The sequence below is a fragment of the Hymenobacter sp. YIM 151858-1 genome (assembly GCF_025979705.1).
Taxonomy (GTDB): domain Bacteria; phylum Bacteroidota; class Bacteroidia; order Cytophagales; family Hymenobacteraceae; genus Solirubrum.
In genome coordinates this window covers 1,704,678-1,761,622 of sequence record NZ_CP110136.1, presented here as the reverse complement: position 1 = coordinate 1,761,622, position 56,945 = coordinate 1,704,678, and the positions used below count along the sequence as shown (strand labels likewise).

47 protein-coding genes and 1 other RNA gene (1 of these 48 only partly in view) are annotated in these 56,945 nt (G+C 61.2%); 23 read left to right on the top strand and 25 right to left on the bottom strand.

Annotated elements, in window-relative coordinates; genetic code table 11:
• Positions 1-605 carry the 5' portion of a Crp/Fnr family transcriptional regulator gene (locus tag OIS50_RS07845; protein WP_264693757.1) on the bottom strand. 97 nt of this gene lie to the left of the window's left edge, so the window shows 605 of its 702 coding nt (coding positions 1-605); the start codon lies at positions 603-605; the stop codon falls past the left edge of the window.
• 163 nt (positions 606-768) lie between these two features.
• On the opposite strand from OIS50_RS07845, the gene OIS50_RS07840 reads away from it, so the two are divergent.
• A complete protein-coding gene (locus OIS50_RS07840; RefSeq protein ID WP_264693756.1) occupies positions 769-1,506 on the top strand; it encodes a hypothetical protein in 738 nt (245 codons plus the stop codon).
• A 79-nt stretch (positions 1,507-1,585) separates the two neighbouring features.
• Here the strand turns inward: OIS50_RS07840 and OIS50_RS07835 are convergent, their stop codons facing one another.
• Entirely contained in the window at positions 1,586-1,849 is a 264-nt protein-coding gene (locus tag OIS50_RS07835; RefSeq protein WP_264693755.1) for a hypothetical protein, read from the bottom strand.
• 21 nt (positions 1,850-1,870) lie between these two features.
• Positions 1,871-2,104 carry a hypothetical protein gene (locus OIS50_RS07830; protein WP_264693754.1) on the bottom strand — a complete coding sequence of 78 codons (234 nt, stop codon included), beginning with the start codon at positions 2,102-2,104 and terminating at the stop codon, positions 1,871-1,873.
• 247 nt (positions 2,105-2,351) lie between these two features.
• On the opposite strand from OIS50_RS07830, the gene OIS50_RS07825 reads away from it, so the two are divergent.
• Complete coding sequence (locus OIS50_RS07825) at positions 2,352-2,627, top strand: hypothetical protein (RefSeq protein ID WP_264693753.1); 276 nt, start codon at positions 2,352-2,354, stop codon at positions 2,625-2,627.
• A gap of 55 nt (positions 2,628-2,682) precedes the next feature.
• Positions 2,683-2,991, top strand: a complete 309-nt coding sequence (locus OIS50_RS07820) for a hypothetical protein (protein WP_264693752.1) — start codon at positions 2,683-2,685, stop codon at positions 2,989-2,991.
• Between the two features lie 89 nt (positions 2,992-3,080).
• Here the strand turns inward: OIS50_RS07820 and OIS50_RS07815 are convergent, their stop codons facing one another.
• Both OIS50_RS07815 and OIS50_RS07810 read right to left on the bottom strand, forming a co-directional pair.
• Entirely contained in the window at positions 3,081-3,320 is a 240-nt protein-coding gene (locus OIS50_RS07815) for a hypothetical protein (RefSeq protein WP_264693751.1), read from the bottom strand.
• A 227-nt stretch (positions 3,321-3,547) separates the two neighbouring features.
• Positions 3,548-4,858 (bottom strand): chloride channel protein, encoded by a 1,311-nt coding sequence (locus OIS50_RS07810; protein ID WP_264693750.1) that lies wholly within the window; start codon positions 4,856-4,858, stop codon positions 3,548-3,550.
• Between the two features lie 162 nt (positions 4,859-5,020).
• Between OIS50_RS07810 and OIS50_RS07805 the strand changes: the two genes are divergently transcribed.
• Entirely contained in the window at positions 5,021-6,457 is a 1,437-nt protein-coding gene (locus OIS50_RS07805; protein WP_264693749.1) for an MFS transporter, read from the top strand.
• A 204-nt stretch (positions 6,458-6,661) separates the two neighbouring features.
• Here the strand turns inward: OIS50_RS07805 and OIS50_RS07800 are convergent, their stop codons facing one another.
• Both OIS50_RS07800 and OIS50_RS07795 read right to left on the bottom strand, forming a co-directional pair.
• A complete protein-coding gene (locus OIS50_RS07800; protein ID WP_264693748.1) occupies positions 6,662-8,326 on the bottom strand; it encodes an amidohydrolase in 1,665 nt (554 codons plus the stop codon).
• A gap of 215 nt (positions 8,327-8,541) precedes the next feature.
• A complete protein-coding gene (locus OIS50_RS07795) occupies positions 8,542-9,315 on the bottom strand; it encodes an AMP nucleosidase (RefSeq protein ID WP_059071457.1) in 774 nt (257 codons plus the stop codon).
• Between the two features lie 131 nt (positions 9,316-9,446).
• Between OIS50_RS07795 and OIS50_RS07790 the strand changes: the two genes are divergently transcribed.
• On the top strand, positions 9,447-9,926 hold the full coding sequence (locus OIS50_RS07790) for a type I restriction enzyme HsdR N-terminal domain-containing protein (RefSeq protein WP_264693747.1): 480 nt from the start codon (positions 9,447-9,449) through the stop codon (positions 9,924-9,926).
• A 202-nt stretch (positions 9,927-10,128) separates the two neighbouring features.
• Here OIS50_RS07790 and OIS50_RS07785 read toward each other — a convergent pair whose 3' ends face one another.
• The 5 genes from OIS50_RS07785 to OIS50_RS07765 all read right to left on the bottom strand — a co-directional run bounded on the left by OIS50_RS07785 (position 10,129) and on the right by OIS50_RS07765 (position 15,761).
• A complete protein-coding gene (locus OIS50_RS07785) occupies positions 10,129-12,072 on the bottom strand; it encodes an LTA synthase family protein (RefSeq protein ID WP_264693746.1) in 1,944 nt (647 codons plus the stop codon).
• 146 nt (positions 12,073-12,218) lie between these two features.
• Positions 12,219-12,818, bottom strand: coding sequence for an SMI1/KNR4 family protein (locus tag OIS50_RS07780; RefSeq protein WP_264693745.1), 600 nt, complete (start codon positions 12,816-12,818; stop codon positions 12,219-12,221).
• A 155-nt stretch (positions 12,819-12,973) separates the two neighbouring features.
• Positions 12,974-14,101, bottom strand: a complete 1,128-nt coding sequence (ald, locus tag OIS50_RS07775) for an alanine dehydrogenase (RefSeq protein ID WP_264693744.1) — start codon at positions 14,099-14,101, stop codon at positions 12,974-12,976.
• 84 nt (positions 14,102-14,185) lie between these two features.
• Positions 14,186-14,680 (bottom strand): hypothetical protein, encoded by a 495-nt coding sequence (locus OIS50_RS07770; RefSeq protein ID WP_264693743.1) that lies wholly within the window; start codon positions 14,678-14,680, stop codon positions 14,186-14,188.
• A 292-nt stretch (positions 14,681-14,972) separates the two neighbouring features.
• On the bottom strand, positions 14,973-15,761 hold the full coding sequence (locus OIS50_RS07765; RefSeq protein WP_264693742.1) for a DUF1573 domain-containing protein: 789 nt from the start codon (positions 15,759-15,761) through the stop codon (positions 14,973-14,975).
• Between the two features lie 250 nt (positions 15,762-16,011).
• Here OIS50_RS07765 and OIS50_RS07760 point away from each other — a divergent pair, with 250 nt between their 5' ends.
• Positions 16,012-18,432, top strand: a complete 2,421-nt coding sequence (locus OIS50_RS07760) for an alpha-ketoacid dehydrogenase subunit alpha/beta (protein WP_264693741.1) — start codon at positions 16,012-16,014, stop codon at positions 18,430-18,432.
• Positions 18,433-18,626: 194 nt separating this feature from the next.
• Here OIS50_RS07760 and OIS50_RS07755 read toward each other — a convergent pair whose 3' ends face one another.
• Complete coding sequence (locus tag OIS50_RS07755) at positions 18,627-19,172, bottom strand: hypothetical protein (protein WP_264693740.1); 546 nt, start codon at positions 19,170-19,172, stop codon at positions 18,627-18,629.
• A gap of 117 nt (positions 19,173-19,289) precedes the next feature.
• On the opposite strand from OIS50_RS07755, the gene OIS50_RS07750 reads away from it, so the two are divergent.
• A complete protein-coding gene (locus OIS50_RS07750) occupies positions 19,290-20,306 on the top strand; it encodes an acyl-CoA synthetase family protein (RefSeq protein WP_264693739.1) in 1,017 nt (338 codons plus the stop codon).
• 206 nt (positions 20,307-20,512) lie between these two features.
• Positions 20,513-20,776 (top strand): hypothetical protein, encoded by a 264-nt coding sequence (locus OIS50_RS07745; RefSeq protein ID WP_264693738.1) that lies wholly within the window; start codon positions 20,513-20,515, stop codon positions 20,774-20,776.
• A gap of 84 nt (positions 20,777-20,860) precedes the next feature.
• On the opposite strand, the gene OIS50_RS07740 is transcribed toward OIS50_RS07745, so the two are convergent.
• The gene (locus OIS50_RS07740; RefSeq protein ID WP_264693737.1) at positions 20,861-22,018 is read right to left on the bottom strand and encodes a sigma-54-dependent transcriptional regulator; all 1,158 of its coding nucleotides are present in this window, start codon (positions 22,016-22,018) and stop codon (positions 20,861-20,863) included.
• Between the two features lie 256 nt (positions 22,019-22,274).
• On the opposite strand from OIS50_RS07740, the gene OIS50_RS07735 reads away from it, so the two are divergent.
• Positions 22,275-23,558, top strand: coding sequence for a PQQ-dependent sugar dehydrogenase (locus OIS50_RS07735; protein WP_264693736.1), 1,284 nt, complete (start codon positions 22,275-22,277; stop codon positions 23,556-23,558).
• Entirely contained in the window at positions 23,559-24,032 is a 474-nt protein-coding gene (locus OIS50_RS07730; RefSeq protein ID WP_264693735.1) for a c-type cytochrome, read from the top strand.
• A gap of 396 nt (positions 24,033-24,428) precedes the next feature.
• Here the strand turns inward: OIS50_RS07730 and rnpB are convergent.
• The 5 genes from rnpB to OIS50_RS07705 all read right to left on the bottom strand — a co-directional run bounded on the left by rnpB (position 24,429) and on the right by OIS50_RS07705 (position 29,676).
• Positions 24,429-24,896, bottom strand: an RNA gene (gene rnpB / locus OIS50_RS07725) — RNase P RNA component class A.
• Positions 24,897-25,036: 140 nt separating this feature from the next.
• Complete coding sequence (locus OIS50_RS07720) at positions 25,037-26,923, bottom strand: M1 family metallopeptidase (protein WP_264693734.1); 1,887 nt, start codon at positions 26,921-26,923, stop codon at positions 25,037-25,039.
• Positions 26,924-26,991: 68 nt separating this feature from the next.
• The gene (locus OIS50_RS07715; RefSeq protein WP_319805326.1) at positions 26,992-27,306 is read right to left on the bottom strand and encodes a GIY-YIG nuclease family protein; all 315 of its coding nucleotides are present in this window, start codon (positions 27,304-27,306) and stop codon (positions 26,992-26,994) included.
• Between the two features lie 160 nt (positions 27,307-27,466).
• A complete protein-coding gene (locus OIS50_RS07710) occupies positions 27,467-28,606 on the bottom strand; it encodes a Smr/MutS family protein (RefSeq protein ID WP_264693733.1) in 1,140 nt (379 codons plus the stop codon).
• Positions 28,607-28,758: 152 nt separating this feature from the next.
• The gene (locus OIS50_RS07705) at positions 28,759-29,676 is read right to left on the bottom strand and encodes a YfiM family protein (protein WP_264693732.1); all 918 of its coding nucleotides are present in this window, start codon (positions 29,674-29,676) and stop codon (positions 28,759-28,761) included.
• A gap of 191 nt (positions 29,677-29,867) precedes the next feature.
• On the opposite strand from OIS50_RS07705, the gene OIS50_RS07700 reads away from it, so the two are divergent.
• Positions 29,868-32,684 (top strand): alpha-amylase family glycosyl hydrolase, encoded by a 2,817-nt coding sequence (locus OIS50_RS07700; protein WP_264693731.1) that lies wholly within the window; start codon positions 29,868-29,870, stop codon positions 32,682-32,684.
• Between the two features lie 262 nt (positions 32,685-32,946).
• On the opposite strand, the gene OIS50_RS07695 is transcribed toward OIS50_RS07700, so the two are convergent.
• The 4 genes from OIS50_RS07695 to OIS50_RS07680 form a co-directional block, all read right to left on the bottom strand.
• Positions 32,947-33,807, bottom strand: a complete 861-nt coding sequence (locus tag OIS50_RS07695; RefSeq protein ID WP_264693730.1) for an N-acetylglucosamine kinase — start codon at positions 33,805-33,807, stop codon at positions 32,947-32,949.
• Positions 33,808-34,077: 270 nt separating this feature from the next.
• On the bottom strand, positions 34,078-35,136 hold the full coding sequence (locus OIS50_RS07690; RefSeq protein ID WP_264693729.1) for a SusE domain-containing protein: 1,059 nt from the start codon (positions 35,134-35,136) through the stop codon (positions 34,078-34,080).
• 100 nt (positions 35,137-35,236) lie between these two features.
• Positions 35,237-36,847 (bottom strand): RagB/SusD family nutrient uptake outer membrane protein, encoded by a 1,611-nt coding sequence (locus OIS50_RS07685; protein WP_264693728.1) that lies wholly within the window; start codon positions 36,845-36,847, stop codon positions 35,237-35,239.
• A 13-nt stretch (positions 36,848-36,860) separates the two neighbouring features.
• A complete protein-coding gene (locus OIS50_RS07680) occupies positions 36,861-39,869 on the bottom strand; it encodes a SusC/RagA family TonB-linked outer membrane protein (RefSeq protein ID WP_264693727.1) in 3,009 nt (1,002 codons plus the stop codon).
• 446 nt (positions 39,870-40,315) lie between these two features.
• Between OIS50_RS07680 and OIS50_RS07675 the strand changes: the two genes are divergently transcribed.
• The 12 genes from OIS50_RS07675 to OIS50_RS07620 all read left to right on the top strand — a co-directional run bounded on the left by OIS50_RS07675 (position 40,316) and on the right by OIS50_RS07620 (position 53,456).
• Complete coding sequence (locus tag OIS50_RS07675) at positions 40,316-41,743, top strand: alpha/beta hydrolase-fold protein (RefSeq protein WP_264693726.1); 1,428 nt, start codon at positions 40,316-40,318, stop codon at positions 41,741-41,743.
• Positions 41,744-42,132: 389 nt separating this feature from the next.
• A complete protein-coding gene (locus tag OIS50_RS07670) occupies positions 42,133-43,614 on the top strand; it encodes an anthranilate synthase component I family protein (protein ID WP_264693725.1) in 1,482 nt (493 codons plus the stop codon).
• Between the two features lie 42 nt (positions 43,615-43,656).
• The gene (locus tag OIS50_RS07665) at positions 43,657-44,244 is read left to right on the top strand and encodes an anthranilate synthase component II (RefSeq protein WP_264693724.1); all 588 of its coding nucleotides are present in this window, start codon (positions 43,657-43,659) and stop codon (positions 44,242-44,244) included.
• An 81-nt stretch (positions 44,245-44,325) separates the two neighbouring features.
• A complete protein-coding gene (gene trpD, locus OIS50_RS07660) occupies positions 44,326-45,318 on the top strand; it encodes an anthranilate phosphoribosyltransferase (protein WP_264693723.1) in 993 nt (330 codons plus the stop codon).
• A gap of 165 nt (positions 45,319-45,483) precedes the next feature.
• Complete coding sequence (gene trpC / locus OIS50_RS07655) at positions 45,484-46,317, top strand: indole-3-glycerol phosphate synthase TrpC (protein WP_264693722.1); 834 nt, start codon at positions 45,484-45,486, stop codon at positions 46,315-46,317.
• 14 nt (positions 46,318-46,331) lie between these two features.
• Complete coding sequence (locus OIS50_RS07650; RefSeq protein ID WP_264693721.1) at positions 46,332-47,024, top strand: phosphoribosylanthranilate isomerase; 693 nt, start codon at positions 46,332-46,334, stop codon at positions 47,022-47,024.
• A 14-nt stretch (positions 47,025-47,038) separates the two neighbouring features.
• Positions 47,039-48,223: a tryptophan synthase subunit beta gene (trpB, locus tag OIS50_RS07645; RefSeq protein WP_264693720.1), complete on the top strand. Its 1,185-nt coding sequence runs from the start codon at positions 47,039-47,041 to the stop codon at positions 48,221-48,223.
• Positions 48,224-48,269: 46 nt separating this feature from the next.
• Positions 48,270-49,082, top strand: coding sequence for a tryptophan synthase subunit alpha (gene trpA / locus OIS50_RS07640; protein ID WP_264693719.1), 813 nt, complete (start codon positions 48,270-48,272; stop codon positions 49,080-49,082).
• 68 nt (positions 49,083-49,150) lie between these two features.
• The gene (locus OIS50_RS07635) at positions 49,151-50,179 is read left to right on the top strand and encodes a bifunctional 3-deoxy-7-phosphoheptulonate synthase/chorismate mutase (RefSeq protein ID WP_264693718.1); all 1,029 of its coding nucleotides are present in this window, start codon (positions 49,151-49,153) and stop codon (positions 50,177-50,179) included.
• 75 nt (positions 50,180-50,254) lie between these two features.
• A complete protein-coding gene (locus tag OIS50_RS07630; RefSeq protein ID WP_264693717.1) occupies positions 50,255-51,499 on the top strand; it encodes a helix-turn-helix domain-containing protein in 1,245 nt (414 codons plus the stop codon).
• Positions 51,500-51,559: 60 nt separating this feature from the next.
• Positions 51,560-52,450: a DoxX family protein gene (locus tag OIS50_RS07625; RefSeq protein WP_264693716.1), complete on the top strand. Its 891-nt coding sequence runs from the start codon at positions 51,560-51,562 to the stop codon at positions 52,448-52,450.
• Positions 52,451-52,718: 268 nt separating this feature from the next.
• Positions 52,719-53,456 carry a phenylalanine 4-monooxygenase gene (locus OIS50_RS07620; protein WP_264693715.1) on the top strand — a complete coding sequence of 246 codons (738 nt, stop codon included), beginning with the start codon at positions 52,719-52,721 and terminating at the stop codon, positions 53,454-53,456.
• A 76-nt stretch (positions 53,457-53,532) separates the two neighbouring features.
• Here OIS50_RS07620 and OIS50_RS07615 read toward each other — a convergent pair whose 3' ends face one another.
• Both OIS50_RS07615 and OIS50_RS07610 read right to left on the bottom strand, forming a co-directional pair.
• Positions 53,533-53,745, bottom strand: a complete 213-nt coding sequence (locus OIS50_RS07615; RefSeq protein ID WP_264693714.1) for a PID-CTERM protein-sorting domain-containing protein — start codon at positions 53,743-53,745, stop codon at positions 53,533-53,535.
• Between the two features lie 86 nt (positions 53,746-53,831).
• Complete coding sequence (locus OIS50_RS07610; RefSeq protein WP_264693713.1) at positions 53,832-56,936, bottom strand: nidogen-like domain-containing protein; 3,105 nt, start codon at positions 56,934-56,936, stop codon at positions 53,832-53,834.
• Positions 56,937-56,945: the final 9 nt, after the last annotated feature.

Sequence of the window (56,945 nt, the reverse complement as noted above, 5' to 3'; positions counted from 1 at the left end):
GTGAGCAGGCGGCACAGGGTTTCTTTGGTGGTGCCCACCAGCGCGGCCAGGTTATCGCGCGAGATGCTGAAGCTGTTTGGCTGGCCAGCGGGGCGCTGTTGGGTGCGCAGCAATAGCAACAGGGCTTCGGCCAGGCGGGCGCGCACGGGCTTGTAGGTGAGGTGCAGCATGCGCCCCTCGGCCGAGGCCAGATCGGAGGCCAGCAGGGCGGCCAAGGCATTGGCCAACCTGGGGTTGCCGGCCAGCACGCGCCGCAGCGTGGTGCGCTCGATCAGGTACACGGCGGTTTCTTCGAGGGCCACCGCCGAGTTGGCGTGCGGGGTGTTGGCTACCAGGCTGCGGTAGCCGAGGGCGTGGCCGGCCTGGACCAGCCGCACAATCTGCTCTTTGCCGTCGTCGCTCCAGCGGCTCACTTTTACCCAGCCGCGCACCAGCAGGTACAGGCCGGCGGGCTCGGAGCCGGCGTTGTACAGGGGCTGCTCTTCGGCGTAGGTGCGGCAGGTAAGGCTGGCCTCCAGCATGGCCAGCTCCTCGGGACTACAGCCCTGCAGCAGGGTAAATTGCCGGGCTACGGGGAGGATGCTGGGGGCAAGGGCGAGCTTCATGGCGCAGCTTGCTAATAAGCTTGTGTCTGAATATAAGCAATTGGTAATAAATGATATGCAAAGCCAGGGTTTAGCAAGGCGCTCAACTCAGTTGCCGGGCAGCGCGTGTAACATTGCGGCGGATGCGGCGGTAGATAATCATCTGACCAACGACCCAAACGCCATGGCCTATTACTCGGATTACCTCTTTGATGAGCCGCGCAACCAAGGCAGCCGCCCCAACGAGCGCCGCTACCCCGATACCAACCGGCAGGGCGCCGGGCGCTCCGACCAGGACGATGACTACGACCGCGGCTTTAGCCGGCGCGGCGGTACTTCGGATAGCTCATCGGGGGCCAGCTCGGGGCGCCGCAACGGCTTGGGGCCGGGCTATCGGCCCAACGAAATGGATGAGCGCTACGACGGCCGACGCCGCGACATTGGCCGCCCCGACGACCGGCCGCGCCGCCGCTACGATGACGACGACCAGCGCCCGCGCCAGCAGTACAACGATAACTACGGCCGCGGGGCTGCCCTGGGCAGCTCGGGCTACGGCGGCTCGGAGTACAGCGGCGCCAACCGGGGCTACGGCCAGGGCTTTGCCGGCTTCAACGGCGATATGGACCGCGGCTACGACGAAAACGGCCTCCGGGGAGGCTTGGGCAGCGGCGGCCGCGACAGTTTCGCCGACCGCAACTTCGACGTCGACCGCAACCCCTTCAGGGGCGGCTACGGTGGCGGCGACTACGACCAGGGCGGCCGCAACCGCACCGACATTCGCAACATGAACATCGGCATGAACAGCCGCGGGCCCCTCGACGAGCTAACCCGCCGCAACCAGCCGCCGCGCCCCGACCACCCCAATCGGTATGGCCGCCGCGACGAAAACCCGGGTTACCGCCGCTTCGATTACGACGGGTAGCCCTAGGTGGCCGGCTTTAAAAAAGCGCGGGCCCGGAGCAATGCTCCGGGCCCGCGCTTTTTTATCGGGGGCTTGATAATCAGCCGGTTTGGGCCGTGCAGGCATCGAGCCGGAACCCGCCGCCTTCGAGGGCTTCGCGGATGCCTTCGGGGCCGGGGTTGGTGCCCTGGGCCACGGCTACCTCGGCTTGCCCGTGCCCTACCTGGTCGACGAGCAGGCCAAGGTTGGTGAGCAGCTCGCGCACGCGGCCAATGCTTTCGTTGTCGGTCATGTTGCCAATTTGCAGCACGTAGCGGATCAGCTGCGTGGGCGGCGGGGCAGGGGTATCGTGGTCGTGGTGCATGGGCGTAGCAGTTGGTTTTGGTTATGCGTACGCAAGCCCGTGGTCGATGATGCTACTGCCGAGCGGTTTTTCGGTGTTTTTGCGCAGGCCCCCGCCGCCCCGCCGCCAGAGCCAAGCAGCGTTATCAGGTGCTTGTAAGGCGTTGAAAGTTTGTGCGATGCGCTTGGTTTCAGGCCTGAGCTGAGCCAGCAGTTTCAGCGTCCGTATTTGTTCAGCTTGAAAAACCGTACTTACCGCCGCAACCCAACGGGGCATTGCTGCGAAAGAGGAAGAAAACAGCTGTCTGTTTCCGGGTTGTTGTCATTTTCCGGGGCACCTATCGTGGTGCCGAATAGGTTGGCTGGCGTTGCATTCGTTTGAAAGCCTGTGGCATAGCGCGGTGTGTGGTTTGGTTGCCAGCACTGCCGGTCGCAGGTATGCAAAACCTTAGCTCAACAATATTTATGGAACTATGGCAATAATGTATTTTCTTAAACGTAGAAACAGCTAACCTTTTTGGTGTATGGGCAACAGGTACACGCTGCGGGCAGTAGCCGAGGCCGAGGGGCCGGTGGTGAGCCTTGTGCTCGTAACGCTCGGCAACGACCACCCCGACGTTTGGGAAATGGATTTGCCCTATCTGCTTTGGGAAAGCATGGGCACCCGGGCCGCCTCGCAACTGGTGGCGCGCCTGTTTCGGGAGCGGCATCCGCTGCCGGCCCGCCTGTTGGGCAGTTGCCACGTGCACCGCATCATCGCCAACGCTTTGCAGCAGCACAGCACCGAACGGGTGCGCTAACGCTACTGCTTGTTTCGTACCCGCAGCCCTCGGGTTGCTTCTCCACCTATTCATCATGAGCAACACCATTTCTTACGTCATTCAGGCCGATGCCGAACCCGACATGGCCATGGTAACGGTGCGCATCCAGTGCAAGCTGAAAATTGTGCGGGTGCGTACCCAGTCGCACTCGTGGCGGCTCGACATGCCCCGCATGCTCTGGGCATCGATGGGCACCGAGGATGCGGCTGATTTTGTAACGGAGCAATACTTTGAGGCCTACCCCGAGGAGCTGGAGTACGTGCAGCAGCACCAGATTGCCGCGGCCGTGGCTACCTCGCTCGAAGACGCCGGTTTTTTCTTCGGCGACCCGGTATCGGACTAACAGTCAGTCGTCAGTCGTCAACAAAAACGCGCGGGCCCCACGAACCAGGTTGGTTTGTGGGGCCCGCGCGCTTACATATTTGCTGCCACCTAGGCCTTGAGGATTCGGTACAGCTCGTCGAGGGTGGTCACGGGCCCGCGGTGGTGAATTTCGGGGTCGTACAGGTCGCCCGATGAGATTTCGATGTCGGCAGAATCGAGCGGTACAAACACGCGCACGGAGCCCGTGGCCGACATGCGTACGTATAGCTGGCCCTGTGTGTAGGTAGTGCCCGAAGGCACCCAGTCGGCGGGGTAAAAGCCGGCTTGCGCTAATTCTTCGGCGGTCATGGGAAAAGCGGCGGTAAGAGCAGGAGTTGCAACAACTACGTGGGGCAGAAGGGGGGTACGCGTCGGGATATTTACTACTGCTGCCCTCGGCACAACAGGCCTTGCCAGGCAAGGGCTCACATCAGCTTCTCACGCACGCGCACTACTACACCCCCGTACCAACGGCGCAGCTTGGCCTTGGGTTACATTTGTTGTAAGATTTTTTGAAAACGTGATTTTGCTAAGGCTTAACGCTTAGGTAGTTGGCTTAGGGGCTGGCCGGTATCGCGGCCGTAGCGCAAGTGCTTGGCCTGGCCTACCACCTGCGCCCCGTAAATACCCCGGTGGCCCGAAGCGAGGTAGGCCATAACGCAAGCCAGCGCCAGGTAAGGCGCCGCGGCCACGCCAAAAAGCTCGATGCCCATAAGCGTGCAAGCCAAGGGCGTATTGGCTGCCCCGGCAAACACCGCCACAAACCCCATGGCCGCAAGCAATGCCACCGGCAACGGCAGCACCAACGCCAACGCGCTGCCCAAGGCCGCACCCACGAAAAACAGCGGCGTAACCTCGCCGCCCTTAAAGCCCGAGCCCAGCGTGAGCGAGGTAAGCAGGAGTTTCAGCAGAAAGGCGTACCACGGCAGCGGGGCCGCAAACGCTGCGGCAATGGTGGGCAGCCCCAACCCTAGGTAGTTGGTAATGTTGGGCACGGGGCCAAGGCTGAGCAGCCACGTCAGCAAGAGCAAAGCCGCGCCGCCCAGGGCCGGGCGTAGCGGCGGCCAGGCCACCGCCGCTGCAAACCAGCGTTGGCAGGCATGCGTAGCCGCCCCAAACCAGCGCGCCACCACACCCGCCAGCACCCCCAGGCCCAAGGCAGCTGCCAGGCCCGCGGCACCTAGGGCGGGCACGTGCGGCACCAGGTAATGGGCGTGCCCCACGCCCCACTGGCGCGTTACCCAGTCGGCGCCGTAAGCGGCCAGTACGCTGGGCAGCAGGGCATCGTAGCGCAGGCGGCCTATCCGAAACACCTCGAGCCCGAACACGGCCCCGGCCAGCGGGGTACCAAACACCGAGGCAAAGCCCGCGCTGATGCCGGCAATGAGCAGCAGGCGCCGCTCGCGCGGGCGCAGGCGCAGCCCGCGGGTGAGCTGATCGGCGAGGGCGCCGCCCATTTGCACGGCCGTGCCCTCGCGCCCCGCCGAGCCGCCCACCAGGTGCGTGAGCAAGGTGCCCAGCAGCACCAGCGGGGCCATGCGCAGCGGAATCACGTCGCGCGGCTGGTGGATTTCCTCAATCAGGTGGTTGTTGCCGCGGGCCACGCTTTGCCCCAGGTAGTGGTAGAGCAAACCCACCGCCAACCCACCTAGGGGCAGCAGCAGTACCAGCCAGGGGTGCAACCGGCGCAGGTGCGTAACCCAATCCAAACTCACCAGAAAGCCCGCCGAGGCCGTCCCCGCCAACACGCTCACCACCGCGCAAATCAGCAGCCAGCGGCCCGCAAACAGCAGTTGAGGCGCTGGATCGGGCAGGGGCAGGCGGCGTGCGGAGGTGTTTGGGGGCACAGGTGCTCGGGGCTGATGTGGCCGCAAAGTAAACACCGCGCTGCCTAGGTGGCGGGTGCAGCCGGCGGCGCAGGCAACTGCATGGCGCTTTACTTAACCAAGGCGCAACGTCCGCAATAACTAAAACTGCGTAGTTTGGGCATTCTTCTACTGCCTTACTTTATGACAACTGCCTCGGCCGCGGCCGCCACCTCCGTAGCGGTGCCGAAAAACGACAAGCGCATCACCTCGGGCTGGGCCATGTACGACTGGGCCAACTCGGTGTACCCGCTCGTAATCACCTCGTCCATCTTCCCGATTTACTGGAGCGGCGTGGTATCCGAAATCACCGGCCGCGACGGCAACAGCCCCGTCAACTTCCTGGGGTTTCAGGTGCCGGGCTCGTCGTTGCTCACGTACGCTATTTCGGCGGCCTTTCTGCTGATTGCCCTTATCAGCCCGTTCCTCACGGCCCTGGCCGACTTCTCGGGGCGCAAAAAGCTGTTCCTGCAGTTCTTTTGCTACCTGGGGGCGGCCTCGTGTGCGGCGCTGTACTTCTTCACGCCCAGCACGCTCACCGTTTCTACGTTCGTGTTTATTGCCGCCACGGTGGGCTTTTCGGGCTCCATCGTGTTCTACAACTCCTACCTGCCCATCATCGCCACCGAAGACCAGTACGACCGGCTTTCTGCGCGCGGATTCTCCATGGGCTACATCGGCTCGGTTATTCTGCTGCTGCTGTGCCTGGGGCTGATCATGGGCCACCCGGCCCTGGGGCTGGATAAGTCGTTGGGCCTCACGGCCGGCAAGGCCACTCGAATAGCGTTTCTGCTCACGGGCGTTTGGTGGGCCGGCTTCGCCCAGATTCCCTTTGCCCGCCTGCCCGCCGACGAAGGCCGCTCGGCCAATGCCGGCACCGCCGACAGCGGCTGGCTGCTCAACGGCTTCCGCGAGCTGGGCAAGGTGTGGGATGAGCTCAAGCACCTGCCCAACCTCAAGCGCTTTTTGCTGGCCTATTTCACCTACAACATGGGCGTGCAAACCGTGATGTACGTGGCCACCATCTTCGGCAAAGACGAGCTGCACCTGCCCGATCAGGCCCTGATCATCACCATTTTGCTGCTGCAGCTGGTGGCTATCCTAGGTGCTTACTTGTTCGCACGGCTATCGGAGCGCATCGGCAATACGCGGGCCCTCAGCTGGTCGGTAATCATTTGGGCGTTTATCTGTATTGCGGGCTACTTCGTGCAAGCCGACAGGACGTTCTATGCCCTGGCGTCGGTAATCGGCCTCACCATGGGCGGCATCCAGAGCCTGTCGCGCTCTACCTACTCCAAAATCATCCCCGAAGACACCCACAACACGGCCGCTTACTTCAGCTTTTTTGATGTTACGGAAAAGCTCAGCATCGTAATCGGTACGGCTACCTGGGGCATCATCGGGCAGTGGTTCGGCTCGATGCGCTACAGCATCCTGGCTCTCATCGTCTTCTTTATTCTGGGCCTGCTGTTTCTGCTGACCTTGCGCGGCAAGAAGCTGCGCGAGCCGCACCCGCACGAAACCATCAACCAGCCGCCGCCAGCGGCGCCGCACGCCGGCACGCCGCTGCAAGCGCACTAAGTTGCGCAGCCCTAGGTGCCTGAGCAGCCCTGGGGCACCTAGGGGTTACCTAAATCGAACGGCCCCGCCTGCAGCTGCAGGCGGGGCCGTTCGGCATCTTGTCATTCCGAGCGTGAGCGAGGAATTTGGGTCAGCAACGTTGTGTCGGCAGCACCAGATTCCTCGCTCACGCTCGGAATGACAGTTGGTCTGAATTACAGTTGATTACTTCCGCCCGTACACTTTCTCGCCGCCGATGTAAGTACTCAGCACTTTGATGTTGCGCAGCTGTTCGGCGGGCGCGGTCATCAGGTCTTGTTCCAAAATCACAAAGTCGGCCCATTTGCCGCCTTGCAGCGTGCCTTTCTTCTTCTCCTCGAAAGCGGCCCAGGCGGCCCACTCCGTCATGCCGCGCAGGGCCTGCTCGCGGGTGAGGGCATTTTCGGGCTGAAAACCACCTTTCGGGTAGTTCTTGGCGTCCTGCCGTGCCACGGCCGCATGGAAACCGAACAGCGGATTCAGGGCCTCCACCGGGAAGTCGGAGCCCAAGGCCAGGCGGCCGGTGGCTTTCAGCAAATCCTGGTAGGCGTAGGCGGTTTTCAGGCGCTCGGCGCCCAGCCGCTCGCCGGCCCAGTACATATCGGAGGTGGCGTGGGTGGGCTGCACCGAGGGCACCACGTTGTAGCGGCCAAACTTGGCCACATCGGGGCGGCTTACCACCTGCGCGTGCTCGATGCGCCAGCGGCGGTCGGTTTGGCCGCGCAGTACTTCGGCGTAAATATCCAGCAGGGCACGGTTGGCCGAGTCGCCAATGGCGTGGGTATTCATCTGAAATTTGCTCGCGGCCAGCTCCTTGGCCAGCGCCCGGTATTCGGCCACCGATTGCAACAGGAAACCGGTTTGCTTCGGCCGGTCGGAGTAAGGATGAAGCAAGCAGGCCCCGCGCGAACCCAGGGCGCCGTCGGCGTACACCTTAAACGAGTTTACCGTGAGGCGGTCGGTGAGGTAAGGCCCGCGCCCTAGGTAGTACTGGCGGTTGGCCGGCGAGGGGTTAATCATGCAGTCGAGGCGCAGCTTCAGCTGGTTGGCTTGCTGCATGGAGTCGAGGCGCTCGATCTGGCTGCGCTCCAGGCCGGCATCGGCGAGGCTGGTGAGGCCCAACTCCACGCACTGCGCCTGCGCTTGCAGCAGCAGCTTGGCCGCCTCGGCAGGCGTGGGCTCCGGAATCCTGGCCGAAACCAGATCCACGGCGTTATCGACCAGCAACCCTGTGAGGCGACCTTGGGCATCTTTCTCGATTACGCCACCCGAAATGGGCGTGCGGGCCGTTACACCGGCCAGATCGAGCGCCTTTTGGTTGACGAGGGCCGCGTGGCCATCCACGCGCACGATGAACACGGGTACGTCGGGGAACTGCCGGTCGAGCGAGTCTTTGGTCGGGAACTGCTTCGTGGGCCAGTCGTTCTGGTCCCAGCCGCGGCCTGTGAGCCAGGCGCTTTGCGGGTGCTGCCGGCGCTGGGCGCGCAGCTTGCCCAGCACCGCCCCCCACGACTCGGTGCCCACCAAATCGGCATCGCGCAGACCTAGGGCGTAGCGGTAGAAGTGGCAGTGCGCGTCGTAAAAACCAGGGTAAATGAACTTGCCCTGGGCATCAACTTCTTCCTTGCCGCGGTAGCGCCCGCGCACTTCGTCGGAGGTGCCTACAAACGCGATTTTGCCATCCTGCACGGCAAAGGCCTGCGCTTTGGTAAAGGCCGAATCGACGGTGTACACCGTGGCGTTGTACACGACGAGGTCGGCGGGGTATTTAGCGGAGGGGCAGGCCGTGAGGCCCGCCAGCAGCGGCAGCGCCGCAAGCGGCGCCAGTGCAGGGCGTAGTCGTTGGAGCATGGGCAAGGCGGAGTAAGGCGGCAAGTTAGCCCAAGTCCCAGGCAAAATAAACCGGCCCGCCACCTAGGGCCCGAGGCACCCCGTTGCCAGCCATTGCATCGGTTGCGCCCAGGGGTCCGAAAACAACAACGGTGCCCCGGCCGCCAGGCCAGAGCACCGTTGAGGCACGTCCACAAAATCCGCGAAATCCGAAAAATCCGCCTGAATCCGTGGTCTTATTCGAAGCGCATGTGCTTCACCGATTCGCCGGAGTTCTTCAGCTCCAGCAGCGACTCGATGCCGATTTGCAGGTGCGTGGTAACGTAGTTCGACGTTACGCTCTTGTCGCTCTCGGCGGTTTTCACGCCCTCTGGCGTCATCGGCTCGTCGGATACCAGCAGCAAGGCGCCGTGCGGAATCTCGTTCACGAAGCCCACCACGAAAATGGTAGCCGTTTCCATGTCCACGGCCATGGCCCGGATCTGGCGCAGGTAGTTCTTGAAGTTCTCGTCGTGCTCCCACACGCGGCGGTTGGTGGTGTACACGGTGCCCGTCCAGTAGTCCTTCTCGTGCTTCTTGATCATGGAAGAAACCGAGCGCTGCAAGCGAAACGAAGGCAGAGCCGGGATTTCCGGCGGCAGGTAGTCGTCGGAGGTACCTTCGCCGCGAATGGCCGCGATGGGCAGAATCAGGTCGCCCACTTTGGTTTTGCCCTTCAGGCCGCCGCACTTGCCCAGAAACAGCGCCGCTTTCGGCTTGATGGCCCCGAGTAAATCCATCACGGTGGCAGCCATGGCCGAGCCCATGCCGAAGTTGATGATGGTAATGCCGTTGGCCGTGGCCGTTTGCATGGGCTTGTCGATGCCCTTAATCTCGACGCCGAAATGCTCGGCGAACATGGTTACGTAGTTGATGAAATTGGTCAGCAGAATGTACTGGCCAAAGTCCTCCAGCGGTACCCCGGTGTAGCGGGGCAGCCAGTTCTTGACAATGTCTGATTTGGTCTTCATGGTGTATTGATGGGAAATGCCGGGTAGGTTGGGGTACGGATGCAAAAAAACCGTCGTGCATGATAGTGAACGACGGCTCTGCGGAGCGAAAAAGCGGGTGCAGGAGCCTGTTAGCCGTACCTTTGGAGGTGATGCAAGCGTTGAACCTGCCGCCTTTCGCCTACAAAGTTACGCAATCGGGCCCGAATCTGTTGATCTGGGACGTGCTCCGCCGCCGCAACGTGGTGTGCACCCCCGAAGAATGGGTGCGGCAACACGTTGTAAACTACTTGGTTGAGCACCTGGGGTACCCGCGCGGCCTGCTCAGCCTGGAGCGCGGCCACACCTACAACCAACGCCGCAAACGCACCGATCTGCACGCCCTGGGCCCGGCAGGCCAGCCGCTGCTGCTGGTAGAGTGCAAAGCCGCCAGCGTGCCGCTTACCGCTGATGTGGCTATGCAAATTGCCACCTACAACCAAACGATTGGCGCCCCGCTGCTGCTCGTAACCAACGGCGTGCAGCACTGTTGCTGGCGCGTGCACAGCATCGAGCGCACCACGCAGGCACTTACGTTTATTCCAACCTACGCCGAGGCGCTGGAACTGCTGGAAGTAGCGCGGACTTTGTAGTCCGCGTCCCCGGATAGTAAAATCAATCGTTGCCGTTAGCGCGGTGTAGCGCGGGCTTTAGCCCGCGTGTGCCAGCACGTCGTCGTAGGGCGTAACCGCGCAGCAGCAATCGTTCACGCCAACGCGGGCTGAACCGTAGGAAGGCGTAGCCAAGCCTGCGCTACATTTCCCTAGGTCAGACATTACTATCCGCGGACGCGGACTACAAAGTCCGCGCTACAGTTGTTGGTGCACTGAGCTTCGGATACAAAGTATTATCGAGCAGCCCATTGGTAAAGAACTGCACCAAAGCGCGTAGCTCGTTGCCGTAGGCCTGCTGTTTGTCCCTAGGTGGCTGCGCCAGCGGCTGGGCCGGCAGGCTGTGGGTGCGGTAGGGGTAGAGGCGCACCTGGTTGTCGGTCGTCAGCTCGGTTACGTAGTCGCGGTGCACCAGGTAGTAAGTGTTGCCCGAGAGGAATACCGCACGCCCAGTTACTCGATTGTCGAACACCGAATACCCAAACGGCAGCAGCTGGCTGGCATCGGCGCCAAAGCCTAGGTAATCGAGCACGGTGGCGGGCACATCGGCTTGCTGCGTAATGCGGTGCACATCGGCAGCCGGTAGCTTACCACCGGGGTGAAACAGGAGCAGCGGCGTTTTGTAGGCGCCGAGCAGGTTCTGGTAACCGGGTTGCAGGCTTTGCGAGGTGTGGTCGGCGAGCAGAATGAACAGCGTATTGCGGTACCACGGCTGCTGGCTGGCCGTGGCGAAAAAGCGCTTCAGGGCAAAATCGGTGTAGCCGATGGAGGCATGAATGGGCAGCTCGCCGGGTGCAAAGCGGCCCTGGTACTGCGTCGGCACCGGAAAGGGCTCGTGCGAGGTCAGCGTGAACACCGTTGAGAAAAACGGCTGCCGCTGCTGCGTAAGCTGCCGGGCGAAGTACTGCAGGTACGGCTCGTCGAAAATGCCCCAGTGCCCATCGTAGTCGGGGCTTTTGGCGCCGCGGGGATATTCTTCGAGCCCGTAGTACTGCCGAATGCCCGCTTTGCCGGCAAACACATTGAAGCCCATGGTGCCGTTTTGGGCCCCATGAAAAACCGACGTCGTATAGCCCTGGCGCCCCAGCAGTTCGCCTAAACCGTGCAGCTCGTTTGTCTGAAAGTTGGAGGTGATGTACGGCGACTCCATCAGCCCCGGCAAACCGGCCAACACGGCGGGCAGCGCCTCAATGGAACGGCGGCCGTTGGCGTAGTGCTCCCGAAACAGCAGCCCCTGCGTGGCCAGCGAATCGAAGAAAGGCGTGTAGCTGCGCTGGCCCGGGTTTTCGATGCCGTTGTACTCCGAGGCAAAGCCTTCCACCAGCAAAATCACCACGTTATCGGGGCGGGTGGCGGTGGGCTGCGGGCGCGGCGCGGGGTAGCTGGCACCTAGGGCCTGCTGCAAGGCGGCCGGCGTGGCAAAGTAGTCACGCCGCTCCAACACCTTCTGCCCAAAGCTTTTGATAAAGGTAAAGGTGCTGTTGAGGGCCAGATGACCCAGGCTCGGCGGCGTCTGCACGAAGGCGTGGCCGGGCCGCAAGGGTTTCAGCTGCAGCCCTCCGCGGATGCCCAGCACTGCCAGGCCAGCCACCAGCGCTACCGCTAGCATGGTGCGAGCCATGCGGCGCAGCGGGTTAGCCGCGTTAGCTGGCGCCGGCGCGGCTTTGGGCATGGGGTAGAAGTACCACAGCAAGCCAAACAGCACCGCAAACGGCGGCACCAAAAACCAGTAGTGCCACACCAGCTGCCCGGCCTGCCGCTCAATGTCGCCGGTAATGGTGAACAGCTCATCGGAGGTGCGCCGCCCGATGAATTTGAAGTACTGGCTGTCGATGATGTTCAGGACCAGCCCCGGGGCGTTGAGCGTGAGGTACACGCCCCGCAGCGTGCGCTGCCAGGTGCGCCCGTATGCTGGTATCAGCGAGAGCAGCAAGAACGGAAAGTTTAGCAGCAAAAGCGCCGATAAATCGAACCGGAAACCGTGCCAGAACGCCCACAACGTTTGCGCCGCGGAGGCCTCGGCAAACACGCTATAGTTGGCCGCATAAAACCCGCCGCGCAACAGCAGGTAAGCCGCCAGCAGCAGCGCAAAGCGCCGGAGCAGCAGTTGCAGCAAAAATGAGGGCATACGAGGAGGAAGGAAAAAGTTAGGGAGTTGAGGAGTTTGTGAGTGGGAGAGTTTATGAGTTGAAGAGTTGATGCGTTCGTTTCGCGCCACTCTTTACCCTAAACCCGCCAACTCATAAACTCCTCAACTCCCTAACTCACAAACTGCTAATAGTCTTTACGCAGACGAATTTTCTGGCCGGGCTTGAGGCGGCGGATCTGCTGATACAGGTTGGCCAACGAGCCCAGGCGCACATCCACGGGCATGCGCGTCAGGTTGAAGTTTTCGTTTTCAGCCTTGATGCAGTTGGGCGGGTACACGGCCAGCAGCTCGCCCGGTTGCAGCACGGCTCCTAGGTTCGTGAACATCGAAACGGCCTGCAGGTCGAGGGCTTGGTCGGGGTACAGCTCCACGCCGCGAATAAACCGCACGAAGTCTACGCCCAGGTTTTCCATTTCGCCGGTTTCGGTATCGAGCCACCACACCTCGCCGCGGCGCAGCAGAAACTGATTGCCCACCGCATCCTGGGCGAAAGGCAGGTCGCTTTGCTTTACGCTGGCGTAGGTGCGCCAAAATGCATTTTCGCCCTGCCAGGCCTCGCGCAGCGAGTGCCAGGCCGGCTCGTGGCAGCAACCCCGAATGTGCAGGCCGCCCAGAAAAGCAACCATGCCATTGTGCTGCAGCATAAAGGCTTGCATCTCAAAAGGCAGCAGCTTAAAGGTAGCCGAATCGGAAATGGGCTCGCCGATGTAGGTGATGTCTTGCATCGCGGAGAAAGAAGGTATTCGAGTTAGCAAAAAGCCTCCCTTGTAGGGGAGGCTTTTTTAAGGGTGAAGGAGTAGTGAGGAAGGAAGAAGGCAGAACAGGGGTGATTGGGCCCGTAAACGCAATCTTCCTTCCTCACTATTCCTTCTTAATTCACTTACGCGTGGGCAGGCTCCAGGATCTTGCTCACGTTGGTGAGCGGCAGGCCCCAAGCCTCGGCTACGCCTTTGTACACCACCTCGCCGTTTACCACGTTCAGGCCCAGGCGCAACGAAGCGTCGCGCAGGCAGGCCTCGCGCCAGCCCAGGTTGGCCAGCTTAATGGCGTAGGGCAGGGTAGCGTTGGTGAGGGCCAGGGTAGAGGTGTAGGGCACCGCGCCGGGCATGTTGGCTACGCAGTAGTGCACCACATCGTCGATGATGAAGGTGGGGTTCTCGTGCGTGGTGGGGGTGCAGGTTTCGATGCAGCCACCTTGGTCAACGGCAACGTCAACCACTACGGCGCCGGGCTTCATGTCCTTCAGCATCTCGCGCGTAACAAGGTGCGGAGCCTTAGCGCCCGGAATCAGTACGGCGCCGATGATCAGATCGGCCTCCTTGATGGCAGCGCGGATGTTGTAGTCGTTCGAGTACTGCGTCACCACGTTCTTCGGCATGATGTCGTCGAGCTCGCGCAGACGGTTCAGGCTGATGTCCATGATGGTAACCTGCGCGCCGAAGCCGGCAGCTACTTTAGCGGCGTTGGTGCCTACCACGCCACCGCCCAGGATGAGCACCTGCGCCGGACGTACGCCGGGTACGCCACCTAGCAGAATGCCGCGGCCTTTCAGCGGCTTCTCGAGGTACTTAGCGCCTTCTTGCGGAGCCATGCGGCCAGCCACTTCGCTCATGGGCACCAGCAGGGGCAGCGAGCGGTTGGGCAGCTCTACGGTTTCGTAAGCCAAGCAGGTAGCCTTGCGCTCGATCATGGCGTGCGTCAGCTCCTCCGACGAGGCAAAGTGGAAGTAGGTGAACAGCAGCTGGCCTTCGCGGATGAGCTGGTACTCCTCCTGGATGGGCTCCTTCACCTTCACGATCATCTCGGCCTGGCCGTACACATCGGCGATGGTGGGCAGCAGCATAGCGCCAGCCTGCTCGTAATCGGCATCGGAGAAACCGCTGCCTTCGCCAGCGCTGGTTTGCACATATACCGTGTGGCCCGCCTTGCGGAATTCGGCCACGCCGGCGGGCGTAACGCCCACGCGGTTTTCGTTATTCTTAATTTCCTTCGGTACGCCGATGATCATGGGAAATATGGTGGGATGTGATGACGGGGAAAAGTGGCCGCAAATATAGGCAATGCCCGCCGCCCGGCGTTCGGTCGAGCTACCTCAAAAGGCCAGCTTGTTGCTCTGGATTTCGACGAACGTGGCGCGGTGCCCTTTGGGGCCGTACACCTTGGGGTGGTAAAGCAGCTGCAGCTGATATTGTTTGCCGGCCTCGCGCCGCTCGCCCGCAAAAGCACTCATGGGCAAATCGTAGGTGGCGCGGTAAGTGCCGCGCGGCGGTAGGGTGATGCGCACATCCTTGCCGCGGCGCATGTGCATTTGCCAGGCCCTAGGTGCCCCGTCGATGTAGGCCACGGGCAGGGTGGCCTGGGGCCGTGCCGGGCTGGATACCACGTAGGGCTCGTCGTTGGTGTTGATGAGCTCCAGGGCTACCCGCACGGTATCGAGCGTAGTAGCCGGCGTGATTTTCGGTAGCCGAATACGCAGCTGCAAGCCATACTGCGGCGTGGCCTGGGGCACCTGAATATTACGGACGCAGCCGCTGCCCAGCACGGCCGCACTTGCCAGACCTAGGAACAAGGGTAAAGAAACACGCATCGGGTAGGGTAGAGGTTGTTGAGGGAGGAACGCGCAAAATGCACCTAGGCGGGCACTACAAAAAATGATGCCACGACGGTTGAGGTCGTGGCATCAGCAAGAAATTAGCAGGTCAATAAGCCTGTCATGTCGAGCGGAGCGAGATATCTGAGGTCCTGACGTGAGAAGGTCCTTTCTGCGTCAGGATGACAATACTATCCGGCGAGATGTCTCGGCAAGCTCGACATGACGGCCGTTGTGCTTGTTGCTGGCGCATCCCAAGCAGGCAAGACGCAGCCAGTTATCCGCGGTCCTACTTAAACGGTACCGCCGCGGCGCCTTCTTTCAGCATGCTTTGCTGCGAGAGGCTTTGTACCACGTTGGCTTTGAGGGTGATGGTAGCGTCGGGGCCGGTGATGTCGTTGGAGTGCAGCGTTACCACATCGGCCATTTGGCCAATCTGGCGCTGGGCGTACTGCAGCTCGATGGTAGCCGACTCGCCGGGCTTCAGGGCTTTGGGCTGGTTGCGCAGCGATACGCAGTAGCAGTTGGAGGTAATCGAGCCCAGCTGCAGGTCGCTCTTGCCGGTGTTCTTTACTGTGAACTTGGCCGTGAGCTGCTGGCCCGATTCCATCTTGCCGAAGTCGTGCAGCTTGCGGTCGAGGGTGAGTTTGGGTGACTTGGCAATTTGCGCGGCCGTGTAGCTCTTGGCCATTTCGGCTTTGTCAACCACAGCACCTTTAATGGTCAGTACCAGCGTAGGCGTAGCAGCGTTGCTCGTCACGGTTACGGTTTTGTTGAACTGACCCGGGCGGCCGGCGCTGTTGTAAGCGGCCCGAATAAAGCCGGTTTTGCCGGGCATCACGGGCGTTTTTGTCCAGTCGGGGGTGGTGCAGCCGCACGATGCCTGCACATTCGCAATTACCACGGGCTGGTTGCCGGTGTTCTTGAACTTGAACTCGTGGGTGGCCACGCTGCCCTCGGCCACGTTGCCGAAGTCGTGCATGGTTTGAGTAAACTCGAGCACACCCTGGGCCGAAGCACCTAGGGCCGTGAGCAGCAGGCACAAGCCCAGCAGCGAGGTAGTAAGGGTACGAAGCATAGCAAAAAGGCGTAAATGAATGACTAAAGGCTGCGTGCTCAGGCATTAATCGGTGCACCCAGGGGCCCGAACGGCAAGGTAAAACAGCCTCAGCAAATATAATCAGAAGCCCGAACCTAACGGTCGTTTGCCGGGCCTCGACTTTGCGTGCCGCTTTTGCGTACTTTTGAGGGCCCGCCGGCCTCGGCGGGCCGCCCGCACCCATCCGGCGGGTGTCCGCTCCGTCTACTTTTTCCCGACGACCAACTGCATGTCCACTGCCGAATCGGCCGTAGCTTCGGCCGCCGCCACGCTTAGCAAAGAAGAACTGCTCCGCGACTACCGCCTAGGGTGGGAAAGCCGCCAGGCCTCGCTCACGGGCCGCAAGGAAGTGTTTATGGGCAAAGCCAAGTTCGGCATCTTCGGCGACGGCAAAGAGCTGCCGCAGCTGGCTATGGCGCGTGCTTTCCGCCCCGGCGACTTCCGCTCGGGCTACTACCGCGACCAAACCTTCATGTTCGCTACGGGCGAGCTGACGCTGCAGCAGTACTTCGCCCAGCTCTACGCGCACCCCGACGCCGAAGCCGAGCCCGCCACCGCCGGCCGTGCCATGAACGGCCACTTCGCCACGCGCTTCCTCGACGAAGACGGCAACTTCAAGGCCCTCGTCGACAGCAAAAACTCCTCGGCCGATATTTCGCCTACCGGCGGGCAGATGCCGCGCCTGCTGGGTTTGGCCTACGCCTCCAAGCTCTTCCGCCAAAACCCCGAGCTGCAGCAGTTCACGCAGTTTTCGCGCAACGGCGACGAGGTAGCCTTTGGTACCATCGGCAACGCTAGCACCTCGGAGGGCATGTTCTTCGAGGCCATCAACGCGGCCGGCGTGCTGCAAGTACCCATGCTGATGAGCGTGTGGGACGACCACTACGGCATTTCGGTTCCGGCCGAGTACCAAACCTGCAAGCAAAGCATTTCCGAAATCCTAGGTGGCTTCCAGCGCAACGCGCCGGGCGAGCAGGGCTTCGAGATTTTTGTGGTGAAAGGCTGGGACTACGCCGCCCTCGTTGATACCTACCAGCGCGCCGCCGAGGTGTGCCGCCGCGAGCACGTGCCCGTGCTGGTGCACGTAACCGAACTTACGCAGCCGCAAGGCCACTCGACCTCGGGCTCGCACGAGCGTTACAAAAGCAAAGACCGCCTCACCTGGGAGCAGGAGTACGACTGCATGCGCCAAATGCGCCAGTGGATGCTGCAGGAAGGCCACGCTACTGAGGCGGAGCTCGACCAGATTGAGAACGAAGCCAAGGATGCCGTGCGCAAAGCGCGCGCTGCGGCTTGGGAAGCGTTCTTCAACCCCATCGTGGCCGAGCGCAACGAAGCCGTGCAGCTGCTCAACAACCTCGCTACCGAAACCGGCCGCGAAAACGAGCTGCACGAGCTGATTCACCAGCTTGAGCACAACCCCACGCCCATCCGCGCCGATATCATGCGCGCCGTGCGCCGCTCGCTGCGCCTCGTGCGCGACGTAAAGCGCTCCGGCGCCCGCAGCGAGCTGCGCCGCTGGCACGAGCAAGCCGTGGCCGAAAACGCCGACCGCTACAACTCGCACTTGTTCAGCCAGAGCGAAGAATCGGCGCTGAATGTGGAAGAGGTGAAGCCCGAGTTTGCCGCCGATGCCCCGCAGGTCGACGGCCGAGAGGTATTGCAAGCCTGCTTCGACGCCATTTTGGCCCGCGACCCGCGCGTGTTTGCCATCGGCGAAGACGTTGGCCGCATCGGCGACGTAAACCAGGCTTTTGCCGGCCTACAGGAGAAGTACGGCGAGCTGCGCGTTACCGACACCGGTATCCGCGAGTGCACCATTGTGGGCCAGGGCATTGGCGCGGCCATGCGCGGCCTGCGCCCAATCACCGAAATCCAGTACCTCGATTACCTGCTGTACGCCATTCAGATTTTGTCGGACGACCTGGCCTCGCTGCAGTACCGCACCAAAGGCGGCCAAAAAGCCCCGCTGATTGTGCGCACCCGCGGCCACCGCCTCGAGGGCATCTGGCACAGCGGCTCGCCCATCCAAATGATTCTGGGTTCGATCCGGGGTATGCACTTGTGCGTGCCGCGCAACATGACGCAGGCCGCCGGTTTCTACAACACCTTGTTGAAGAGCGACGAGCCCGCCATCGTGATTGAGCCGCTGAACGGCTACCGCCTGAAGGAGCGCATCCCGAGCAACATCGGCGAATTCACGCTGCCCCTAGGTGTACCCGAAGTGCTGAAACAAGGCACCGACATCACCATCGTAACCTACGGCTCCATGTGCCGCATCGTGCTCGATGCCGCTGCGCAGCTGGAGCAAGTAGGCATTTCGGTGGAGGTAATCGACGTGCAAACCTTGCTGCCCTTCGACCGCGAAGGCGTGGTTCTGGAGTCGATCAAGAAAACCTCGCGCGTGCTGTTTGCCGACGAAGACGTGCCCGGCGGCGCCACGGCCTACATGATGCAGCAGGTAGTGGACGAGCAAGGCGGCTACCGCTACCTCGATTCGCAGCCGCGCTGCCTGGCGGCGCAGGCCCATCGCCCGCCCTACGGCTCCGATGGCGACTACTTCTCGAAGCCCAACGCCGAAGACGTGTTCGATACGGTGTACGAGCTGATGCAGGAGGTGGAGCCGCAGCGCTTCCCCGACATTTACTAGGCCTGGCTTGTGGTTTTGAGCTAGCTGTCATTTCGAGCGAAGCGAAAAATCTGGGACTGACAACTAAATGGTTTCAACCCAGATTTCTCGCTTCGCTCGAAATGACAACGAGCTAGGTGCCCAAAGCAAACCGCCCCGCTGCCAGCATTGCCGGCGGCGGGGCGGTTGCATTCGGTGCTTAGCCCGGCAAGTACCTAGGGCAAGGTCAGCTCGTCGGTGGTGATGACGTTGCTTTCGTGCAGGGCGCGGTCCACGATCTGAATGTTGAACTTGATTTTGGTGCCGGGCCGGAAGTTGGGGTCGGTGATGGTGAAGCCGATGCCTTTGTAGATTTCGTAGGTCAGGTCGCCGCGAATGGGCTGGCTTTTCTCGTTGGGCTCCAGCATGCGCGGAAACCGGCCGTTGAACGGAATCGACGGAATGTATTGCTGGTAAATGCCGCTGCTGTTCTGCCGGAACATCGTGATGAAGTAATTCTGGCTGAAGCGGCCCGCGTTGAAGGGCGGCGACTGAATGTCTTCTTCCGAAAGCCCCAGGTCGCCGTCGCCATCTTTGTAGGTTACGGTTACATAAATGCGGTTGTAGGGCGTTTCGCCGGTGGTGGGCGTTACGCGCTCGGCCGTAATGCTCTTAAACTGAATAGAAGGCGTGTCCGGGTAATCCGGGGCATCGTCGCAGGCGGTAAGCGCCCATGCAGCGGCCACTGCCAGTAAGCTCGTGAGTAAACGTATGCGCAGCATAGGGAAAAAGCTAAGCAGGTGCTGCCGATATCCGGCCCGAAAAAGTACGCATTTTACTACCACACAACGCAGCACCCGCACATTTGTTATGCCCTTGCTTAACCCACGCCCGGCCCGATGAGTTTCCGCGCTGCATACCTCCAGCAACTAGCCACCATCAGCCCCGAAACGGCCGAGGCATTGGCGCTGAAGCTGTTTCAGTACCAGGCCCGGTACTGCGCACCCTACCGCGCCTGGCTTGGTGCCCTGGGTTGCCAGCCGGCGCAAGTTCAGCGTTTGGTTGAGGTACCCTTTCTGCCCATCGAGTTCTTCAAAACGCAGGACGTAGTTACCGTTGAACCCACCGATGCGTGGCAACCAGCGCAGGTGTTTCGCAGCAGCGGCACCACGCAAATGCAGCGCAGCCGCCACCTCGTGCGCGACCCAGATCTGTACCACCAACACGCCCAGCGGTTGTTCGAGCAGCAATACGGCCCCCTGGCGGAGTGGGCGTTTCTGGCGCTGTTGCCCTCATACCTGGAGCAAGGCGAATCGTCGTTGGTGGCGATGGTAGAGCACTTTGTGCGCGCCTCGGGCCAGCCGCAGCAGGAGGCCTTCTTCCTGCACGACCACGCCGCCCTGCTGCGGGCCCTGGAGGAGGCGCACCACCTAGGCGGCCGCAAAATCATGCTGATCGGGGTGACGTACGCCTTGCTTGATTTGGCCGCCTCCTACCCCAATCACCCTGCGCTGCGCCTGCCTACAGCAGTACTAGAAACGGGCGGCATGAAGGGCCGCCGCCGCGAAATGATTCGGGAGGAACTGCACGCCGAACTGGGCGCTGCTTTCGGAAAGGAGGTCATTCATTCCGAATACGGCATGACGGAGCTGCTCTCGCAGGCCTACAGCCCCGGCAACGGCCGCTTCTTCGCCCCGCCGGCCTTGCAGGTGCTGTTGCGCGAGCCCACCGACCCGTTCAGCGCCAACTTCGAGCGTGCCTCCGGCGCCATCAACGTGGTCGATTTAGCCAACATCGATAGCTGCGCCTTCATTGAAACCCGCGACCTAGGGCGCCGCCACCCCGATGGCAGCTTTGAGGTGCTCGGCCGCCTCGATAACTCCGATATCCGCGGCTGCAGCCAATTAGCTGGTTAAAAGCTACCGCGCCGAGCAATATAGAGCTGCTTTTTGCTGGATTTTGCCCTTGAAGCCATTATCTTATAGATAGTTGTGGGTGTCAGAGTAAACAGTGTAAAGCCATGAAAGCTCAATTGACAACGGTTTCCCTATTCGTTTTGCTAGGCTGCCTCCCAGCGCTGGGGCAAACTACCGCCGCCGATACGGCACGGGCTCGTCTGCTGATGCAAAAGCAGCGCACCGATGCCACCAAGGCAGCGCTGGACGCGCAAAAACGCCAAGCCGAGGCCAGCCGCGAGTCGGCCAAAGCAGCCAAGGCCGAACTGCAAAAGCAGGAAGAAGTCATGGAGCAACAAAAGCGGCAGCTTAAGGAGCAGGAGCAGGCTGCCAAGCAACAACGCCAACAGCAAAAAACCGTTGAGCAGCAGCTGAAGGAGGAAAAACGCCAACTGCGCGAGCAGAAAAAGCAAGCCAAAGACGCACTCTGATGCTGCTCGCTGTACGACGAGATGAACGCAAAAACGCCGGCTGGATAGGCCGGCGTTTTTTGTTGGGGTGCAAGCACGGAGCGGTTACTTGCCCGAAAACGTGCGGGCGTCGTCTTCGCTGATGGGGTCGCCGCCCATAATCACGAGGCGTTCCACCACGTTGCGCAGCTCGCGGATGTTGCCGCGCCAGTCGAGGCTCTGCAGGTACTGCATGGCATCGGGGGCGATGCGCTTGGGCTTGTTGCCGTAATCGTTGGCAATGTCGGCCAAGAACTTATCGGCCAGCGCCGGGATATCGTCGCGGCGGTCGTTGAGGGCCGGCACCTGAATCAGGATTACCGACAGGCGGTGGTACAAATCCTCGCGGAAGTTACGGTCGGCAATTTCCTGCAGCAGGTTTTTGTTGGTGGCCGCCAGCACGCGTACGTTCACCGAAATTTCCTTTTCGCCGCCCACGCGGGTAATCTTGTTTTCCTGGAGGGCGCGCAACACCTTGGCCTGGGCCGAGAGGCTCATGTCGCCGATTTCGTCGAGGAACAGCGTGCCGCCATCGGCCTGCTCAAACTTGCCGATGCGTTGCTTTACGGCCGAGGTAAACGAGCCTTTCTCGTGGCCGAACAGCTCCGATTCAATGAGCTCCGACGGAATGGCCGCGCAGTTTACCTCGATGAGTGGGCCGTTGGCGCGGTTGCTCTGCTCGTGTATCTGGCGGGCTACCATTTCCTTACCAGCGCCGTTGGGGCCGGTGATGAGCACGCGGGCATCGGTGGGGGCTACTTTGGCAATGGCCTTGCGCACGCTTTCCAACGCGGCCGAGTCGCCCACCATTTCGGAGTTCTTGGCAATCTTCTTTTTCAGCGTTTTGGTTTCGGTAACCAGCTTGGTGCGGTCGAGGGCGTTGCGCACGGTTACCAGCAGGCGGTTGAGGTCGGGTGGCTTCGGAATGAAATCGAAGGCCCCTTTTTTGGTGGCATCCACGGCCATTTCGATGTTGCCGTGCGCCGAAACCATAATAAAAGCGGTATCGGGCGAAATCTTCTGGGCGCGTTCCAGCACCTCGAGGCCGTCCATCTTGGGCATTTTTACGTCGCAGAGGACCACGTCGTATTTGTCCTTGATGAGCATATCCAGGCCCGCGGGTCCGTCTTCGGCTTGGTCGACGGTGTAGTTCTCAAACTCCAGGATTTCCTTGAGCGTGTAGCGAATGGCTTTTTCGTCGTCGATGATGAGGATGCGGGGCATGGAATCAGGGTAAGTCAGTCGGGGGTCGAAAGTAACGAAAAGGAGGGCGTTGTAATTATACGCTGAAAACCTCCACCGTGGCAGGCATCTGCTACCTTCGCCCGCTGTTTGCCTGCCGGTAAGTGCCTGCGCACACGCTCAGCCCTAGGTGCTACGGGGGTAATTCTGCCAAACAGCCCGAAAACCCGGCTGTTCGTTTTCATCCGAAGGCCGTAAAAGTCAGCTGCCAAACCCGTTTACCGAATTCTACTACCCCATGAAAAACGCTGTTCCGCGTTACCTGCTGCTGTCGGCGGCACTGGTCGGGAGCCTGTCTTTGTTTGCGCTCAAGCCCGAGGAGCGCGTAGTGCCCGATGCCAACAACGCCGGCCTGAAACTACCCGAAGGCTTTGGTGCCCTGGTAGTGGCCGAAACCGGTGGCCGTGCCCGGCACATTGCCACCACGCCGCAAGGCACCATCTTCGTTAAGCTGAACCGCCCCAACGCCAGCGGCAACGGCATCTTGATGCTGCGCCCCGGCGCAGGCGGCAAGGCCGAAGTAGCGAGTGGGTTCGGCAAATACGGCGGCACGGGCATTGTGGCCAAAAACGGCTACCTCTACGCCTCGTCCGACCAGGAGGTGTTTCGCTACAAGCTAAACGAGAAGGGCGAGGTAACGAACCCCGATAAGCCCGAGAAGATTGTAACGGGCCTGATTAACCGCCGCCAGCACGAAAGCAAATCCATCGCGCTCGACAACGACGGCAACCTGTACGTGAACATTGGCGCGTACTCCAACTCGTGCCAGGTAAACGACCGGCAGCGTGGCTCCCTAGGTCGGCCCAACTGCCCCATGCTCGATTCGGCCGGGGGCATCTGGCAGTTTCGGGCCGATAAGCTGAACCAGAGCTATGGCAACGGGACGCGCTACGCCACCGGCCTGCGCAACGTGGTGGGCCTCGACTGGAGCCCGCAGGCCAACCAGCTGTTTGTGATGCAGCACGGCCGCGACCAGCTGCACGACAACTTCCCCGAGCTCTACAACACCAAACAATCGGCGGAGCTGCCGGCCGAGTGCATGTACGCTCTCAAAAAGGGCGACAACGCCGGCTGGCCCTACACCTACTACGACGGCCAGCAGCAGAAGCTGATGCAGGCCCCCGAGTACGGCGGCGACGGTAAAAAAGAGGCCACCGGTAACTACCTGCTGCCGGCGGCGGCCTACCCCGCGCACACCGCACCCAACGCGCTGCTGTTCTACACGGGCACCATGTTCCCCGAGAAGTATCGGAACGGCGCCTTCATCGCCTTCCACGGCTCCTGGAACCGCGCCCCCGAGCCCCAGAAAGGCTACTACGTGGTGTTCCAGCCTTTCAAGGATGGGAAACCTTCTGGCGACTGGGAAGTGTTTGCCGACAACTTCGCGGGCGACGCCGCCAAAGCCGCTGCGGGCCGCCCCGACCACAAGCCCTGCGGCCTCGCCCAAGGCCCCGACGGCTCCCTTTATATCACCGATGACAAGAAGGGCACCTTATATCGCATCGTGTACAACAAAAAGTAAATGGCTTCAACTAAGCTGATTCTTGTGGCCCTAGGTCTGGTAGCAATAGGCACCAGCTCGGCAGCCGCTCAACAAAAACCGACTGCCAAGGCCAAACCAACCGCTGCCAAAGCAAAGCCCGCCGGGGCAGCCGTGTCGGCGGCTACGCTGGCCGCGGGCAAAACCGTGTACACCCAAAACTGCCTCACCTGCCACATGGCCGATGGGGGAGGCGTGGAAACGATGAACCCGCCGCTCAGCAAAACAACTTGGGTGCTCGGCGACAAAACCCGCCTGGTAAAGGTGGTGCTGAATGGCCTCGAGGATGTTGACATCGACGGCGAAGAGTACCGCAACGTGATGCCCGCGCAGCCCCACCTCACCGATCAGCAAATTGCCGACGTGCTGACTTACGTGCGCAACAGCTTCGGCAACAAAGCCTCGGCCGTTTCAGCCGCCGAGGTAAAAGCCATTCGGGCTGCTAACAAGAAGTAGCGTGTTAGAGCTAAGGCTAGGATTGAGGTTACAGCTAGTTCCCCTCCTCAGATGAATTCCGCGCATCGAGCGGCGTGGGCTAGGGGTGGTTGAAAAGCTAGAGCTAAAACTACCTAGGACTGCTTCCCGCGTCTGTCATGCTGAGCTTGCCGAAGCATCTCTACCGCTTCGCCAGATACGAGCCTCAACGAAGCGGTAGAGATGCTTCGGCAAGCTCAGCATGACGACCCGTTCAGAGGCGTTCAACGACCAGTCAACCACCCCCAGCCCCTCCTCATCTGAGGAGGGGAACTAGTCTTAGCTCTAGTTGGCATCCATTGGGCTTCGCAACCCCAAACATGTCTTTAAAGCAAAACCGGCCGCCGCTGCACTTGCAACGACGGCCGGTTTTGTGTTTTTGGTGATGCGCCTGTAAGCCGGGTTCTGTCCGCCACCCCGCGAAGGGCAGCGGCCCCACCATTTATCTAGGCCCACACTCGCGCGTGGGCTCCATCAGCCTACCCGCCGACAACGAGCGAGCCGCTCGTTGCGGGACCGAAGCCCCGCCTGCCGGCCTATTTGGCCTTTCAACCCCTGAGGTTTACCCAGCCGGAACGGTTGCCCGCCCGCTGGTGCGCTCTTACCGCACCTTTTCACCCTTACCGGTTAGGGCTTAAGAACTTATGGTGCTTGGAGTCGTTCAGCCAAGTCCCTAAGCTTTTTACCTAAGCTCAAACAGGCGGTAGTTTTCTGTGGCACTGGCTGTCCGGCGGCCGTCGCCCGCCGCCGTCCTTCCCGTTAGGAAGCAGGGTGCTCTGCGTTGCCCGGACTTTCCTCTCCGCTCCCGACCTAGGCCGGTTGCGCAGCGGTGGGGCGGCGCATCACTTGCGGGCAAAGGTAATTTATTCTTTCTTTCTTGGTTCGTCTGTCATCCTGAGCACAGCGAAGGACCTTATCACGTTTGGTAGTAATCAACCAAACGTGATAAGGTCCTTCGCTGTGCTCAGGATGACAGCAGGGTCGTTCTACTTTCCTTCCCACACATTGTCCTGCGGGTAGCTATCCGGCACGTAAGTACTACCCAGCTTCACCTGCTTCACGGCTTTGTCGCCGGGTACTTGCACGGTTATGGACCTAGGCGCCGACTCCCACACGCCGATGTTGCGGTGCACTTGCTGCGTAGTGCCGTCGGCGTAAGTCACAGTCAAATCCACGGGAACGGGCTTGCTGCCTTTTGCTTCCACTACCACATCGTAGCTGGCGCCTTGCTTGGTTACGCTGGCAATGCCTAGGTCGGGGTAGCCGCCGTCGAAGAACCAGCGCTGCCAGAACCAGTTGAGGTTGCGGCCGGCCCCGGCGTTCATCGAGTTGAAGAAGTCGAAGGGCATGGGGTGCTTGCCGTTCCAGTTCTGGATGTAGGTGTGCAGCGCCTTCGTGAACAGCTCGTCGCCTAGGAGGTCGCGCACGTAGAGGTAACCCAGGGCCGGCTTGGGGTAGGAGTTCAGGAAAAAAGCCGTGCCGGTTTGCTGGGTGCTGAGCGTGGTGATGGGCATGTCGGCCTCAGTGGCGGCGGCGCGGGCGTAGGGCAGCACGCCGTAATCGTCCACCAGCTTCGGGTCGATGATGCTCGAAATAACCCACTCGCCGATGGTCGCCCAACCCTCGTCCATCCAACCGTACTTGGTTTCGTTGATGCCCATGTAGAAGGGGAACATCGTGTGGAAGATTTCGTGGTCGGTGAGGGTAATAGCGTCGGCGCGGGTTTCCACGGGGTTGTCGTTCACCATCATGGGATACTCCATCTGGTCGAGGCCGTTGAACACGGTTTCATGGGAGTAGGGGAAGGGCCACTTCGGAAAGGTGTAGCTCATGGCCTCCACGGTTTTGCGGCCGAAGTGCACCACCTCCTCAAAATCCTTGTGCTTGGGGTTGTACACGGCATCCACGCGGGTGCGCCGCTTGGTTTTCGGATCGACTACCAGGCTCGTCGACTGCCACACGTAATGGTCGGAGGTGGCAAAGGCGAAGTCGGGCACGTTCCTGGCCTCGAAGCGCCAGGTGTTTTGGGCGTTGCCGGCCGTGATGTCGCGGCGCTGGGCATCGGCTTCGTCGATGATTTTTACCACCGCGTCTTTGCGCTCGGCGTCGCGCAGGCGCTTGGCGTATTTCTTCGTGAGCACCTCGGAGGCGTTCTGCAGGTCGCCGGTGGCCCACACCACGTAGTCTTTGGGCACCGTAATGGCCGCCGAGAAGTTGCCGAAGTCGTTGTAGAACTCCTGCTGGCCGTTGTAGGGCAGCTTGTTCCAGCCGTCGATGTCGTCGTACACGGCAATGCGCGGGAAGAAGTACGCCACGAAGTGCGAACCGGGCTCCACCTCGCCGGTGCGCGTGTGCGAGCCTTGGTTAAGCGTGTAGGAGTACGTTACCGATACCTTGGCCTGCTGCCCGGCGCCGAGGGCCTGCGGCAGCAGCACCTGCATGTTGGTAGCGTCGATGTTCAGTTTGCCTAGGTCGAGGGCCTGCCCGTTGATGGTCAGCTGCTCAATCTTCACGCCTTCGCTTACATCTTCGGGCCGGATGCTGCTGGCCCGCGCCGCGCCCTTTTTGTAAAGGTTTGGGTAGAGCTTAAACCACAGCTGATTTAGCTCGTCGGGGCTGTTGTTGAAGTAGGTGATATCGACGGTGCCGGCCACCAGGCGCGTGGTAGGGTCGAAGTTGATGCGCAGGTTATAATCGGCCGCGTTTTGCCAGTACTTGGGACCAGGCTTGCCGTCTTCGGCGCGGGTGCCTTTGGCGTAGGTGGCCTGCAGGTTGCGCGGTACCGGCAGCCCAGGTGCTGCGGGCTGCTGCGCGAAAGTGGGGAGGGTGCTGAGGGCTAGGAGCGAGGCGGCAAGGAGGCCGGGTAGGTTCATCGGGGTGGAAGAAGAGCGGTGTGTATTGTCATCCTGACGAAGGAAGGACCTTGCCACGTCGGGCGCCGTCAGGATTGCAAGAATTCTCTTGCAGGGTTCAAGGTATCGATCAAAGCGTCTTTTTTCGCCCGCGTCCAGCCTTTCAATTCCTTCTCGCGGGCAATGGCGTTAAGGCTATTCTGATGCTCCTCGAAGTAGAGCAAGTTGTAGCAGAAATACTTACCCGCAAAAGTGCCTGGTTCGCCGCGGTTGGCGTAGTGCTGCGCGAGGCGGTTTGCTAAGTCGTTTGTTACGCCGATGTACAGAACTGTTTTGCGGGGTTGGTAGAGATATAGACGTAATAGGGCATTGCAGATTTTAGATGTGATAAGTGATACTGTCATCCTGAGCACAGCGAAGGACCTTATCACGCCAGGTAGTAATTACTATCTCGCGTGATAAGGTCCTTCGCTTTGCTCAGGATGACAGCGTAAACAACGGCTCGTTTTTGCGTGAGAAGGTCCTTCGCTTAGGCTCAGGATGACAGCACCTAGGGCAAACTCCCTACTTCAGCCGCACCAGCGTAGCGCCGTAGCCGAATTTCTCTTTGCGGGCTTCCTCGAAGAACTTGATGTCGCGGTTGCGGCTCAGGCGCTTATGCAGCTCCTTGCGCAGCGTGCCGTTGCCGGTGCCGTGGATGAACACGATTTCGTGCATGTTGGTGGCCAGGGCCCGGCTGAGCGCATCCTCAAAGGCGTTTACCTGCAGCTCCAGAATAGCGGTGTTGCTCAGGCCTTCGGTGCCGCCTTCGGGTTTTAGGGCCTCCAGGTGCAAGTCAACCTCGTGGGGCGGGGCCACAATTGCTTTCAAGGGCTCCTGCTTGGGAGCGGGTACTACGGTTTTGGCGTCGCCGCGCAGTTTGTCGGCAATTTGGTCGCGCAGCTTCACGGGGTCGACGGCGGCGGGGGCAGCAGCGGGCTTGGGCTCGTCGGTGGTGGGCACCGGAATGGGCGCTACCGGTTTTTCATCGAGCTGAAACAGGAAGGCCTCGCGCTTGATAACCGGCGCCTCGCGGCGGCTGGAGTAGAACGAGCTGGCCTTGAACGACACGCGCTTAACCAACGTCTCGAACAGGGTAGGCGCGTTCGGCTGCGAGGGCAGCAGCTGCACCACGGCCGTGCTCCACTGGTCGAAGTCCTTGAGGTGCCGATGACCTAGGGGCTGGCTTACCGCTTTGGGGGCCAGCTTATCAGAAGCCAGGGCGCGGTACTGCCCGTTGCGCTCCTCGCCAAAGGTAAAGAGCACGTCGGCATCGGTGTTGTTGATGAGGTGCGCCACCAGCAGCTCCGAGGTTTGCTGCACCAGGGCCAGGTACAGGCCTTTGGGCGCGGGCGGAGCCGGGGCGGGCTTGGGCGGCACGGGCGTGCTGCCGCCGGGCGAGGTAGTGCTGGTAACGGCGGGCGGCGTGTTTTTGCCGGTGGGCTTGCCCGGCTTGAGGGGGCGCGGCGCCGCTACCTGCGAAGGCGCCAGCTCGCTGCCGCCAAAGGCCTTAAACTCCTCGGGAGCTACCAGCACCAACTCTGAGCGCAGCACCGGCACCGGAAAGTCGTCGATGGTTACTTCAACAAGGTTTTGATCGAGGATGCGGGTAACGATGCCTTCTTCGCGGCCCGACATCAGGCGCACTCGGTCTCCAATATTCATAATCAGCTGATTTTTCGTCTGGTTTGCCCTAGGTCGCCGGGGCGGCGGTGGCAGCCGGGGCGCGGGCAGGGGTAAAGGTCGCTAATGAAACGCGAAAAGCGGCCCCACCGATGCCCGGGGCTGGCCCAGCGGCACCCAAGGCCCTAGGTGCCTTAGTGGTACAGCCCGTGCAGCACCAGGCCACGCTTGCGGTTTAGCTCCAGGGCAGGCGCGGGCAAGTGGAAGATGCTGGCCACGTAAAACACCGTTCGTAGGGCTTTGCTGCGGGTGGGAATGTGCCGCAAGTCGATGTCGAACGACAGGTAGTACTGGCGGTAGGCATCGAGGCCGGCGGCGCGGTTGGCGTCGGGGTCGTTGTAGAGCATTTGCTGGGCGCCGTAACCCAGGGCCGGTTGCAGCCAGCGGGGCCAACGGCTGCCCTGGGGCAAAAAGGCGCCCACATCGGCGCACAGCCAGTAGGTTTGGCCGTTGTAGTCTTTCAGGAGCCGCTCGCCCAGGTTTTTGCCCAGCACATTGGGCCGGCGCGGGGCGTAAGGCGTGGTCCGGAACGACACTTTGGGCATCAGGCGAACTTCGCCCCAGGTAAGCTGTTGCGCCATAACCCCGGCCGAGCCCAGGAAGTTGGCCACCAGATCGGAAGCCGAGGCGCCGTAGGCCGGGTCGCGGCCATCGAAATACTCGATGGGACTTTGCAGCAAAAAGCCCACGAAGCCGCCGTACCAAATGGCTTGCTTGGGCGTGAGGCCGGCCCAGCGCAGCAAATCCACGGCCCCGCGACTCTCATGAAACGCACCCCACAGGTGCCCCGCTTTATCGAGCTGTTTCCATTCGCGCGTGTCGTCGAACCAATGAAAGCGGCTGCGCGGCCCCGTGTACCAGCCCCGGCTGAGCGCGTAATAAGTGCCGGCGTAGCCCGTGGCAAAAGTGCCGATAACCAGCGGCAGGCGGTGCCTGGGCACCGGAACCGGCGTAGCACCTAGGGCCGGGCGCCGCGGCGCAGCCATAAGCACCGAATCGTTTGCGGCGGCAGCCGGCGGCAGGCCCTGGGCTACCCCCAAAGTGCTTGCCACCAGGCAGCCAATGGCCAAAACAAAACCGCGTTGCAGAGCCCGCATTCGAAGAAAATTGTGCGCGGGCCAAAGCTACACACAAAAGATAGGAGCGGGGCTGGTAACGTTTGCGGTAGGGTAGTACCTTTACTGTGTTTCTTGCGTCTTTTTTTTAGGTTCATCACCTCAACCACTACTATTTGCCACCGTTTATGAGAAAACTTCGACTCCTAGGTGTGCTCTGGCTGATGCTGCTCAGCACAGCTGCCGTGCGCGCCCAGGTGGTTACCACGCAGCCGTCGTTTTTCACGGCCGACGACCAGGTAACCCTGACTTTCGATGCCACCAAAGGCTCGGGCGGACTGAAGGATTACACCGGCGACGTGTACATCTGGACCGGCGTAATCTCCGACAAAAGCGCCAACGATACCGACTGGAAGGCGGTGGTGGGCACCAGTTTCTCGCAGCCCATTGCCAAGGAGAAGATGACGCGCAGCGCCACCAATCCTAACCTCTACACCATCAGCTTCGTGCCGCGCACTTACTACGATAAGCTGCCGGCAACCGACAAAATCATGAAGCTCGCGATGGTGTTTCGCGGGGCCAACGGCTCGCCCGAGGGCAAAGACACCGGCAACAAGGACATCCTGATTGAGGTGCAGCAGAGCGCGGCCCTGTCGGTACGCTTTACGGCCCCCGCCGGCCAGAACTTGCAGCTGGTGGAAAGCGGTGCCAAAGTGCGGGTTTCGGCCGAAGCCTCGAAGAGCAGCAACCTCAAGCTGTTCCTTAACAACGCTTTGCAGGAAGAAGCCAACGCCAACAGCATCAGCAAAGAGCTGACGTTTACCCAGGCCGGCCGCAACGAAGTAAAAGTGGTTGCCACCGACGGCTCGCAAACGGCCCAGCAAACGCTGGTGTTTTTCGTGCGCGGCGCCGTGGTTACGCAGGCGCTGCCCGGCGGCATGCGCGATGGTATCAATTACCTGCCCGGCGGCACCTCGGTGGTGCTGGTACTTACCGCCCCCGATAAGCAGCACGCTTTCGTGTTGGGCGAGTTCAACAACTGGGAGCCCACCGACGCGGGCTACATGAAGAAAACCCCCGACGGCAAGCAGTGGTGGTTGCAGCTCGATAACCTGCAGGCTGGCCAGGAGTACGCCTACCAGTACTTGGTAGATGGCACGCTGCGCATCGCCGACCCCTTCACCGAGAAGGTGCTCGACCCCAGCGACGACCCCTTTATCCCACAGGTAACGTACCCCGGCCTGAAGGCTTACCCCACGGGCAAAACCACCGGCAACGTATCGGTGCTGCAAACCAACCAGGCGGCTTACAACTGGCAGGCTGCCACCTATAAGCGCCCGGCCAAAAGCAAGCTGGTTATTTACGAGCTGCTGGTGCGCGACTTTATTGCCCGCCACGACTACCAAACCCTCACCGACACGCTGGCTTACCTGCAGCGCCTGGGCGTAAACGCCATCGAGCTGATGCCCGTCAACGAGTTTGAGGGCAACGAATCGTGGGGCTACAACACCTCTTTCTATTTCGCTCCCGATAAATACTACGGCCCCAAAGATCAGCTGAAGCGCTTTATCGACGAGTGCCACCGCCGCGGCATTGCCGTGATTCTGGACATGGTGCTCAACCACTCGTTTGGCGAGTCGCCGATGGTGCAGCTGTACTTCGAAAACGGCAAGCCTACCGCCAACAGCCCGTGGTTCAACCAGGATGCTACGCACCCCTTCAACGTGGGCTACGACTTCAACCACGAGAGCCCCTACACCCGTGCCTTCTCGAAGCGCGTGATGGAGTTCTGGCTGCAGGAGTACAAAATCGACGGCTACCGTTTCGACTTGTCGAAGGGCTTTACGCAAACCAATGCCGGCGGCGACGTGGGCAAGTGGGGGCAGAAAGATGACTCGCGCATTGCCATCTGGAAGGATTACAACAACCACATCCGCACCGTCGACAAAGATGCCTACGTGATACTGGAGCACTTTGCCGATAACAGCGAAGAGCAGATTCTGGCGGCCGAAGGCATGATGTTGTGGGGCAACCTGAACCACAACTACAACGAGGCCACCATGGGCTACGTGGAGAACAACAAGTCGGACCTGAGCTGGGGCTACTACGGCACCCGTAACTGGTCGCAGCCGAACCTGGTAACCTACATGGAAAGCCACGACGAGGAGCGCCTGATGTTCAAAAACATCAGCTTCGGCAAGCAGGTGGCCGGTTACGATACCCGCAACCTGAACACGGCTTTGGCCCGCAACGAAGCCGCCGCGGCGTTCTTCTTCACGGTGCCCGGCCCGAAAATGATCTGGCAGTTTGGCGAAGTGGGTTACGACGTGAGCATCGACGAGAATGGCCGCGTAGGCAACAAGCCCATCCGCTGGGAGTACTACAACGTACCGGCCCGCCGCAAGCTCTACGACACCTACCGCAACCTTATTTCGCTGAAGAAAAATAACCCGGTGTTCGATAACCCCTCGACGTTCGTGCAGAACGTGGCCGGGGCTACCAAAACCATCCATCTCAGCGACGCCAACCTGAGCGTAGCCGTTATCGGCAACTTCGATGTGGTTTCGGCAACGGTGAACCCCAAGTTCCAGAGCACGGGCAAGTGGTACAACTACCTGGCTAACGACAGCATCACGGTAACCGACGTGAATGCGGCCATTACGCTGCAGCCTGGTGAGTACCGCGTATACACCTCGCGCCGCCTGGCCCGCGTTACCTCTTCGAAAGCCGCGCAGCAAGTAGCGGCCATCGGCCTCACGGTAGCGCCCAACCCTGCCAGCTCGCAGGCTACGGTGCTCTTTACCTTGCCTACGGCCGCGCCCGTGCAGGTAAGTGTGCACAACATCATCGGCCGCGAGGTACGCCGCGTAGCGCTGCCGGGCCGTCAGGCAGCCGGCCCCATCGGCGTTAAAGTACCGCTGGCCGGCCTGGCTCCGGGCGTGTACCTCGTGAAGGTGCAAGCCGGTGCTACCGCCGCCACTACGCGCCTGGTAGTGCAGCCCTAGGTGCTTGCCATGCCAACGGCTTCGGCCAACAAAAAAGCCCCGCCAGCTGGCGGGGCTTTTTTGTTGCGTGGGAGTTAAGGGCGTGGCGGTCAGGTTTCAGGCGTTGGCATGAGTCTGGCTAACCCTGCCTTTGCTTGTAGCGCGGGTACCGACCTAGGGTACAATGCCCACACCCGCGTACGCCCGCCGGAACACCGGCAAACAACAAGGCCGCTCCCACTGGCTGGGAGCGGCCTTGTTGCGCGTGCGGCACCTAGGGCACCTAGTCGGCCTGCGCTACCTCCACGTGGTAGTCAACGAGGCTATCGATAGGGGAGCGGATGATTTTGCCGACCTGCATGCCGTGGGCACGGGCCACCTGCGAAAGCGCGTCGCGGAAGTTGTAGCCCACCGAACCCACGCAGTTGAAAGTGTAATTCTGGTATTCGGGGTAGCGGATAACGAGGTTCTTGAAGAAGGCCTCGAAGCCCTCTACCACGATGTCGCGGCAGTAGCTGATGTTGTTGTGCTCGTAAGCAAACTTGCTGAACGAAGCCAGAAAGCGGTTGGGCAACGGCTGGTTGTAAATGCGGTCGAAGATCTGCTCGTTTTCGAGGCCGTACTCCTTCTTAAAGGCTTCCTGCAAACCATCGGGCAACAGGCGGCGCATGTAGTCACGCAGCAGGCGTTTGCCAATCCAGGAGCCCGAGCCTTCGTCGCCCAGGAAATAGCCCAGCGAGTCGATGTTGTGGGCAATGTCCTGGCCATCATAAATAGCCGAGTTGGTGCCCGTGCCCAGAATGGCTGCAAAGCCTGCCTCACGGCCGAGCAACGCGCGCGCCGCGGCGAGCAAATCGTGGCCTACGTATACGTTGGCATTCGGGAATACCTGGCGCATGGCCTTCTCCACAGTGCCCACGTTGGCCGGGGTAGAGCAGCCCGCGCCGTAGTAGCTTACCTGCGATACTTGCTCGCGCGGCAGGGCTTCCGGCAAGCTGCCGTCCAACGACTTCACGATGCCCGCGGTGTCGATGAAATACGGGTTGTACCCCTCGGTGTTGAAGTGGATACGATCCTGCGGGTCGGCTAGGTCGAGCTGGCACCAGCTGGTTTTGGTAGAACCGCCGTCGGCAATTAGAATCATAAAGCAGTTTGGGTTGCGGGGAAACCGGATAAGCCGGACTATCTGCGAAAATAGGCAGGTTATAGCAAGTACCTAGTTTTATTGCCGGAATACACACGCAAAGTGCTTCAAAACAGCGGCGGTACTGCCGAACGTGCACCGTATCAGGCTCCCTAGGTATGCGCTGCGTAAAAATATTCGGCAACAAAAAAGGCCACCGCCGAAGCAGTGGCCTTTTTTGTTGCCAGGCAGCGCGCCGCATGTGCTAGCGCGTTGCTGCCGAAGTACTTACTACTTCACCGTGAAGGTGTAGTTTCCGGGCTTGCTCAGGTCGAGCGTTACGGTGTAAGTACCAGCGGTGTTGATTTTGATGTTGTCGCCGCCATAGTCCAGAATAGCGTCTACGGGTGCGCCGTTGCCGCCGTCGCCGAAGTTTACGCCCCAGTCGCTGTTGGCGCGGAACTTAATCTCACCCACTTTCAAAGCTACGCGGGCGCTCCAGGTGCCGGTGGTAGCGTCGAACGTCAGGGGAGTGTCGCTGTTCCACTCGTTGGGGGTAGCCGAGCCAATCACGCCCCAGGTGGTTTTCAGGTTTTCCCAGGTCAGGCTCTTGGTGTTGGCCTTCAGGCGGTAGTAGCCCGGGCCGGCTACCTTCAGGTTGCCAGCGCCACCGTTGGTCGAGAGCGTACCGGCTGCGCCACCGTCACCGTAGTTGGTGCCGTCCCAGTTCGGGTTGCTGGTAAACTTGAACTCCGGCGAAGCATCGGTGATGTTCACGAAGCCCTCGTACACATCGGGGTTGTTGGTGAAGGCCGAAATTTTGGGAGCCGTAGCCGGCGACCAACCCTGGTGGTTGCCCGGCACATACAGCGAGGGATAGTTGATTACTACCAGGTACGGCGTGGCCGTGAAGGTAGAAACACCCGAGTTCAGCGGCGCAACCTTGTCGCCTACGCTCGACTTCACGCGCACTTTTACCTGCGCCGGTGTACCGGCAGTCAGCTTCAGGCGGCTGATGAGAATGTCGTTGATTTCCGCTACCGTGAAGGTTTTAGTGAGGGCCGTGCCCACCGCTACTTCGTAAGGCGTCGAAAAATCACCGCTTTGCTTATCAAACTGTAGCGTGTAGGTAACCGCGGCGTCGTAGCCGAAGGTCGAACGCGTCCAGTTGTAGGTTACCGCCGGTTGGGTGGCGGTAGCCATCGAGAGGTTCAGCGTAGTGGCCGAGGCCGTCAGGCCAGGCACATCCTTGGGGGCTAGTACTGCGCGTTCTTCCTCCTTTTCGCACGAGGCGAGCAGGAGCAGAGCGGCGGCGCAGAGCCCAGTAAGTTGGGTAAGCCGATTGTTCATATGATGTGGATTTGAAAAACGCTTGAAGGATTCAGCAGCCAGGCGCCCGGTGCCCTAGGTGGTTGCCCTGCCCAGGGCACCGGGGCCTGCCGGCTACGGCTTAGTAGCCGGGGTTCTGCTTCAGGTTGGGGTTGGCCGTGAGGTCCGTGGTCGGGATGGGGAAAATCCGCAGGTTGTCGGATACGCCCCGGCCGGCCGGCGTGCCGCCCTTAAACGGCCACACGTAGTTGCCGCCCGTGAACTTGCCAAAGCGGATCAGGTCGGTGCGGCGGTGGCCCTCCCAGTACAGCTCGCGGGCACGCTCGTCCAGAATGCCGTCGAGGGTGAGGGTGGTTACCTGCGCAGCCTGGGCGCGGGTGCGAAGCTGATTTACATAGCGCACGGCGTCGGCCTGGCTGCCACCCGTGCCGCCGCGCAATACAGCCTCGGCGTACATCAGGTACACATCGGCCAGGCGGAACATCGGGAAGTCCGTGTCAGGGAAGTCGCCCGTAGCATCGGAGCCGGCCTGGCCCGTCGAGGTTACGTTCTTGTACTTCGTAACGGCGTAGCCGTCGGTGAAGGTGAAGATGTCGCTGATTTCCTTGCTCTGGCCGGCCGTGTAGAACATAGCACGCTTGTCGGCGGTGCCGTTGGCATCCGGGAACAGGTCAACCAGGTTCTTCTTGGTGCGCAGGCCAAACCAGCCGCCGTTCACACCAAAGTCCGAGGCCTTCATGCTGCCACCAATAGCGGCGTGCACCAGGAACGTCATGCCGCCAAAAGTTTTGGTCCGGATGCCGTCGAAGTTGATCGGGAAGATGATTTCGCGGTTGGCCGCCGTGCGGTCGTTATCGGCCAGGAACAGCAAGCGGTACTCGGGGGCCAACTGGTAGTTGGCGGCGATTACCTTGTTGCAGTTGGCAATTACGTCCGACCAACGGTCTTGGCTCGAAGCGCCCAGGTAGGTTTTCGAGTTCAGGTACAGCTTGGCCAGCAGCGTCCAGGCCGCAGCCTTGGTAGCGCGGCCGTAGTTGGCCGTATTAGGGCCAGCGTTGGGCAGGTCGGCCTCGGCAGCCTTCAGCTCCGACTCGATGTAGGTGAACAGCGCCGTCGGGTTGGTTTGCTGCGGCAGCGTGCTGCCCACCGAGGCTTCTTCGGTAGCAAACGGCACGTTGCCCCCGAACATATCGAGCGCGTGGTAGTAGCTCAGCGCACGCAGGAAACGGGCCTCGGCGCGGTACGTTTTGATCGTAGCCGCATCGTTGCCGCTGATGCCCCGCTCGCTCAGCTTGGCGTCGGTGGTCTGGCGGATGAACTCGTTGCACAAGCCTACCTGGTAGAAAATACGGTCGTACATGGCGCGTACGAACTCGTTGTTGGCGTTCCAGGTCAGGCGGTTGTAGTCGGGCAGGTTGCCGTCGTTCCAGGCGATAATGGCCTCGTCGGTGGTCAGTTCCTGGGCTTTCCAGTACTGGCGCAGGTAGTTCGAGAAGCCTTCGTCGATGCCCGTGATGTCGGGCAGGCCGGCCGGGCCCTGCTGGCCGCTGATGGCCAGGGTAGCGTAGAGGCGGGTCAGCACCTGCTGAATCTGGGCCGGGTCGCGGTACACCGTTTCGGTGTTGGATAGGAACGTGGGCGACTGCTCCAGTTCGCCTACGCAAGAAGAAAGCGGTGCCAGCGAGGCCGCAAGCATTACGGCTGCCAGACTCCGGATAAACTTATTTTTCATTTTCAGGAATGCGTTAGAAGCCGAAGTTCAGACCAACCGTGAACGTGCGCGGACGCGGGTAGATCGTGTTGTCGATGCCTTGGTTGCCATCACGCTGCGGCTCCGGATCCAGACCCGTGTAGTTCGTGATAGTGAACAAGTTCTGAACAGCAAAAGATACGTTGAGGTTCGCGCGGTCTTTGTATATGTTGCCGAAATTGTAGCCCAACGTAATGTTTTCCATGCGCAGGAACGAAGCGTTTTCGATGAAGTAATCTGAGAAGTACTGCGGCGAGCCAAAGCGCGAGTCGTTTACTTCTGCGGTGGTGTTGTTCACGAAACCGTTCGAGTTCTGCACGAAGAAGGACTGCGAGCGTACGTTGTTGTACACGTAGTTGCCAATGTGCGAACGCAGCGTGGCAGCGAGGCTGGCCTTGCCGTAGGTGAGGTTGGTACCGAAGCCCAGGATGGCGCGCGGACGGGCCGACTGGTAGCGGTAACGGTCGGAGCCGTTGATTACGCCGTCGCCGTTGCGGTCAACGTACAGGCCTTCTACCGGCTTGCCGTTGCTGTCGTACACTTGCTGGAACACGAAGAACGACTGAGGCTGGTAGCCTACCGAGTTGATCTGGATGTTGTTGCCCACGCCGCCGTCGATGCCGCCTGTCGGGTTGCCCACGAAGTTGGGGTTCTCAACGTTGGTGAGGCGCGTGATTTCGGTGCGCAGCACGTTGGCGTTGGCGTTGATCGACCAGTCGAACTTGTCGCCGCGTACGAGGCCCAGGTTCAAGTTGGCTTCCACGCCACGGGTTTCGAGGTCACCTACGTTGAAGAAGCCTTCGTTCGAGAGGTTGGTGAGGGCTGCTACCTGAATGAAGCTCAGTAGGTCGGTGGTTTTGCGCTGGTAAGCGTCAACTGCACCGCTGATGCGGCCGTCGAGGAAACCGAAGTCCAGACCGGCGTTGTAGGTGGTGGAGGTTTCCCACTTCAGCTCCTCGTTGTAGAGGCCGGCGCGCAGCGTGTTGTAGAACTGGTTACCCAGCTGGTACTGCGCGGTGTTGCGGCTCGGGGTGTAGAGCGAAATGTAGTCGTAGTAGCGGTTGCCGATGTCTTGCTGACCGGTCTGGCCCACGCTCAGGCGCAGTTTCAGGTCCGAAACAGCCGACGAGTTCTTCAGGAAGCCCTCGTCTTTCAAACGCCAAGCAAAGGCAGCCGAGGGGAAGTAGCCCCAACGGTTTTCTTCCAAGAAGCGCGACGAGCCGTCGGCGCGGAACGTAGCCGTCAGGATGTACTTGTCCTTGAGGGTGTAGTTGGCGCGGCCGTAGAACGACAGCAGGCGGTAGCCGGGGTCGAAGTAGTCTTTGCCGTTGATCGGACGGTCGGCGGGGTTCTGGAAGATCTGGCCGAATACGTCGCGGTCGTCGAACACGTACTCTTTGTAGTCGAAGCTCTGGTAGGAGTGGCCGCCCAGCAACTCGAGGCGGCTGCCGCCAAACTGCTTATTGTAGCGCAGGAAGGCTTCGAGCAGGCGGTTGTTGTTGTCGCGCGCGTACTGCTCAAAAATACCACGGCCCAGGCGGGCACCAGTCAGCTGGCCCGAGTTGGGGTCGGTTACGCTGGTACCGCGGCTGCGCTGGATGTCGTAGCCCAGGTTCAGGTTGGCGCTCAGGTCGCGCAGGAAGGGCAGCTTGTAATCGAGCTGAAGGTTGCCGATGCTACGCTTTACGGTGCTGCGGCGGCGGTTCTGCTCGATCAGGCCCACGGGGTTGCGCGGGGCCAGGGTGTTGATGCTGCCGTTGTCGAGGAACTGGAAGTAGCCACCGTACGGGGCGAAACGGCCTTCCGACGAGAAGATAGGCTGCGTGGGGTCGTAGTACACGGCGGCACCCACGGCGTCCTGGTTAGAGAAGTTATTGTCAATCCACGAGCCCTTCACGTTCATGTCAACGCGCAGGTTGCCGTCGAGCAGTACGGGGGTCAGGCTCAGGGCGCCGGTGTAGCGCTTCAGGTCGTTGCGCTTCAACAGGCCCTCTTGGTCGAGGTAGCCAGCCGAGGCGCGGAAGGGCAGCTTGCCAACGGCGCCGGTTAGGCTCACGTTGTTGTCGGTGGTTTGGGCCGTGCGGAAGATTTCCTTCTGCCAGTCGGTGTTGGCCGTACCCAGCGAAGCTTTTTGCTGGGCGTTGCCGCGCTCGTTCACGAGGGCGCGGAATTCGTCGGCCGACAGCACGTCAACGTAGCGTACGGGCGTCGAAACCGAGTTCTGGCTCGACACGTTTACGCGCAGCTTCTCGCCTTGCAGGCCTTTCTTGGTCGTTACGATGATTACGCCGTTCGAAGCGCGCGAACCGTAAATGGCCGCGGCCGAGGCGTCTTTCAGCACACTGATGCTCTCGATGTCGTTGGGGTTGATCAGCGACAAGGGGTTGGAGGCACCGGGCAGGTCGCGGTTGTCAACCGGCACACCGTCAATTACGAACAGCGGGTCGTTGCCGGCGTTCAGCGAGGAGCCGCCGCGGATGCGGATAACCGAGCCAGCGCCGGGAGCACCGCTGCTGGTGGTTACCTGCAAGCCAGCGACTTTGCCCTGTACCAGTTGCTCGGGGTTGGTAACCTGGCCTTTCACGAACTGGCGCTCCGAGATTTGCTCTACGGAACCCGAGAGGTCCTGGCGGCGCTGGGTGCCGTAGCCGATAACCACGGCTTCGTTCAGCAGGGTGGTGTTTTCGCCCAGCACGGTGTTGGGCACGGTAGCGGTTTGGCCGGCTACCACCGTTACGGGGATGCGCTGGGTGGAGAAGCCCACGAACGAGGCCACCACCACGCGCGGACCGGCCGGCACGTTCTGAATCAGGTACTGGCCCTCGCCGTTGGTGGAGCTGCCCAGCTGCGTGCCCTCGATGAGTACAGTTACGCCCGGCAGGCCTTGTTGATTTTCGTCAAGGATACGCCCGCTCACGGCGCCCGTTTGGGCGGCCGCATTCAGGCAGCAACTGACTAGGAAGAAAAGCAGAAACCAAAGTTTCGGCAGGTAGGAGTGTTTCATGGTCACATGAACTGGGTTGAGGGAGATGTTTGCAGGCGTTTGGTAAGCCGTCGACTTTTCAAATGTGGGTTGAAGCAATGGCCAAGAAGTTGTGGTGAAGAGGGTACCTGACGAGGTGGTTTGTTCCCATAAATAAACTCCGCAAGTTAAAGTAATCAAAGCAGGTATCGCAAACGTTTGCGACAGATGATTATATAGTACTATTTGTGGGATGATTTTACCTATGCTTTTATGCAAAGGATTTCATAGCCGCGGCGCCCTTATTACTCCGAAATCGTTTGAAGTAAGTAATTGTTTTGCAGCTAAATAGTGTCGCGGGCTTTAATTCGGGATCGACTGATAAGCTCGGCCGAAGGTCGGACAGACGCAGCACAATTTTGCATTCCACAAAAAATGTTTCGAGCAAGCGGCTTTACTTGCGTTGTTTCTATAATCAACCAAGTTCCATGCGCCTTCTGCTTGCTGTTGGTCTTGTCCTGTCCCTAGGTCAGGCCCGGGCCCAAACCACGCTCCAGCTCACCAGCGTGCCCGCCAACACCCCCGCCGGGGCCAAGCTGTACGTGGCCGGTAGCTTTAATAACTGGAACCCGGCCAGCCCCGATTGGCAGCTCCAGCAAGCGGCATCGGGCCGGTACCAGGTTACCTTGCCCGCCACGCTTACCGGCGCCGTCGAGTTCAAATTCACCCGAGGCTCCTGGGCGGCGGTAGAAACCGACGCCCAGTTTGCCGATGTGCCCAACCGCAAGCTCACCCTTACGGCCGCGCCCACCACCGTTGACTTGCAGGTGCTGGGCTGGAAGGACCTAGGAACCAACGCCCCTGCGCCGTGCCAGTCGACGGCCGTGCAGCCCCAGGTGCGCGTCGTCAGCACAGAGTTTGATATGCCGCAGCTCGGGCGTAAGCGGCGGGTGTGGGTGTACCTGCCCACCGGCTACGCTGCCAATCCGCAGCAGCGCTACCCGGTGCTGTACATGCACGACGGGCAGAACGTGTTCGATAAATGCACCAGCTTTTCGGGCGAGTGGGGTGTTGACGAAGCCCTAGGTGCGTTGGAGCAGCAGGGCATTAAGGCAGGCAGCTGCATTGTGGTGGCCGTGGACAACGGCGGCACCACCCGCCTCGACGAGTACTCGCCGTGGCGCAACGCGCAGTACGGCGGCGGGCAGGGCGCACTCTACACCGATTTTCTGGTGCAAACCCTGAAACCCTACATCGACGCCAACTACCGCACCCTCACCGACCGCGCCAATACCGGTATTGCCGGCTCGAGTATGGGCGGGCTGATTTCGTTGTACGCGGCCACGCGCTACCCCAATACTTTTGGGCGGGTAGGGGTGTTTTCGCCGGCGTTTTGGTTTGCCGAGGCCGAGCTGAAAGCTTATCTGAACCAGCACCGCGCCGCCGCACCCACCCGCTTTTATTTTGTGGCCGGCGCTCAGGAAAGCCAGACGATGGTGCCGCTGATGCAGGCCGTGCGCGACTCGTTGCAGCGGGCCGGCTACGCCGCTACCGACCTTAGCTACCAGGTGCGCGCCGATGGCCAACACGCCGAGTGGTTTTGGCAGCGCGAGTTTCCGGCGGCGCAGCAATGGTTGTTTGCGCCCGCGCTGGTAAATAGTCAGCAGTCAGGGGCCAAAACCGCAATGTTTAGCCTATATCCTAATCCGGCCGGGCAGCAACTTACGGTGCAGCTGCCCGAGGGCTGGCAGGAGGCCCGGCTGGAGCTTTCGGATACCACGGGGCGCGTGCTGCTGCGGCGTAGCCTGCGCGGGCCCAACACCCCGCTCGATTTAAGCCACCTATTAAAAGGAAGCTACACGGTTCGGCTCAAAAACAAGAAACAAGTGGTGAGCCGGACGTTTGTGAAAAACTAAACGGGTAACGCGTTGTTGGATTGTCAATTAATCCGAGCTCATTTGGCAAAGGTTTGTAAGAATCGTTGCGTATGGGCTTAGGTTTTTGGGAATATGATAATATTTCTGCCGTTTGCTAATAATTCGGCAGTAAAACCTTTGGCTTTTTGAAAAGCTGTGTACTTTTGCAGCGTCAATCAGACACAACAATGAACTACTCGACTTCGCAGCAGCTTTGGTGGTGGCACGGCCGAAATCTCGGACGGGTCGCACGTGCGTCTGTAAGCTAGTCGAAGCAGCAACCGCTGCTACCACCAGATACAAAGCAACAAGCCCGGCCGAATAAGCCGGGCTTGTTGCATTTCGGGCCCGGCCAAAATCCCGAACCGCCAGCCTCGATTTTTTTAGCCATGTCAGCACCCATTCAGCTCCGTACCCGTCACCTCAGCCTGCCCGCCGACACCGTTACGCCCGTTGGCTTGTACCTGCGCCTGCGCGACCAGTACCCCGGCTGCCTGCTGCTCGAAAGCTCCGATTACCACGCGCAGCAAAACGCTTTTTCGTACATCGCCTTCGATGAGCTGGCCCGCTTTGAGCTGCGCGGCGCCGAGTTGCTGGAGCGCCTGCTCAACGGCACCGAGGAGCGTACCACCTTGGCTAACCCCCGGCACGAGGCCCTGGAACGCTTGCGGCAGTTTGCCCGCCGCTTTGAGGCGCCGGCTACCAACTTTCCCTTCATCACGGGCGGACTGTTTGGCTACTTAGGGTACGGTGCGGCGCAGTACTGCGAAGATGTGCAGTTCGATGCCGCGAAGCCGGTGGCCGGCCCCTTGCCCGATGCGCGCTACGGCCTGTACCGCTACGTGCTGGCCCTGAACCACTACCGCCAGGAGCTGCACGTGTTTGAGCACACGCCCGCCGATTCGGAGCCCGACGACGCAGCCCTGCAGCGCCTGCTGAGCGTGGTGCGCAGCCCCGTGCGCCCCACCTTCGGCTTTGCCATGGAAGGGCCGGAGGAAACCAACCAAACCGACGACGAATTCCGCCGGGTGTTGGCCGCGGGCCAGCAGCACTGCCTGCGCGGCGACGTGTTCCAGATAGTGTTGTCGCGCCGCTTTGCCCAGCGCTTCCGCGGCGACGAGTTTCAGGTGTACCGCGCTTTGCGGGCCATCAATCCTTCGCCGTACCTGTTCTATTTCGACTACGGCCAGTACCGCCTGCTGGGCTCGTCGCCCGAGCCGCAGCTGCGCGTGGAGGGCCGCGAGGCCAGCATCTTTCCGATTGCCGGCACGTTCCGCCGCACCGGCCACGATGCCGAAGATGCCGCACTAGCTCAGAAGCTGGCCGACGACCCCAAGGAAAACGCCGAGCACGTGATGCTGGTTGACTTGGCCCGCAACGACCTAGCCCGCCACGGCCGCACCGTAGAGGTGCGCCGCTTCCGCGAAATCCAATATTACTCGCACGTTATCCACCTAGTAAGCCACGTGGCCGCCACCCTGGCCGATGGCACCGATCCGCTGCAAGTAGCGGCCGACACATTCCCGGCGGGTACGCTCTCGGGTGCGCCGAAGGTGCGGGCCATGCAGCTGATTGATGAGCTGGAGCCCACGGCGCGTGGCTTGTACGGCGGCTGCATCGGGCACCTAGGGCTGAACGGCGACTTCAACCACGCCATTTTCATTCGCTCGTTTGTGAGCGTAGGCCGCACGCTTTACTTCCAGGCGGGTGCCGGGGTAGTGGCGAAGTCCGACATCGAGTCGGAACTGAACGAGGTGCACCACAAGTTGGCTGCGCTACGCCAGGCCCTCAAGCAAGCCGCCGCAGCCGGCGACGAAGTGCTGCCCGTGGAGCTCGGCGCTACGGAGGCTACCGCTGCTACCATCCGCTAACCCTAGGTTGATAAACTGCCCACCTGTAGAAACTGCCGACAGATGTCTATTCTCGTTTTCGACAACTACGATTCGTTTACCTACAACCTGGTGCAGGTGCTGCGCGAGCTAGGCTATGGCGACAAAATCACCGTGCGCCGCAACGACCAGCTCGACCTAGATGAAGTAGAGCAGTACGATGCCGTGCTGCTGTCGCCGGGCCCCGGCATTCCCTCGGAAGCCGGGCTGATGCCGGAGCTGATTCGCCGCTACGCACCCACCAAGCGCATTTTGGGCGTGTGCCTAGGTCATCAGGGCATTGCCGAGAGCTTCGGGGCCAGCCTGATCAACCTGAGCACGGTGCGCCACGGCGTAGCTACCGACGCCACCGTGGCCGTGCCCAGTGAGCGGCTGTTCGACGGCATTCCGGAGCGTTTCCGGGTGGGGCGCTACCACTCGTGGGCCGTGAAGCCCGACTCCATGCCCGACTGCCTGGAGGCTACGGCTTTCGACGAAGAAGGCGAAATCATGGCGCTGCGCCACCGCGAATACGACGTGCGCGGCGTGCAGTTCCACCCCGAGTCTATCCTGACGGAGCACGGCCACCGCTTGCTGCAGAACTGGCTAAGCGGCGAAGAAGTGGACAAGTAGCTGAGTGCGTTGCGCTCCTCCGCGCTTCACCCATCCGCTCATCCATTCATTCACTCATCGACTCATCGACTCATCTACTTCATGAAACAACTGCTCACTGCCCTGTTCGAACACCACAACCTAAGCCGCGCCGAGGCCCACGAGCTGATGCTGCGCCTAGGTCAGGGCGAGGTGAACGACGCCGAGGCCGCCGCGCTGCTAACCGTGTTTCGGATGCGCCCCATTACGGTGCCCGAGCTGGCTGGCTTCCGCGACGCGCTGCTCGAGCTGTGCCGCGACCCGGAGCTGGGCACCCACGAGGTGCTCGATATTGTGGGCACCGGTGGCGACGGCAAAGAAACCCTGAACATCAGCACCTTGGCCAGCTTTGTGGTGGCCGGCGCTGGCTACAAAGTGGTGAAGCACGGCAACTTCGGCGTCTCGTCGTCGGTAGGTGCTTCCAACATCCTGGCCTACTTCGGCTACGACTTCGATTCGCCCACCGACCGGCTGCGCCATCAGCTGGAGGCCGCCAACATCTGCTTTCTGCACGCGCCGGCGTTTCATCCGGCCATGCGGCGCATTGCGCCGGTTCGGCGCGACCTAGGGGTGCGCACCTTCTTCAATATGCTGGGGCCGCTCATCAACCCCGCGCGCCCCACGGCTCAGTTGCTGGGCGTGTATAGCCTCGAGCTGTTGCGCCTGTACCAATACCTGCTGCAGGAAAGCGGTACCCGCTACGCCGTGGTGCACGCCCTCGATGGCTACGACGAACTCTCGCTTACCGGCGACGCCAAAATTGCTACCTCCGAAGAAGGCGAGCGGCTGCTAACCGCCACCGAGCTTGGCCTGCCCGTGTGCCGCACCGAAGACCTGGTAGGCGGCCGTTCGGTAGAAGGTTCGGCCCGCATCTTCCGCGATGTGCTCGATGGCAAAGGCACCCGCCCGCAGTGCGATGTGGTGGCCGCCAACGCCGCCCTAGGTATCTGCTGCATCAACCCCAATATCAGCCTGCCCGATGCGCTGGATGCCGCTTACGAGTCGCTCGACTCGGGCCGGGCGCGGCAGGCCTTTACCACCTTGCTGAACACCTAGGGCCTCACCCCCCGGCCCCCTCTCCTCTGGAGAGGGGGAGCGAATACCTACAGGCTGACCCTTTTCGAATTCTTCTACTCTCTACATACAAACAACCTCACAAACCCCAAAGTCGTCAGGCTCCCCCTCTCTTTTGGAGAGGGGGCCGGGGGTGAGGCACTTCATATGAGCACTACCATTTCGCCCCCCGATGTACTCGCCCGCATTGTGGCCCACAAACAGCAGGAGGTAGCCGAGCGCCGCAGCTTGGTACCCACTACGCTGCTCGAGCGCAGCCAGTACTTCAACTCGCCTACGTTGTCGTTGCTGGGCTACTTGCGCCGGCCCGAGCTCAGCGGCATTATTGCGGAGTTCAAGCGCCGCTCGCCCTCGAAAGGCTGGATCAACGAGTTTGCGAAGGTGGAGCGAACCACCTTGGGCTACATGATGGCCGGGGCTTCGGCGCTGTCTATACTCACCGATAATGAGTTCTTCGGCGGCAAAAACGAGGACTTGGCCACGGCCCGCAAGTTCAACCTGTGCCCCATACTGCGCAAAGATTTCGTGATTGACGAATACCAGCTGCTGGAAGCGCGCAGCATTGGTGCCGATGCCGTGCTGCTGATTGCCAGCGTGCTCGAACCGGCCGAGGTGCGTCGCCTAGGTCTGTTCGCCAAGGACCTAGGGCTGGAGGTGCTGCTCGAAGTGCACGACCGCGAAGAGCTGCTGCGTACCCTCGATGTCGCCATTGATGCCGTTGACCTGGTAGGCGTAAACAACCGTGACCTGCGCGACTTCTCCGTGAACATCGACCGCTCGTTGGAGCTGGCCCAGCTGCTGCCCGCTCGCCTAGGTCGGGTGGCCGAAAGCGGCCTGCGCACCGCGGCCGATATTCAGGTGCTGCGCCAAGCTGGCTTCGACGGCTTCCTGATCGGTGAAACCTTTATGCGCAACAGTCGCCCCGAAAAGGCCTGCGCCGCGCTTATTCAGCAACTGCGCGAACTGCAAGCCGTGCGCTAACTGTTGCCGAGGCCATGACTGCTGCTCACTCGTTGCTGACCACTGCACTGCCTGCCGCATCGGCTAACCGGCCGCTGGTGAAGGTTTGCGGCCTGAAGTACCCCGACAACGTGGCCCAAGTGGCTGCGCAAGAGGTGGATATGCTAGGCTTCATCTTCGCGCCAAAGTCGCCGCGCTATGCGCTGGATACCTTGGATGCTGCCCAAATGCGCAGCCTACCAGTTACCAAAGTAGGAGTGTTCGTGAACGAGCGCACGGCCGTAATTCGGCGCATTGCCCTGCACTTTGGCCTAAATGCCGTGCAGCTGCATGGGCACGAAACGCCCGCCGAATGCGCCGAGCTGGCAGCCGCTGGCCTGGCAGTAATCAAAGCATTCGGGGTAGGGGAGTTGTTCGATTTCGGCCAGCTCGAAGCCTACGTGCCCCACTGCAACATGTTCGTGTTCGATACCGCCGGGCCGGCTGCTGGCGGCAACGGCGTTGCCTTCAACTGGGAGTTGCTGCGCCGCTACAACTTGCCCACGCCCTACCTGCTGGCCGGCGGCCTAGGGCCTGACAACGCTGCCGAAGCCGGCGCGCTAACCTTGCCCGGCCTGGCTGGTTTCGACCTCAACAGCAAGCTCGAGCAAGCCCCTGGCCTCAAGAACATTGCCTTGCTCCGCGAAACGCTGGCTCAGCTACGGCCGGCAGCATCTACCACTCGCTAACACCACACCGATCTATGTCTTTTCAACCCACTGCCCGCGGCTACTACGGCCAGTTTGGTGGCGCTTTCATTCCGGAAATGCTCTACCCCAACGTGGAGGAGCTGCGCGAGCAATACCTGAGCATTCTGGCCGATCCGGATTTTCAGCAGGAGTACCAGCAGTTGCTACGCGACTACGTTGGTCGGCCCACGCCGCTGTTCCGGGCCAAGCGCCTATCGGAGCGCTACGGGGCTACCATTTACCTGAAGCGCGAAGACCTCTGCCACACCGGCGCCCACAAGGTGAACAACACCGTGGGGCAGATTCTGCTGGCCGAGCGCCTAGGTAAAAAGCGCATCATCGCCGAAACCGGGGCTGGCCAGCACGGCGTGGCCACGGCTACGGTGTGCGCGCTGCGCGGGTTGGAATGCATTGTGTACATGGGCGCTGTTGACATGGAGCGGCAGAAACCCAACGTAGCCCGCATGCGCATGTTGGGGGCTGAAGTTCGGCCTGCCACCAGCGGCAGCAAAACGCTGAAAGACGCCACCAACGAAGCTATTCGCGACTGGATTTCGAACCCTACCGATACGCACTATATCATTGGCTCGGTAGTGGGCCCGCACCCGTACCCCGATCTGGTAGCGCGGCTGCAGTCCGTTATCAGTAAGGAAATGCGGAAGCAGCTGCTGGAGCAAGCCGGCCGCGAGCTGCCCGACTACGTGGTGGCCTGCGTGGGCGGTGGCTCCAACGCCGCGGGTGCCTTCTACCACTTTCTCGACGAGCCCAGCGTGCAGCTGGTAGCCGTAGAGGCCGCCGGCCACGGCGTGCACACCGACAAATCGGCGGCTACTTCGGTGCTGGGTCGGCCGGGCATCATCCACGGCAGCCGCACGCTGCTGATGCAGGATGAGCACGGACAGATTACCGAACCGCACTCTATTTCGGCCGGTCTGGATTACCCTGGTATTGGTCCGCTTCACGCTTACTTGGCCGATTCGGGCCGCGCCAAATTCGTGGCGGTTACCGACGAAGACGCCCTGCAAGCCGCGCAGCTGTGCAGCCGCCTCGAAGGCATCATTCCGGCCCTCGAAACCGCGCACGCCTTCTCCGCTCTCGACCAGCTCGAGCTGAAGCCAACCGACGTGGTGGTGCTAAACCTCTCGGGTCGCGGCGACAAGGACCTCGAAACCTACTTGCGCGAGCTACACCTAGCTTAGTTCATGCGCGCTGCCGCGCCAACACTCAACTCTACCATCTGGCACCGTGCAAACCGCAACTCAGCCCGATAACGTGGTTCAGACCAACCGCTTCGCCGACCTCTTTGCCCGCAAGCCGCAGGGGCTGCTCAACCTTTATGTTACGGCCGGCTACCCCAGCCTCCATGACACCGTGCCGCTGCTGCGCACTTTGGCCGAAGCCGGTGCCGACATCCTAGAAATCGGCGTGCCGTTTTCCGACCCCTTGGCCGACGGCCCGGTAATTCAGCAAACCAGCACCGTGGCCTTGCGCAACGGCATGACGCTGCGCCGCTTGCTCGATGAGCTGCAGGGCGTGCGGCAGTACTTGCCCGATACACCGATACTGCTGATGGGCTACCTGAACCCGGTGATGCAGCTGGGCATGGAGGAGTTCTGCCGCCGTGCTTCGGAAGCCGGCATCGATGGCGTGATTCTGCCCGACCTGCCCGCCGAGGAGTACGCCGACTTCTACCAGGAAACCTTTCGGCGCTACAACCTGCGCAAGGTGTTCCTCATCACGCCGCAAACCTCGGAAGCCCGCATCCGCCGCCTCGATGAGCTTACTGATGCATTCCTGTACCTGGTGTCGGGCCCAGGCCTGACGGGCGGCAACCAAACTGCCGACAAAACCGCGCAGGATGCTTACCTGCAGCGCATTGCCCAAATGAACTTACGCAACCCGCGCTTGGTAGGCTTCGGCATTGCCGATCGGGCCTCGTTCGAGCAGGCTTGCCAGCACGCCAACGGCGCCATCATCGGCTCGGCCTTGCTGCGCGCCCTCGAAGGCGCCGACGACCCGCACGCCGCCGCTCGCCAATTTGTGCAGAGCATCCGCTAGTACCTAGGCAGCGGCCAACAGGCCTCTGCATCCACCTGAAACTTTCCCCAGACCCACATCAGCGGTCCATGATAATTCACCTCGACCCCCAGCTTACGTTTGCTGCGCAAGAAGCCCTGGTTGCCGAACTGCGCCAGTTGCGTTTTAAAGTCACCCCGGTTCATACGCAGCGCGCGGCTTACCTCGTGGCCCTAGGTCCGCAAGACGTTGACCTCCGCCGCATTGGCGCCCTGCCCGGTGTGCGCGACGTTCATCGCGTATCCGACGACTACAAGCTCGTTTCGCGCAAGTGGCGCGTGCACCCCACCGTGCTCGACCTCGGCGACGGCATTCACCTAGGCGAAGGTTCGCTGAGCATCGTAGCCGGCCCCTGCAGCATCGAGAACGAAGCGCAGATGGAGGCCGTGATGCAGCACCTTGTGCAGAGCGGCGTGCGCCTGATGCGCGGTGGCGTATTCAAGCCCCGTTCGTCGCCGTATTCGTTCCGCGGCCTAGGCTTGGCTGGCCTGCGCGACTTCTACCGCCTGGCTCGCCAGTACGGCTTGCGCATCGTAACGGAAGTGATGCAGGTGTCGCAGGTAGAGGAGATGTACGACTACGTCGACGTGTTCCAAGTAGGTGCGCGCAACACCCAGAACTTCAACCTGCTCGATGCCCTAGGTGGCGTTGACAAGCCCGTGCTGCTGAAGCGGGGCGTATCGGGCACCATTGAGGAGTTGCTGCACTCGGCCGAATACATTTTCTCGGGAGGCAACGAGCACATCATCCTGTGCGAGCGGGGCATTCGCACGTTCGAAACGGCTTCGCGCAACACGCTCGATTTGAACGCGGTGCCCATCCTGAAGGAGAAAACGCACCTGCCGGTATTCGTCGACCCCTCGCACGGCATTGGCTTGCGCGAACACGTGGCCCCGCTGGCCCTGGCCGGCATCATGGCCGGTGCCGATGGCATCTTGTACGAAACCGCGCCGGTGCCCGAGCGCGCCGCCTCGGATGGCCAGCAAACCCTCGATTTCGACGAGTCGGCACGGTTGGTGGAGGCCATGCGCCGCACCTACGCGCTGCGCCAGGAGCTGATTGAGCGGGAACTGGTGTAGCACTGCCGCCGCAAACAATGCGAACAGGGCCGGGTTGAGGTTGGAAGTAGCCTCATCCGGCCCTTCTTTCGCTTTATGTTGTTTGACTTCAGCCCATACAGCTCGTTGCTGCTGCCGTTTTTCGTGCAGGGCATTGTATTTGGGGTGCTGCTGCTGCTGCGCAGCTGGTGCCTCGAAGAGCCCGCCGACCGTTGGCTGGGGCTGCTGATTCTGCTGTACACGGCCAACGTGGCGCAGTGGATGTTAGGCTTTGCTGGCTGGTACGACGCGCACAATGCCTATTCCACGTTCATGTTCTACTTCCCGTTCTCCTTTTACCTAGGGGCGGGGCCGTTGTTTTATTTCTACTTCCGCAGCCTTACTAACCAGCAGTTCAGGTTGAGTAAGCGCCAACTATGGCACTTTGCGCCAGCGGCAACTTACGTGGCCTGGTATGGGGTCTGCTTTGTGCTTGATGTGTTGGTGCGGCACCGCTGGTTGGGGCAACCACTGCCCGAGCACTATGGCACCAAGGGCGCGCTCATCAGCATCCTGGCCGTGCACGATGTGGCTAGCCTGCTCAACTACATTTCCCTAGGTGCCTACGGGTACCTAACGCTCCGGGAGTTCCGGCAGTACACCCACTACCTCAACGACAACTTTTCCGATACCGAGCGGCGGCGCTTCCGCTGGCTGCGGCACGCATTGGTGGCGGTGCTGGTGGGTACGGTGGTATCGGTGGCGTTTTCGTTGGTCGATTTTGGGGCGGGGCTGTCGTACGTGCAGTTCTGGTACGGGTACCTGTTTACGGGCATCATCATTTACTACCTCAGCATTGGCGGCTGGCAGGCGCAGCACCAGTGGCGCGTGCCGTTGCACTTCGAGCCGCAGCCGGTGGGGTATGCTCCGGCAGCACCCAAGCCGGTGGCCGAGGAGCAAGCCGAAACCAAGACCGACGCCCCAACCGCCGAGCAGCTGCGCTGGGCCGAGCGCCTCGAGCAACTTATGCTTACCGAGCGGCCCTACCTCGAGCCCGACCTTTCGCTGGCCGACCTGGCCGCCCGGCTGCAAACCAATACCACCACGCTGTCGAAGGTCATCAACTCGGGCTTTGGGCAGAACTTCAACGACTTCGTGAACAGCTACCGGGTAAGGGAGGCCGAGCGGCTGCTCGCCGACCCCAAGTACCAGCACTACACCTTGGTGGGCATTGCCTTGGAGTCGGGCTTCAACTCCAAGTCTACCTTCAATCGGGTGTTTAAAAAGCTCAAGGGTGAGACACCGAGCGAGGCGGCCACAAGGCTCAAATCACAAATTGAGTCGTCCCGAATCATAACCTAGAGCGCTTTCGAGAGGCAGTTAAGGCAGTTTTGGGCTGTTCAACCAACCCACTGCTGCACCATGAAAAAGCTACTGTTTTCTGCCGCTGCATTGCCCAACCGCGCCATCGATGCGGCCTGGCTGCTGTTCCGCCTGCACCTAGGGCTATCCATTGCCGATGGCGCCGGCCTGCCCAAACTTACTAACCTGGCGGCCGTAGCCAGTGCCCAGGTACCCGGCCCGCCCGACTGGTTTGTGCAGCAAGTAGCGGGTCTGGGGTTCACGTTCCCGTCGCCGTACTTCTGGGCTGGGGCTGCTGTGTGGGGCGAGTTTGTAGGCGGCTTGCTGATTGCCCTAGGTTTGTTCACGCGCTGGAGCGGGCTGCAGCTGGCTTTCCAGTTTTTTGTGGTGGCCTTTATCTGGTACAACGACCCGTCCCCCATCACGGGCATGTACTATCAGCAGTTGCTGTTCTGGGCTTTTGTGGTGATAACGGCCGTGGGCCCCGGGCGCTATTCGCTTGATTACTGGCTGCTGCGCCGCCGCGCCGCCAGCTTGGTCGAGCTACCGAAAGTGGTAGCGCCGCGGCCGCAAGCCGCTACCGCCGCCTTGGCTTTTTTGCTGCTGGCCGCCACGGCTGGCTGGGCTGGCACGGTGCATTCAGATTTGTTTATCGAACCAGGCAAGCAGTTTGTGCTGGGCGGCTTGCAGGAAGGCAGCTTCCGGGTTGAGGCTTACAACAAAGGCAAGGTGCCAGTTGAGGTGAAGGAGCGGCCTCGCGGCGGCGGCATTTTCGGCAAGGCCACGCTGCTGCCGGGGAGGCGGGCGAGCTTGCAGTTCATGGCGGGCTCGGCGGCGGTGCTGCTTAACGCTTCGCCCAAGCAGCAGGCCAACCTAGCCCTGACCATTACGCGCGGTACGGGCCTGAGCATGAACTACGAGCCGGTGGGGCAGTTGCAGAAAGCCGACTAACCCAGCCGTTGTATCCGGCGGCTAAAAATTTGGCTCGAACCTAGGCCAAGTTGCACCACCGAAATTTCTTGCTACTTTTGTAGCATCATGCTGCACCAGTCCATTAAATGCAACTTTATGCTGTACGTCCAGCCCGCAATCGGGGCCGGAGTCGTGCCGTTGCATGCGAGAAAATGAAGCTAAAGCAGCTAATTCACCTTCTCTGATTTCAACAAAGCCCGGCTCCGCCCCACGGAGACCGGGCTTTTTTTCTGCCTAAGTAGTTCGTATGCAAGCCCCTCACTTCACCGCCGAAGACCACCTCGTGTGGAAGGTTCTCTTCGACCGCCAAACCGCCCTGCTGCACCGCCGGGCTGCGGCGCCGTTTGTGGCCGGGCTCAATCGCCTGGGCCTAACCCGCGACGCCGCGCCTAGCCTGGAAGACCTAGGGCAGCGCCTGCGCCAACACACCGGCTGGGACGTGGTACCCGCGCCCGGCCGCGTTGATGACCGCACCTTTCTGGGCCTGCTGGCCGAGCGCCGGTTCCCGGTTACGCAGTGGGTGCGCTCCATGCAGCATTTCGACTACATCTCGGGCCCCGATCTGTTCCACGATGCTTTCGGCCACTTGCCCTTGCTCACCGACCCCGAGTGGGCCACCTGGCTTGAGCATTTTGGGCAGGTAGCGCGCCACCACCTCGACGACGCGGCCGCCGTGCAGCAGCTGGTACGCTTGTTCTGGTACACGGCCGAGTTCGGCCTGGTGCAGGAGGGCGACAACCTGCGCGTGTTTGGTGCGGGCCTGCTGTCCTCGGCCTCGGAGCTGCACCACTGCCTTAGCCAGGAGGTTACGCGCCAGCCCCTGGATGTAGCCGCGGTGGTGGGCACGCCCATCGTGCGCGAGGGTTTTCAGGCGGCCTACTTTGTGCTGCCTAATTGGGCCGAGCTCGCCGATGCTACGGCCGAGTTGGCGGTTCGCCTTACGGCTGCCAACGTACCAGCCAGTATGTCGGCTGAGCAAGCGTAAAACTCATTTAGCCACGTTGTTAAGCAAAAGAAAAGGCCCGCGGCAAGCGGGCCTTTTCTTTTGCTTAACGGATTGGTTAGGAGCGCCGACGGCGGGTGAGTTGCCGGATACCCAGTGCACCCGCTGCTGCTACCAGCAACGATACGCCGCCATCAATCGGAATTTCGGTGGGGTTGTTGGGAGTAGGGCCGCCAGTGCCGGGGCCCTGGGCCATTGCCGAAACGGAGGCGGCCAACACCACCAGCAGTACAAGGAGTGCAGCTCGACTAAAGCAGAAGGCTTTAAGCATGGCCAAAGAAAAGGTAAAGTGCATCTGAAAGTTGCTTAAAGTAAAGCATGGCAGCATCGAATTACAAAAGTACCAATACCGATGCGCTAATTAACGATTACGCGCCTGGCTACCACTTGCTGGCCTAGGTGCAAGCGAAGTGTGTACACCCCGGGAGCCAGTTGCCTGAGTTTCATGGCTTGTTTGGTGTTGCCGGCCGGTATGGTTTGGCGCTGCACCTCTTGGCCCAAGGCATTGTACAGCACGGCCTCAACTGCTTGGTTGCCTGCCGGCAGGCTTAGCCAAAGCTGCTCGTGAGCGGGGTTCGGAAAAACATCCACCGCCGGTTTCGGGCTGGCACCTGCGTTAGCCAGCGGGCGGGCAGGCGTGAAAAGCAGGCTAAAACGCGCGCCAGCAAGCCCGGCTTCGGCGGTAAAAGTGTACGTGGGCTGCTTGCCTAGGTCGATTACGGCACCGGTGGCGGCGTCGCGCAGGTGCACGGCGGTGCCCGCCGGCAGGTTCAGCAACTCATCGGCGTTCAGGCTGTAAGTGCCGGCCGCGCCAAGGTAGGCATACAATGGTACGGCAACTGGCTCGGTAGCCAGCAGGGGTAGGCCACTAATCGAGAGCAATTGCTGCGGGTTGGGGCCTATGGCCAACACGTTGCCTCCGGCCGAGAGCTTAAAGGCATCAAAAGCCGAATCGAAAGCGGGCGTGGCATTGGGGTGGAAATATACCGCTACCTGATCGGAGAGGCCCGTGCCGTTGAGGCTGAGCTTGGCAATTGGGTGGGTTTGGGTGGTGCGCTCGAGGGGTACGTTGCTGAGGGTTGTAACCCGGGCCGCGTTGGTAAAAGTGAGGCTGCCGGTGGCGCCGGCCGTGCTGGTGCGCACAAAAAAGCCCTGGGCTACCGGAATGATGTTGCTGCCGCCGTTGGTGGCTACCCCGGTGCCCGCCACGTAGCTGGCGTAGGAGCCCGTGTACGGTCCGCTCGATTTGAACACGTACACCGTGTTATCGAGGTTGGTAGCGCCGGCGTACGTCAGGTTCCAGTCGATGGGCGAAGGGTAGGGGTTGCCGAGCAGGTGCCAGCCGGCCTGGCTTTGCGAATTGCGCCCCAGGCCGCCGCGGGTGATGGTGCCGTTGTTGGGCTGGCCCACAAAGTTCAGGGTTTGATTGGCGGCTATATTCACTGTGTACCCCTGGCCGGGCACCAGCAAATCGGCGGTGCTGCCCGGCGAAACCCACCCTAGGTCGAAATCAGCAACGGAGCCTTGGCCGCTCGTTGCCACGCGCGACTGGTCGTAGAAAAACACGTTCGGGAAAGGTGTTACGCTGGCAGGCTCGGGGGCGGTGTTGTAGGCGGGGTTTACCACCGGCGTAAAACCGGCCAGGTTGCTGGCCTGCATGCCGGCAATGGTGCTGTTGGCCACCGGCGACGACAAGTGCCGGTACCCCAGGCCGGCGTTGCGGCTGCCGCTGATGTAGCGCTGAATGCGGGCGCTGCCCGTTATGGCGGCGGCGCCCACGTTTACCACCGTGGCCGTGCCGCTGCCGGAAGATACCAGCGTAAGGTTGTTGTTGGCTGCCAGGTTGCCATTCAGCGTCAGGATTCTGCTGACTGCAACCGGCTCGGCAAGCTGAACGCCGGCAGCCCCAACCGTGAGGCTACCCACGCTTACGCTACCGCTGCCGCCAAATGTTTGCACCGCAGGCCCCGCAGTAAGCACCGTGCCCGGGCCACCTAGGGTTCCGTTGTTGGTGAGGTTGCCGGTAATGGTTAGCACGCCGCTGTCGGTAGTGCCGAACGCTGCGCTTGTGGCAATGGTAACGTTGCGGGCGGCGCCGCTTGTGCTTACCTGCGGCATACGCGGCACCCCGGCCGGTATGGTTATGTCGTCGGCGGCGGTGGGCACGCGGTTATTGCTCCAGTTGGCCGGGTCGTTGTAGTCCGTACTTACGGCCCCGGTCCAGACGCTGCCAGTGCCGGCAACCGGGTTCACGACTACCGTAACGGTGTAGGTTTGCGTTTGGGCCGGCGAGCCGTTGTCCTGCACCCGAAACGTCACCGTGTTGGTGCCCGCGTTGCACGGCGCGCCCGTTGCGCTGAAGTTGAGCGTGGGGTGCGGCGTGCCGTTGTTGGCTACCGTGGCCGTAGCGTTGCACAAGCCACCTAGGGCAGGCGTTACCGTAACGTTCTGGTTGCCTTCCGAGCCGAAAAATTGCGCCTCGATGCTGCGGGTTTCGCCTTGGTTGAGCGTGATGGTGCTGCTGGCAGCCAGGCCTACGGCTGCCGGCGGGTTGTTGCGGTTGCGTACCTGAAAGCTGATGCACTGGTTATCAAGCCAATCGACGCCGCCCGGCGTGTTGGACGTAGGCAGGTTGGGCAGGGCGTTGCCGGGCTTGTTAAAGCGGCCGAACTCAAAGAAATTCTGCTGGTCGCCCACGTTGCCGCCCACGGTAGCGCCTTGCAGGCCCCCAAAACCGCCCGAGCCGCCCGAGCTGCTGGCCGTGGTCCACTGCATATCGCCGTAGGCAAACGTTACATCGTCGCCGCTGAAGCCCGCCGCGGTGTTGGCCCGAATGATGACCTGAAAGGTATTCACCTTATCGGCCTGCTCCCGGTAGTAGCCCACGCGGTCGTAGGTAACCACCAGGCGGTCGGCAAACAGGCGGTACCAAATGGTGCCGCTGTTGTCGTTTTCGGTGTCCACATCAGCCCAAAACGGCGCCAGCATGGCAATATCCTCCTCGCCCTGCTCCAAAATAGGCAGGCCCGAAGAGTTGAAGGCGGGGTACGACTTATTGAATGTGATGTTGCCGTTGGTGTTGATGTACACCTCGGTGTAAGTGGTGCCGAAATACTGGAAACCGAAACCCAGCTGAATCGGACCCAGGGAAATGTCGTCGCCGCGGCCCACCTGCGTCCAACCGGCCGGATTGGCGGCATCAAAGGGTTCGGCGCAGGCCGGCAGCGTAGCCGTGGTGCGGCCTTGGAGGGGGCTGCCAGAGGGGCGCGGTACCCGAGCGGGCACCGGGTATTTGCCCAGCAGGCGCTCGGCTAGTTGGCGCTTGCGGGCCTGGTACTGCGGATCGGCAGCGGCGGGGTCCCAAACCCGCGGCGTTTGCTGCGCAATGGCCGTTGCTACCGGCGTGGCTGCCAGCAACCCAACCGTAAGCCACTGCCGAAAAAAGCGTAGAGTTGGTAGCATAATCGAAGG

Bases quoted from the DNA above. Each gene is read 5' to 3' on its own strand.
- OIS50_RS07840 (WP_264693756.1), top strand. From the start codon at position 769: ATGGCCTATTACTCGGATTACCTCTTTGATGAGCCGCGCAACCAAGGC.
- OIS50_RS07835 (WP_264693755.1), bottom strand. From the start codon at position 1,849: ATGCACCACGACCACGATACCCCTGCCCCGCCGCCCACGCAGCTGATC.
- OIS50_RS07830 (WP_264693754.1), bottom strand. From the start codon at position 2,104: ATGCCCCGTTGGGTTGCGGCGGTAAGTACGGTTTTTCAAGCTGAACAA.
- OIS50_RS07825 (WP_264693753.1), top strand. From the start codon at position 2,352: ATGGGCAACAGGTACACGCTGCGGGCAGTAGCCGAGGCCGAGGGGCCG.
- OIS50_RS07820 (WP_264693752.1), top strand. From the start codon at position 2,683: ATGAGCAACACCATTTCTTACGTCATTCAGGCCGATGCCGAACCCGAC.
- OIS50_RS07815 (WP_264693751.1), bottom strand. From the start codon at position 3,320: ATGACCGCCGAAGAATTAGCGCAAGCCGGCTTTTACCCCGCCGACTGG.
- OIS50_RS07805 (WP_264693749.1), top strand. From the start codon at position 5,021: ATGACAACTGCCTCGGCCGCGGCCGCCACCTCCGTAGCGGTGCCGAAA.
- OIS50_RS07800 (WP_264693748.1), bottom strand. From the start codon at position 8,326: ATGCTCCAACGACTACGCCCTGCACTGGCGCCGCTTGCGGCGCTGCCG.
- OIS50_RS07795 (WP_059071457.1), bottom strand. From the start codon at position 9,315: ATGAAGACCAAATCAGACATTGTCAAGAACTGGCTGCCCCGCTACACC.
- OIS50_RS07790 (WP_264693747.1), top strand. From the start codon at position 9,447: ATGCAAGCGTTGAACCTGCCGCCTTTCGCCTACAAAGTTACGCAATCG.
- OIS50_RS07785 (WP_264693746.1), bottom strand. From the start codon at position 12,072: ATGCCCTCATTTTTGCTGCAACTGCTGCTCCGGCGCTTTGCGCTGCTG.
- OIS50_RS07780 (WP_264693745.1), bottom strand. From the start codon at position 12,818: ATGCAAGACATCACCTACATCGGCGAGCCCATTTCCGATTCGGCTACC.
- ald (WP_264693744.1), bottom strand. From the start codon at position 14,101: ATGATCATCGGCGTACCGAAGGAAATTAAGAATAACGAAAACCGCGTG.
- OIS50_RS07770 (WP_264693743.1), bottom strand. From the start codon at position 14,680: ATGCGTGTTTCTTTACCCTTGTTCCTAGGTCTGGCAAGTGCGGCCGTG.
- OIS50_RS07765 (WP_264693742.1), bottom strand. From the start codon at position 15,761: ATGCTTCGTACCCTTACTACCTCGCTGCTGGGCTTGTGCCTGCTGCTC.
- OIS50_RS07760 (WP_264693741.1), top strand. From the start codon at position 16,012: ATGTCCACTGCCGAATCGGCCGTAGCTTCGGCCGCCGCCACGCTTAGC.
- OIS50_RS07755 (WP_264693740.1), bottom strand. From the start codon at position 19,172: ATGCTGCGCATACGTTTACTCACGAGCTTACTGGCAGTGGCCGCTGCA.
- OIS50_RS07750 (WP_264693739.1), top strand. From the start codon at position 19,290: ATGAGTTTCCGCGCTGCATACCTCCAGCAACTAGCCACCATCAGCCCC.
- OIS50_RS07745 (WP_264693738.1), top strand. From the start codon at position 20,513: ATGCAAAAGCAGCGCACCGATGCCACCAAGGCAGCGCTGGACGCGCAA.
- OIS50_RS07740 (WP_264693737.1), bottom strand. From the start codon at position 22,018: ATGCCCCGCATCCTCATCATCGACGACGAAAAAGCCATTCGCTACACG.
- OIS50_RS07735 (WP_264693736.1), top strand. From the start codon at position 22,275: ATGAAAAACGCTGTTCCGCGTTACCTGCTGCTGTCGGCGGCACTGGTC.
- OIS50_RS07730 (WP_264693735.1), top strand. From the start codon at position 23,559: ATGGCTTCAACTAAGCTGATTCTTGTGGCCCTAGGTCTGGTAGCAATA.
- OIS50_RS07720 (WP_264693734.1), bottom strand. From the start codon at position 26,923: ATGAACCTACCCGGCCTCCTTGCCGCCTCGCTCCTAGCCCTCAGCACC.
- OIS50_RS07715 (WP_319805326.1), bottom strand. From the start codon at position 27,306: ATGACAGTATCACTTATCACATCTAAAATCTGCAATGCCCTATTACGT.
- OIS50_RS07710 (WP_264693733.1), bottom strand. From the start codon at position 28,606: ATGAATATTGGAGACCGAGTGCGCCTGATGTCGGGCCGCGAAGAAGGC.
- OIS50_RS07700 (WP_264693731.1), top strand. From the start codon at position 29,868: ATGAGAAAACTTCGACTCCTAGGTGTGCTCTGGCTGATGCTGCTCAGC.
- OIS50_RS07695 (WP_264693730.1), bottom strand. From the start codon at position 33,807: ATGATTCTAATTGCCGACGGCGGTTCTACCAAAACCAGCTGGTGCCAG.
- OIS50_RS07690 (WP_264693729.1), bottom strand. From the start codon at position 35,136: ATGAACAATCGGCTTACCCAACTTACTGGGCTCTGCGCCGCCGCTCTG.
- OIS50_RS07685 (WP_264693728.1), bottom strand. From the start codon at position 36,847: ATGAAAAATAAGTTTATCCGGAGTCTGGCAGCCGTAATGCTTGCGGCC.
- OIS50_RS07680 (WP_264693727.1), bottom strand. From the start codon at position 39,869: ATGAAACACTCCTACCTGCCGAAACTTTGGTTTCTGCTTTTCTTCCTA.
- OIS50_RS07675 (WP_264693726.1), top strand. From the start codon at position 40,316: ATGCGCCTTCTGCTTGCTGTTGGTCTTGTCCTGTCCCTAGGTCAGGCC.
- OIS50_RS07670 (WP_264693725.1), top strand. From the start codon at position 42,133: ATGTCAGCACCCATTCAGCTCCGTACCCGTCACCTCAGCCTGCCCGCC.
- OIS50_RS07665 (WP_264693724.1), top strand. From the start codon at position 43,657: ATGTCTATTCTCGTTTTCGACAACTACGATTCGTTTACCTACAACCTG.
- trpD (WP_264693723.1), top strand. From the start codon at position 44,326: ATGAAACAACTGCTCACTGCCCTGTTCGAACACCACAACCTAAGCCGC.
- trpC (WP_264693722.1), top strand. From the start codon at position 45,484: ATGAGCACTACCATTTCGCCCCCCGATGTACTCGCCCGCATTGTGGCC.
- OIS50_RS07650 (WP_264693721.1), top strand. From the start codon at position 46,332: ATGACTGCTGCTCACTCGTTGCTGACCACTGCACTGCCTGCCGCATCG.
- trpB (WP_264693720.1), top strand. From the start codon at position 47,039: ATGTCTTTTCAACCCACTGCCCGCGGCTACTACGGCCAGTTTGGTGGC.
- OIS50_RS07635 (WP_264693718.1), top strand. From the start codon at position 49,151: ATGATAATTCACCTCGACCCCCAGCTTACGTTTGCTGCGCAAGAAGCC.
- OIS50_RS07630 (WP_264693717.1), top strand. From the start codon at position 50,255: ATGTTGTTTGACTTCAGCCCATACAGCTCGTTGCTGCTGCCGTTTTTC.
- OIS50_RS07625 (WP_264693716.1), top strand. From the start codon at position 51,560: ATGAAAAAGCTACTGTTTTCTGCCGCTGCATTGCCCAACCGCGCCATC.
- OIS50_RS07620 (WP_264693715.1), top strand. From the start codon at position 52,719: ATGCAAGCCCCTCACTTCACCGCCGAAGACCACCTCGTGTGGAAGGTT.
- OIS50_RS07615 (WP_264693714.1), bottom strand. From the start codon at position 53,745: ATGCTTAAAGCCTTCTGCTTTAGTCGAGCTGCACTCCTTGTACTGCTG.
- OIS50_RS07610 (WP_264693713.1), bottom strand. From the start codon at position 56,936: ATGCTACCAACTCTACGCTTTTTTCGGCAGTGGCTTACGGTTGGGTTG.